Below are 57,671 nucleotides of genomic sequence, written 5' to 3'. Positions count from 1 at the left end.
ACGCATTTTTCTTGAATTCACATTTAAATATACGGAATAAAGGATTTTTATACTAAAATGCATGTGATATGAAAGATTGCTGATATATTTGCTATTATAAAAGTAGTATTTGTAGAATCAAATTAGTTCAAGTTAAAGAAAAGAAGAGATACTGTATCCTTTTCTTTTATGTTCCGTGCCTTTAATCAATAGTAAGAGGATATATATCTATACCCTCTTATTGCTGATTTGTATTAGAATTACTGCTCCCACAAGCAGAATATCTGAAAGACACTCGTCTAAGAGTGTCTTTTCTTTATACAAAAAAATATTTTCAAACAAAAACTCCTTATAAAAGAACCTACATTCGTACTGGATAAGAGCAAGCATTCTTTTTTAATTAGGGAGGAATAACAGTGTATGACTATTCTATCTTACCGAATAGAATCATCTTATGTGTGAATTTACGTAGCTCTTACGCTTCAGTAAGTTGCATCAAAATGGGTTTAGATCCTATGTATACAAAATTGGCATTAGTCGGTGATGTAAATAAAAACGGTTCAATCGTTCTATCTGCCACTCCCCCATTAAAAGCATTGAGTGTAAAATAGATGGCAAGATTATACGAAATTCCTCACAGAAAAGATATTCTTGTTGTAAATCCAATTATGGGTACTTATATAAAATGCTCTAATTACATAACAAAGCTAGCTTTGCAGTACGTTCCTATTGAGGATTTTCACCAATATTCTATTGAAGAATTTTTCATGGATATTATGGATAGTATTCATTTATTTGCTAAGAATCCCTATAAGTTTGCGTTGAAATTTAAACGTGAAATGATTAAGGAATAACACAAAGTAACCCGTCCAATCTTAACAATTGAAAAAAATAACGAATTGAAAACATGCTAGTATGTTCCTTATTGTCTGAAGAAGAAATAATGATTACCTATCATGAGGACGGTTATACACGCTCTAATTATATGACTGTTTTCAATATTGACCCGTTAAATAGTGTTGTCATATGTACCAATGCTTTTTATATAAGTTGACACTGTAATTTTCGAATATAATAGATTTGAGTGATCACGTTTGAATTGTTATTAAATAAAGGGCACCATTCTAATTAGAACGATGCCCTTTATTATTGTAAGCACTATTACCTATTGGGTTAATTTTTCGATTGTAGGCATAACAGCAATTGGTGGTAATGATGCAGTCCACCCAACTGCATATACGTTTAATTTTTCACCCAATTTGTAGTTTTCACTATCTGAAACAGGAACCCTTAAAATTTTGTTTTGGGAAACTAGATCCCACCAATCATGTTGATAAGTAAGTGCTTCATCTTTTGTAGGAGTAGCAGCAACCACTAAATAATTGTTATCTATTGAAATGACATATCCAGTAAAAGGTTCTTGTTCTTGGTTTTGAATAGAATGAACAGGAGTATTATTTGCGGAAATCTTAGTAGAATCTGCAAAGGCTGGTGTTAATCCGAAAGTAAATCCACATCCTAATGTTAAAGCTGTTACCGTTGTTACTAATTTTTGTTTTTTGTTAAACATAATATATATCCCCCTTATATTTTATCCCTACACTATCCACATTCCATTTACATACATATAAAGCCTTTTAATATTAAGATATTTAACAATTTTGTCACAAAAATTCCATTAATGGTAATATTACCTATTAACAGGAGTTGTTTTATGTTATAATTCACTATGTGAACTATTATTGTTCCTTTCATCACTTGATGAATGTATGCCCTTCCTTAATTGTAAATATGTTTGATTTTGTTGGTGGAGAGGGAGATATCCCTCTTCTTTTTTTGTTTTTATATGAATAAAAATCAACTATGTTATTGTTATATTCATATAAAAAGGAGTCTCGCCAGATCGCTATCAAAATAAAGTTATGAAGTACCCCCATTATGAAAATTTTATTTTTTCGCAGCTAAAAGACAAATAAAAAAGGTCCTTAACAATTTATTAAGGACTGCGGAATAAAACCGCTATTTGGGTTAAAACCCAATCAGTTTGTAGAAAATAAATTGCGTTTATGATAGCAATTGTATTCCCAAAAGCAATTTTTCAAGTGAATTTTAACATACCTGTAACTACATTGGTATCAATAAAATATGGATTGGATTACAAATAGTGGTTTTGAATATTAGAAAAAGTTTAAAAGTTAATTACTTTTCAGGAAGAAAAATCCTTAAGAGAAACTTGTAGAGATAAATTTTTAAGGGAAGTATCCATAGCGAATGCTTTTTTCATTGTTGTATAAAATTTATATATTAAATGAGAGATTTATTAAACAGAAAACTAAAAAACTCTATAATCCCCACAAATTAATTCATAACTAAAAATGTTTTAACAAATGATTGTTTAATTTTTCTACAACTGTTCTTTTCATCACATAGGTAAAGTAAATTAATTATATTTAGTTGTAATATGAAATTCTTTTTCTTATAGTTAATTAACTTTAAATATATATCATTCTTAAAGAATGATATATTCTTCTCTATTTACCTATACCTATATTTTTATAATTTATCATTTTAGCCAAGAAGACTCCTTCCTTAAGGAACGCAAAGTGAGTACGTGGGAGATTCATGTCAGTTGGCATAGGCCAACATGTTTGCTATCATTTACTTGTACAGATTACTCTTCGAAAACTGAGGATATGAGGTTGGTTGCAGAAAAACGTTGCAACCGTAAAATCTTCAACGTTCTATCGCCCCACACTTACTGAAGTTGCGAAAACCAAGATAAAGTAGGTAGTATGGTGAATCATTCAATAGAATTGTCCCTTGTTTTAACAAATGAGTTTTTGTAAATAATATGTTTGTTAAAAAATTAATTAAGGGGGACTTGTATGCCACAGGATCGAAAAGCAAAAGTTCAAAAGGATGCATATGAAAAAAAAGAGATTATGCCAGATAATTCACAATCTCTACCGCGTCACATGCAAAAAGAGCTACCTCACGAATTTTCTGTAAATCCTCTGTTTGCCCGCGAAGGAGAATCCGTCGTTCCGCGCTTTCATATTCCTGATAAAGGTATGTTACCAGAAACAGCGTATCAAATCGTCCATGATGAAATTGCTCTCGATGGAAACGCCCGCCTGAATCTTGCAACATTCGTTAGCACATGGATGGAGCCTGCCGCAGAGCAATTATATGCAAAATCATTCAACAAGAACATGATTGACAAGGACGAATATCCACAGACAGCTGAAATTGAGGAGCGGTGTGTCCGCATCTTAGCCAACCTCTGGCATTCGCCCAGCCCCCTTACGACTATGGGCGTTTCAACAACTGGATCGTCGGAAGCATGTATGCTCGGTGGACTTGCTTTAAAGCGACGCTGGCAAAATGCACGTAAAAAAGAAGGGAAGCCAGTGGATCGTCCCAATATTGTGTTTAGTTCGGCTGTTCAGGTCGTTTGGGAAAAATTCGCGAATTATTGGGAGGTTGAACCACGCTATGTGAAGGTTAGCCCAGAACATCCCCAATTGGATCCTCAGGGAGTCCTCGCGGCCGTGGATGAAAATACGATTGGTGTGGTACCGATTCTTGGTGAAACTTATACCGGTCTTTACGAACCGGTTGCCGCAATTGCGAAAGCGTTGGATGATTTACAGGCGAGGACGGGTCTTGACATTCCCATTCATGTGGATGCAGCTTCGGGAGGATTTATAGCACCGTTTCTTCAACCAGATTTAGTCTGGGATTTTCAATTACCGAGGGTGAAGTCCATCAATGTATCCGGACATAAATATGGATTAGTCTATCCTGGATTGGGTTGGATAATTTGGCGGGAAGCTGAAGATCTCCCTGAGGATCTAATCTTCCGTGTCTCCTATTTAGGCGGGAACATGCCGACCTTTGCACTGAATTTCTCTCGTCCTGGTGCACAAGTGCTCCTACAATATTACAATTACCTGCGTTTAGGAAAAAGTGGGTACTATGATGTACAAAGGACTTCCCAGAAAGTAGCTCTTTTTCTTAGCAAAGCCATTCAGAAGATGGCACCGTTCGAACTTTTGTCCGATGGTTCGGATATTCCGGTTTTCGCTTGGCGACTAAAAGAAGGTTACACATCAAATTGGAATCTTTATGATTTATCTCGACAATTGCGTGTGTTCGGCTGGCAAGTACCTGCCTACCCATTGCCTCCAGATATGGAAGCGGTGACGATTATGCGCGTTGTGGTTCGAAATGGATTTTCCATGGATCTTGCGCATTTATTTTTGAGGAACCTCAAACAGACCGTTGCCTTTCTGGATTCCCTGGACGGACCTATGCCACATGATACGAAATGTGATAATGGGTTTCATCACTAAATGAAAAAAGCCTAATTTCTTCATATTAAATAGAGAAGTTAGGCTTTTTAATATTGAAATTTCTTTAACGCTGTAAATCCGCATTTTCTTGACACTAACCTATGCCCATAAAGCTAAAACCCTGAAGTTTCATTAACAGACTTTCCTTCTTACTACCATACAGAGATTGTCCCTTATCTCTTGCTAGGGCTTTTTCTATGCACAATATTAATTTCATCATAAGTATACACACGTTATAATAGTCACCTAATTACATATGAAGAGGTGCAAAAAATAAATAAGACAGAATTAACAAAAGTAGTAGCAGAAAAAACGGAACTTATACAAAAGGATCCAGTTGCAGCAACACAAACTGTTTTAGATACAATAACAAATGCGCTAGCAAATGGAGAAAAAGTACAAATTCTTAGTTTTTGTACATTTGAAGTACGTGAAAGATCTGCACGTACAGGACGTAACCCACAAACAGGTAAAAAAATGCAAATCGCCGCTTCAAAGGCACCTGCTTTTAAAGCTGGAAAAGAATTAAAAGAAGCAGTCAAATAATCATACATAATTAAAAGGGTTTGATATTCATATCAGCCCTTTTTTTAATAGCCTTGTGGGGATATCGCCAGCATTTTGGAAAAAATCCACCCTAAGAAAAAACTAGCTCCTACAAGAGAGGCTAATTTACATAAAATTCGTTAACGGTAGTCAATGTATCTATAAGTCTACAGTTATTCGTTTCTGAAATCGTATGTATTCTCAGGAACATTTAACATATGTCCGTTAATGATTACTGTATCATTGTCTTTCCATACAATCTTTGCTGTATCTTCTCGGTAATTCCAATACACATTCTTTGTCTTGAAATATTCACGATGATTAAATACTAACTCTCCCCTAACAGCAAAACTTGTTGTTGCTCCGCCATTTGTTACATAAGCTTTAAATGTATATGTTCCGTCAGGAGATTGTTTTTCAGCAATCTTTTCACCTGTAGGTAGTCGATCCATACTGAAGAATGCCCAATAAACTCCGTATACGAACAAACCAGCTATACAAAATAATATAATTAACACTTTTTGTTTGGTTTTCTTAATTTCTTTCTCTGTAAAATTCATGTTTTAGCTCCTATTAATGATTTTTATGGCAAACCACTTCTGTTTGGAGGTAAGGTCAATCTTTGTTTTGTTTTTCTAACAGTTGAATAGCTCTATCTAATTTTTGCTCAACTTGATTTTGTTTCTTTTGATTACTGTTACGCTGAATTATACGTATAATTCCTCCAAATAGTGCACCAATGATTATTGCAATAATGATGCAAAAAATAGTCGTTTCTAAAGGCATTATTTAGAACCCCCTTTTTTCCTTATTGTACCATTTAGAAGAACTAATATGTTTTGTGATTTGATTTGTATATTGTATACAAGTTAAGTTAACATAACGTCCTATTATTGGTAGGAAAGAAAAAGGCGAACCTCTACTTTCAAGAGGAATTCACCTTTTTCTATACCCTATTCATATTTATATATATTTCTGTCATGGTGCGGTTTTCAGGTTCTCCTTTGTTACTAAATGAGCCGAAAAAATGTATAAAATCTTGCATGCTCTTAGCATGGTTTTTTCCGAAATGCTGGCGGTACCCCATCACCATCAAGTTAAAATTGTATAATGCCCCCAAAACGAAAAATTAGAGTCTTTTATAGCAATGAAGTTCATTTTTATCGTTTTTGGGGCAACCTGTGCTGTTAGGTTGATGGATGTGTGGTGCGACCCCATTTATAAATCACTTCAATAACGCATGAGAATGGCTATTATTTAGACTACAAGTTTCCTTAGGAGCACATCATTATCAATCTAAGATTTTTTACTATCAATTTAAATTTATGAAAAATATGTATTCATAAAAATTTATTTTTGTTTTAATCATAATTTCTATTGTTTTAGTAAAACATAGAATTGAAATGAAAAAGGAGGAATAAAATATGCAATTAGCTACACATGAATTACGTGATTTAAGTGAATTAATTGCTGGTTGTTACAATACAATTAATACGATGAGTACATACATTCAGCAGGCACAAGATCCCGAATTAAAACAATTATTGCAAAAACATTTTCCATTACATGTGCAGGATTATAATTTAAAAGTTGAATTCATACAGAGTCTAAGTGAACCAAATATTGAAAAATTTCAGCCATCTAAGTTAACACCTGTACTATCTTCTTACTTAAGAACACCTGTTGAAGAATTGCCGCCTGTTACTCCGGATGTAAGCGGAGCACCACCTAATGACCGAGCAATTGCAACTGGATACTTATTAAATCAAAAGTCAGCAGCTTTAAATTATGCTGGTTCTGTATTGGAATGCGCAAACCCTAACTTAAGAACATTCTTAGAAAATGCATTCTTAAATAGTGGTAGACATGCATACGATGTATGGCAATATATGGTCAAAAAAGGGTATTATCCATTATCTACAGCTCCAGAATCAGAAGTGCAAACTTTAGCTACTATATATCAACCTGTTAATCAATCTTTTTAACCATACAATTAACTTTGAATGCATGTAATTCACTTTAAAAACTGTTAAGAATCTTGATTTGAAATAAAAAAGAGGAAACGCAATTAGAAACCGCTAGTTTTTTTACTTAGTAATTTTTCATTTCAAATGGTCTGTTAGTGACCCCTGTTAGTGGTCATCATACATGCCCATCAACTTAAGGATTTTATAACACCCCAAAACGAAAAAATTGTCTGCTTTCTATTGGTTAATGAGGAAAAGTGGAAAAACGTTAGTTAAAAAAACGCAAGCCTCTTTTGATTAGGGGTTTGCGTTTTTTATCATATACTTTATTTTTTCTCTTCACGAGCTAAGTCGATTACAATATCCTTTTTATATAAATCTATTGCCTTCAGTTAACATAACCATCTTATCAGTATTCAACAATGGATAAAATTTACATTACGGGAGAAGTTGTATTTTCTTAGCTTGATAGCGATGGGGTGGTACCCCTAATAAGAGAAGATAATGTGCTCATCACCCTTGATTGGGCTTTAAAAAAGTAGCATGTTTGTCCCAACCGAATTGAATTTTCCATTCTTCTTCGAATCCACTCTCAGTAACTTTATTCTTACGTAGTTCTTTCGTCGTATCTTCTTGATATTTAACGAACATTAATTGCTGTGCCCTGATAATAGCCGTATATTGAATCGTTATGTTTTCCCATAATATATCAATCGGATTCTTATCTATGATCTCAGCAGCTAAATCAGCTACATCTTCTGGAAAATATTTATGGAAGAAACCATGTGTTACAGCATTGTATGTAAAACTATAGCCTTCTCTAATTTCTGTGGCTCAATGTGTTGTTTAACTAATTCCACCCCCAATAACTTTGTTGATTAAATGACCGACAACAACTGTTTGTTCTTGTTTATTTAGTTTCATCTTTATTTCACCTGCACTTCTAGAAAATTCACATGAGTCTTTAAATTTCCTACTTCACGCGATAAATTATTGATCTGCTCTTGTTGTTCCGCAACTGTTTTAATTAGCTCATCAATTCTTTACACTAATACCGCACATTGATTCTCCATTCTTCAGCCTCCTCCGAAATTACTCTAATTTAGTATTGAAATTCTCTAAAACTCGATGTATTATATTTTTGTGTTTTTCTCAGTTCCCAAGCCGAGAATACATCATCACTTCTGAAAGGACCCGAACTCCAACGGGTTCTTTTTATTTACTTGAACTCATTTTCGAATTATTGTATTATATTTTCGGGTCTTGCTCCATAAATCATTATCAGGAGAATCTGCAGGTTTGCAGGTTCTCTTTGTAAAATAAAAAACATCCATTATATGAACACTTCATGTTATTATGATTAAATTGTTTTAATTCAGTTTGATATGCAGGTGAAACGAATGGAAAATAAAATTTATGTATATTAAAATTATACTAAGTTTAACTAATAAGCATCCAAGTTTCTTTGATTAATCACTACATTTTCTTTAGAGCTATATCCACATATAAAAAGACACTATACAGTGTCTTTTTATATGCTTTGTTCCTTTAATCAATAGTAGTTTCCTAATGTAGATAGGCTCCCGTAGATTTCATAAACGCCCTCCTCTATATATTAAGGGGCACTACCTTATGGTAATTATATATATATTTGTAATATTCTGCATATTTTTTATAAACTAACTAAATATTTACAATTATCAGAAGAGTGTTATATTGATAGTAATCTATTAAACATTAAAAGTTTAATAGCAAAAAATAAAGGGGGATATAAATTATGATGAAATCTAAAATCAAGAAAGCTATAGGAGGGATCGCTTTAGCAACTGCTTTAGTTACATCCGCATTACCTGTCAGCGCAGCTACTGAATATGTATGGGTTAGAGATGCATATCCAGGATATGATAATTATGTTTTTGATAGCGCAAAGCAACGAGTTCAAATTTGGTCTGGAAATAATTATTTTTATGTAGATTGTGATTTTGTTGAATATGGTAAATGTTTTGTGAAAAGATAAATAGAAATCAAGAAAATGCCAACTTTTTTGGCATTTTCTTAATTTCTATTTGTATTATGTGGGTCACCATACATGCCCATCAGCTTAAGAAAAATAAACGCCCTAAAACGAAAAAAATGAGCTGAATTCTCAAAGTAACTGCCTGTAGAGAAAAGAAATTTTCGTTTAGGGGGTACTTCAAAACCTTAGCTTGATAGCGATGTGGCGGGACCCCTTTTAAGGTAGGAATTTCAAATTTATATTTTTAAATATTTGAATGATTTAAAAACAGTCTGATCTATGCTAAAATGAATATGATATGAAAGATTGCTAATATATTTGCTATTGTAAAAGTAGTATTGATGGAATTATGTTGGTTCAAGTTAAAGCAAAAGACATCTATTAAGGTGTCTTTTGCTTTAATGTAATTTACTAAGAATAATGAATCTACTTAACTAATTGCTGTTGGATTTCCTTAATTAACAGTTTAGCACCTTCAGGACTAAGAACGATTTGAGCATTTGCTAATGATATATTTTTTTCTGAAATATCACCAGTTATTGCACAAGCATCATAAGATTTGTATTTTTGTAAAATGATTTTTTCATCTTCTACAAATATTTCCATAGGATCTTTTTCTACAATTCCTAATGTTCTTCTTAACTCTTTCGGAAGAACAATTCGTCCTAATTCATCTATTCTTCGTGTAACACCTGTTGCTTTCATCTTATCCACCCTTTTTATTTTTTATAAATTTTCATATTTCTAGCTATTAATCTCCTATGAACAAGCAGATTAAATTATGTTTGCTTGGTATCATCTGCATTTAATAGTACAATTATATATCTAAAAAGGGTTTACTAGTAGTAATTTGACTGATTGTATTGAAAGTAGCCTTTATGTAGAAATAAGTAGATTATCTAGATTAGGTAATTTTTGTTGTATAAAATCAAAATGTAAAAATATAAATTGTGTGATGAACACATTTTTCTTTCTTACTACCATACAGAAATTGTCCCCCTAGCTCTTGCTAGGGATTTTTCTATGTATATTATTAATTGCATCATAAAAATACACACGTTGTAATAGTTACCTAATTACATATGAAGATGTGCTAAAAATGAATTAGACAGAATTAACAAAAGTAGTAGCGGAAAAAATAGAACTTACACCAAAAGAGGTAGTTGCAGTAACACAGGCTGTATTAGATACGATAATAAATGCGTTAGCTAATAAAGAAAAAGTACAGATACTAGGATTCGGTACATTTGAAGTGTGTGAAAGATCTGCACGTGCAGGACGTAACCCATAAACAGGTGAAGAAATGCAAATCGCTGCTTCAAAAGAACCTACATTTGAATCTGGAATAGAATTAAATGAGACAGTGAAATAAATGTACATAGTGAAAAGGATTTGATATTTTTATCACCCTTTTTTTAATAGCCTTTTTGTTCATAAAACAAAAAAGTATCAACCAAAACATATATTGGATGATACCCCTTCGTTTATAGACATATTATTTCTAAGTACACATCATGCAAAATTTATATAAATAATTTAGATTTCCCAAATAATGTAACCAACTTGTGTTACAATAAACATTTTACATCAAAAAAAGACCTGCATAAATGCAAGTCAAATATAAATTATGGACTTTCTCTATATAAAGTCACAGAAAAATTTTCATATCAATTATGCGTCTGGTGATGGAAATCTTGCAGCTTCAAAATGCGTACTATTTTCTACATTAGAAATAACTCCAGCTACACTACTTTGTGCAAAAATCTCAACTATATCCCCTGCATTTAACTGAATGATTGATGAAACAGCAACAACATTAGCAAAGTTTATTGGACCAAAAAAATCATTATCTATTGCAATTGCCGGATTTCCATTAACTCGAATTTCTACCCGCGCTCTATAATTTGTGTTTAGATTATTGGGAATGAACGCAATAGTCCCAATAACAGAATAAACACCTCTTGTCTTTGGAATAAAAATTGATGTAGCTGGATTATACTCATTCGCTAAATCAAATTGTTCATTTTGAAATAAGACCTTAACAAATGTATTTGCTGGTAAATTTTGATTAACTGTGCTCACAGCTCTAAAAGCAGATGCTCTTACAAGATTATATTGGTTATCATCAGAACAACAATTTACTTTTACATTAACCCAAGGTTTCTCCTCATGCTTTTTATCACATTTTTCATAACCCTTACTGCTTCTATGACAATCGTGATTTTTCTTTTTGTAATCCTTACAATGATTACAGTAGTAATAAGACATACTAAATTCCTCCTTTTAATTTATTACTACATGCTATGTAAGATAGATTAGTAAAGTTTGGACAATCTGTTACTAATTTTAATAGAATTAAAATTAGGCCTATCAAAAAATAGGTCAGTGAAACAATATAACATGTAAAGCAGAAAAACTTCATTTGAACCTATCTATATCAACACTACAAAATGCTAGAATTCCTTTTCTGTTACTTTAAAACCAAGCTCATGTTATACCCAAATCCATAGTTATCAGCTCAATTTCACTTTTTCCTCTGTTGAACTACCTCCACTTTCACTTCGCTTAGAAGTGAGGGATTCCTAAGTAAAGAGTTCTATCGAACTCTAATTGATTAGGCTAACCCCGCAGTCCTTGCGGTTAGAAGCCTTATCGCTTCATTCTTTAGATTGATACTTGCGTTAATATCCCTATCATGGTTTGTACGACAAGAAGGACAGTCCCATTCACGTAGGTTTAGATTTTTAACGTCTTTATTTTGATATCCACAACAAGAACATAATTGGCTGGAAGCAAATGTTTTCGATACGACAATGACTTGTTTGCCATACCATTTTGCTTTGTATTCTAACATTGATCGAAATTGCGACCAAGATACCTCACTAATTGCTTTTGCTAACTTATGATTCTTTAACATATTCGATACTTGCAAATCCTCTATACCGATAACATCGTGGTTTTTGATGATTTCAGTTAAAATTTTGTCCAAGTAATCTTTTCTAGCATTTGATATGTATTCATGAATTCTAGCTACCTTTACTCGTTGTTTATTCCAGCGAGAAGATCCTTTCATTCTTCTAGAAAGAACACGCTGTGCTTTCGCCAACTTATCTTCTAATAATCGGAAAAACTTCGGATTTTCATAGTGTGTTCCATCTGACAAAATAGCGAAATCTTTTAGTCCTACATCTATTCCAATGTAAGAATGTGTTTTCGGAAGTTCTTGTATTTCTGTTTCAACTAATAGTGAAACAAAATATCTACCAGAAGGGTTCCGTCTAACTGTAACATTTACAATACGCCCCTCTACTTCGCGACTTTTGGCAAATCGAACAAGGCCTATTTTCGGCAACTTTATTTTGTTCCCTACAACGGCAATGTTTTCATTTGTTTGTTTTGTGGTATAAGATTGTACGTTGTTCTTCTTAGATTTAAAGCGCGGTGCGCTGTTTTGTTTTTTGAAAAAGCGCGTATAAGCATCCGCAAGGTTGCAAACAGACGACTGAATCGCAATACTATCCACTTCTTTGAGCCAAACAAGCTCTTTCTTCATGGCAGGTAGTTTGGCAGAGCATGTACTATAGGTCAAGCCTTTTCCTGTCTCTTTGTATGCGTGATCCCATAAGGATAGGAAATGATTGAATACAAAGCGAGAACACCCAATCGTTTTGTTGATTAGAATTGCTTGTGCTTGATTTGGATAGATACGAAACTTATAGGCTTTATTCATCATTATTTAATTCACCTCCATTTTGGTATATGACTATTATACACCAAACGTACATTCGACAGATAATGGAGTAACACTTTCTGTATGTTGAACAATTAAGATGGCTTCCATCCATCCCTTGTTCAAAGCCAATTCATCTCCCACCTACTCACTGGGCTGTGGCCCTTCACGCTCCTTGAGAAAGGAGTCTTCTTGGCTAAAATGATAAATTTTTTATATAAAGGACACACAATTAAATAAACATAACTACATATGATATATTGTATCCTCTCTTTTTAGATTGTATAGTCGTTACAAAAGGGCACTTTTCTAAGTGCTCTTCTAATTACTTACCAAATAGTGTTTTTTTTTAAATAATGACTACAGAACAATTGGACACATTCCCCAATTTATTTACCCCCAAATCCATGTTAAAATCCCTTTTGAGTACGACATAACTCCCCTCCCAGTAAAGCACTGTAACATTTCATTCAGGGCTTCTTTTTTCATCAAGCCATTAGTTAATTGCACTGACCACCTTGACGTACAAAGTGACGGTCTTGTTTAATTCATTTAATTTTATATATAATAATAATTAAATTCAATTGCACTATTAAAATTCCTAACAGTTATTATTATGGAATCGACAATTGCAATAACTTTACTTCTAACATAGTAATACTTCTCGCTTTTTAATACCTTGGAACGCATATTGGAGTTGCTTCAATTTATGATAATGATTTTGTTTCAAAATTACACCACCATTAAAAACATATATACAATATCTTGTGCAACTTTTTTATATAAATCTTGATCATTGACTACTTTGAAAACGCTTGTTTTATTTAAAAGCTACACAAAATTGAAAGAAATACACATACAATGTCGTGTATTCTTTTTCAATGCATGTTTAGATGAAAGAACACTCTCCAGGGTGCTCTTTCATTTTTAAAAAGATTTTGTTTAAAGTATAAAAATAAAAACATATTTAGTTAAACCACTCATATACTTTTATAGTGTTGTTATTGGCATCATGGAGTGCTCTTTAGGCACTCCTATTTTTATGCTTACTAAATAACTACTTTGTTAAAATGAACACTTTATATTTTATAATTAAAATTTATAGACATAAATACAACCTTTAATCATTTTCTTTAGAGTTATATCAATATAAAAAAGCAATGTATATTATCTTTTCTTTATGCAGAAGTAAGCAAAAAAACTTTATAAAAGAACACAAGTTTATATAAAGTAAGAACAAACGTCATTTTATTTTAGGTAGGAATTGCACTCCCATAGCAACGGCATTGACTTCAGCCGTATTTCAGAAAAGTCTATTCCTTTTATCACTTCAATCAAAAAAGCCACATTCTAACGCGTGACTATACAATAGAAGAATTTCCGTTTGTTTTACTAGAACATATTGAAGCGGTTTAGTATTGACTTAGAAGACAAAACAAGTTAGCTCAGCTGTCTTAAGACAAATTCGTTAGCTAATCAAAAGTAATGATTAACGAAGAAGTCCCCACTTCAAACAGTCCGCTAGGACATTAAGTGGCGGGTAGTTCACGGAAGCATTATCTATTCAAATGTCCATTTTATTCAACAAAAAGAAAGCACCTGCGCTAGTAGACTCTCTTAATATGATAAGTAGTTTTCAATAAGCATTGAAATAAAATAAGTTACAAACCTGTACTTCGATTCAATATATGCTTGTCCTTACCAAAAAGTGAAAACAAAAGAGCACACTCTTCCAATAAGTGCTCTCTCTTGAAAAAATATAGGGGAACATGTTGGAAACCGTTCAGTATCATTATATGATGATTCTCCCCAACTATAACTAATATATCCATTGAAAGCGTTTAATCTGTAGTTTTTATATAACAAAGAAAAAAGCATCCATTATGAATACTTTCCTTATCTATACCCGCACAACTCTTTAGACATACAAAACCTAAAAAGAGTCTTATGAAACACGTAATGTAATTTAGATATTTTGTTTAGCTGATTGAGATACCGTCTGTTTTCTTTTCTCTTTTTCGCACTTCAATTATAATCAGTTAATATGCATTCTGTCCTATTGTAATTGCATAAAGCTAAGAAATCCGAAAAGGCCTCAAGACTTTTTGAAAAAACGCTCTGAAGTCATATGATTTTTTCTTTTTTATTAGTAAAAGTCGGTTGTACCCCCACTCCCTATCGACTCAGAGGTAAGACATAAATATTCCTCATTCCCCTTAACTTTTACATATGTTTCATCAAATCTTCAGGAATTGCTTGTGCTTGATTTGGATAGATACGAAACTTATAGGCTTTATTCATTATCATTTGATTCACCTCCATTTCGTTGTATGACCATTACACATCGAACGTATGTTCGATGGATAGTGAAGTAACACTTTATGTATGACGAACAATTAAGATGGCTCCTTACCATCCCTTGTTCGAAGCCAATTCAACTCCCACCTACTCACTTCGCGTTCCTTGAGGAAGGAGTCTTCTTGGCTAAAATGATAAATCAATATTTGCTTACTTTATTTTTTGCATATAAAAGGTTAAGGAGTTGCATATATTCATCTTCTTGTCCAATATCAAATCGTTTCCCTTTAATCATTTTTCCATATACTTTTTTAGTCATAATTAAAGAATGTATTGCATCTGTTAATTGATATTCCCCCCCAACACCAGGTTGAAGATTTTTTAATAATGGAAAGATATCCGGTGTGAAAACATATCTACCTATTACTGCAAGATTAGATGGAGGATTTACTTTTGGTTTTTCAACAATATTTGTAACATCTATACAATCCCCTTTTACAATATTCCCTGCAATAATACCATACTTTTCTACATATTCATTTGGTACCCTATGAATGCCTATTACACTATTTTTCTTCTCTTTATAAATTTTAATTAACTGGCTTAAAGCGGTTTCTTTATCAGAAACTACAATATCATCTGGTAAAAGTACAGCAAAAGGTTCATTACCAATAAATGTTTCACCTAATTTTATCGCTTCACCAAGCCCTTTCGCATATGGCTGTCTTATATAATGAATTTGAATCTTAGGGACAGTAAGCTCTTTTAACAGATGCGATTTTTTCTCTTTTTCCAAAAAAGCTTCCAATTCTAATGATTGATCAAAGTAATCAACTATTAAATCCTTTCTGCTAGAAAGTACAATTAATATTTGCTCAACACCCGACTTCACAGCCTCTTCCACAATATAATGAATTGCCGGTTTATTACCTATAGGAAACATTTCTTTTGGAATTACCTTTGTAATTGGAAGGCTCCTAGTGCCATAACCAGCTGCTGGAATAATTGCTTTTTTAATCACTAATCTTCTCTCCTTCAATTGTTTATAACAATGTATTCAGCACCCTCTGTACCTGCGCATAATGAAATTAAAAGAGGCCTTTACCTTCTGCCTACTTTCATTGCTTATATGAATAGGCCCTTTTACTTGTCACCAATTTAACTTGTCCATCAATATACTGTTACAACTAGTACTAAGTTTAGAAAGGTGATTAGCATATGAAGATATGTATTATAGGCTCTGGTTATGTTGGTATTACATCAGCAGCAGTATTAGCAGACTTAGGTCATGATGTGATATGCGTAGATAAAGATCAAGATAAAATTTACTCTCTCCAAAAGGGAGAATGCCCCATTTATGAACCAGATTTAAAAGAACTTATTCATAAAAATCGAAAACGATTACAATTTAGTTGTGATATTGATAGCACTATTCGACAATCGCCCATTATTTTTATTGCTGTAGGGACTCCTTCTACATCAAGTGGAAAGACGGATTTAAAATATATCTATTCTGTTATCGATCTACTAGTTCCAGCTATAACATCATATAAAACTATTATTACCAAAAGTACAGTTCCACCGGGTACAAATCAGCAAATATGTGAAAAGCTTATTAAATCTGGTGTTTCATCATCCCTATTCAATATTGTTTCTAATCCTGAATTTCTTCGTGAAGGTTCTGCTGTTCGTGATATGCTCCACCCAGATAGAACTATTATAGGAACCCAAAAAGGTGACAAAAAGTCGTTAAAAATTATGCAGAATATATATAAAGGAATTAGTGCTCCTTTTGTTTGTACTGGTCTAAATGAAGCAGAGATGATTAAATATACATCCAATGCATTTTTAGCTACAAAAATATCATTTATAAATGAAATCGCTCGGATTTGTGATGCATATAACATTGACATTGTTGAGGTGGCAAAAGGAATTGGCCATGACTTTCGAATTAACCCTCATTTTCTTCAGGCGGGACTGGGATATGGAGGATCATGCTTCCCAAAAGATTTACATTCACTCATCTATACAGCAAGTGATAAACACGTAGCGGTTCCTATTTTACAAGCTGTACAATCCATTAACTCCACACAAATAGATCTCTATGTTGAAAAGATTCAAAAAGCTATAAAAAATCCCTTTTCAAAAAAAATAACGGTGTTAGGAATTGCATTTAAGCCAAATACGGATGATATTCGTAGCTCCCTTGCCGTAATACTTCTTGAAAAATTAATTCCTCATGGCTATGATCTACATGCTTATGACCCCAAAGCTCTTCTTCCTCCACATTTAAAAAGACAAGTTACACAGCATGATAACCTAGAAACTTCAATCACAAATTCCGATTGCATTATTATCGCAACGGAATGGGATGAATTTAAAACACTTAATTGGAAACAAGTCAAACAAGTTATGAAGGGACGCACAATCGTAGATGGACGCAATTGCATTGAAAAAGATGAAATAGAAAAATACGGATTACAATATATTGGAGTGGGTCGGTCATGAAAATACTTGTAACTGGAGCCGCTGGTTTCATTGGCTCACATTTGTGTCAAGCGTTACTTAAAAATAGTGCATATCATGTAGTTGGAATTGATCATTTCATCGGTCCTACTCCAGCCACTTTAAAGACAGATAATATACAATCTCTCGAATTGAATTCACGTTTTCAATTCATACAAGAAGATATTTTAAATATAGATTTATCAAAACTATTACAAGATATAGATGTTGTTTATCATCTAGCTGCTATTCCTGGTGTGAGAACAAGTTGGGGAAAAGATTTTCAGTCTTATGTTTCAAATAATATAATAGTTACACAGCAGTTGCTTGAATCCTGTAAACACATAAAATTAGATAAATTTATTCATATATCAACATCTTCTGTTTACGGTGAAAAATCTGGCGCAGTTTCTGAAGATTTATTACCTACCCCCCTATCTCCATACGGTGTTACCAAATTAAGTGGTGAACACTTATGTCATGTTTATCACAAAAATTTTCATATACCAATTGTTATTTTAAGATATTTCACAGTTTATGGGCCAAGACAACGTCCTGATATGGCATTTCATAGATTAATTAAACAACTTTTAGAAGATAAACCTCTCACAATATTTGGTAATGGAACACAAACACGCGATTTCACCTATATTGATGACTGTATACGAGGAACGGTGGCAGCTTTAGAGACCAAAAAAAGTATAATAGGTGAAGTTATCAATATCGGTGGAAAGGAACAGGCTTCCATTTTAGACATCATTTCTATTTTAGAAAAAATATCAGGGAAATCAGCAACCAAAAAATTTCTAAAATCAGTTCCTGGGGAACCGAAGCAAACATGGGCAGATATATCTAAGGCCAATACATTACTGCAATATTCTCCAACAGTTTCTCTATCCGATGGGTTGGAAGCAGAATTTCATTATATAAAACAACTATACAAAGGAGATTAGTTTATGAAAATTGCATATATTTGTACAGAAAAATTACCATCTCCAGCAATTAAAGGTGGAGCAATTCAAATGATGATTGATGGGGTGTCCCCCTATATAAGTCAAGATTATGAACTTACTATTTTCTCTATTTCAGATCCAAGTCTTCCAAATCAAAAAACACAAGATAATGTCAATTACGTGTATTTACCTCAAAAAGAATATGAACAGCATGTTATAAGAACACTCCAAACCAATGCCTTTGATATTATACATGTCTTTAATCGCCCTAAAAATATACCTCTATATAAACAAGCTTCCCCACACAGTAAATTTGTATTAGGTCTTCATAACGATATGTTTGCTGAGCATAAACTATCCATTTATGAAGGCAATCTTATTCTTGAAATGGTTACCGCCATTGTGACCGTTAGCAACTATATTAAACAAACTGTGATTGAAAGATTTCCACAAGCTGAAGAAAAGATTTCTATTGTTTACTCTGGTGTAAATTTAAAACAATCCCCCTCCATCTGGACACCAACAGGACAAAAGATAAGAAATGCATATCGTACAAAATACGGTATCCAAGATAAAAAGGTGATTTTATTTGTTGGTCGATTATGCAAAAATAAAGGACCTGACTTACTCATTCATGCTATGAAGAAAATTATTCAAACACATAAGGATACGGTACTTGTAATTGTTGGTGGTAAATGGTTTAGTGATAACCGAGTAAATAAATATGTTAAAAGACTATATAAAATGGCTAGGCCAATTAAAGAACACGTAATTTTCACCAAATTTATTCCTGCAGATCAAATTCATAATATTTTTCTAATGGGGGATATATTTATATGTAGCTCACAATGGAACGAACCATTGGCACGTGTTCATTATGAAGCAATGGCTGCTGGAATCCCAATTATTACAACAAACCGTGGGGGAAATGCTGAAGTTATAACAGATGAATATAACGGCTGCCTAATAGAACAGTATAATAATCCAATGGAGTTTGCCAGACTTGTCCACGCTTTGCTATCCCAACGAGAATTTGCACAATGGATTGCTGAAAACGGAAGAAAGGTTGTAGAAGAAAACTTTACATTTAAACATACAGCCACAAAACTTGATCAGGTATATAAACAAGTCGCTGAATCTACAAATCAACCTTCTAAAAACTTATTACGCCCTCTCAAAATTCAAATCATTTAAAATACCATTATTATCCACTTTGTTTAGGTCCACAAAATTTAAACATAGAGCTAAATAGAATTAAATATTTTTGATACAAATACAATTTTCTTTCCGTACAAAATTTTTTATAGGATAAACTCGATGGAGTAAAAATGCTACGCTAATCTTTTCCCCATTTCTTTAACCAGATGATTTAATATAACAAGGAAACAATTAAATACAAAATGACTAAAAATAATTGTTCTCGCAATTAAGATTTTTTATCCTTGATTCGGCCAAATGCAAATTTGTATACCTTATCGATTGATATGGATTGCCTCTCATTTCCTTGTGAAATTTCTCTACTATAAAATAAAAATATAGGCTAATGCCTACCTAGGGTCAATCCATTCCTATATTTAAAGGTTCACATTTTCACCTATTATATATGTAGAGAGCAAAAAACGCTTGGGGAAACCAAGCGTTTTTAAGTATCAATTATTTTATGCGTCTTCTTCTTCGCCCTCCTCGTCTTCTTCGTCTTCTTCGTCTTCTTCGTCTTCCTCGTCTTCTTCGTCTTCTTCGTCTTCTTCGTCTTCCTCGTCTTCCTCGTCTTCTTCGTCTTCTTCGTCTTCTTCGTCTTCTTCGTCTTCCTCGTCTTCCTCGTCTTCTTCGTCTTCTTCGTCTTCTTCGTCTTCTTCGTCTTCTTCGTCTTCTTCGTCTTCTTCGTCTTCTTCGTCTTCTTCGTCTTCTTCGTCTTCTTCGTCTTCTTCGTCTTCTTCGTCTTCTTCGTCTTCTTCCTCTTCTTCGTCTTCTTCGTCTTCTTCGTCTTCTTCGTCTTCTTCCTCTTCTTCGTCTTCTTCGTCTTCTTCGCCTTCGTCTTTTTCGTCCTCTTCTTCGTCTGTAAAAGTAATTTCTGTTTCATCAACATATTGAATTTCAACCTCTACACCATTATGCATGCCTGATTGTATTACATCAGCTAGAGATTTTAGAACTTCTTGTAAATCATCACCAGGATTAACACTAAAGCCATTCTCAACATCTAGTTTTATTTTTGCTCTTTTCACATCAGCCATTTACCTAACTCCTTTCATATAGATTTATATATACTATGTTGAAAGAGTATAAAAAGATTAATATATTTGCGGAAGTTTCATTAATCGTTCTCCTTAGCGTTATTTACCAATTTTGATACCCATGGACCTTTTAATGGATGATCAGGAGTAATAATAGTGACTTTTATTTTTGGCTTTTCTATTTGCGTTAAAACGATCTCATTTAATTCCTCACTTTGTTCTTCCAGCTCTATTACATCTTGAATCTCTTTATCTTGTACGTCATCAATCATTGTAGTTTTTGGTGGTAACTTCTCTTCTAAATCTAGCAATCCGATTTTGGGCAACTCCTCTAATTCCACTTCCTTAATAATCGCTAAATTCTCTAGCACCGAAGATTCATTTAGTACAATATTTTTTTGCTGCTCATACTCTGACAATTCCCATCCCATTGGCCCAGGTGGAGAAAATACAAATTTCTCTAAATCTAAAATAGGGATTACTATCTCTTCTTGTTCTGAACTCATTTTATTTCCCCCCACTATTGCTCTTGATTTCATGATAAATATCAGAAAAATTCCGTAAAAATTCTTCCTTAGAATCTTCAAGTGCAATAATATTTTGCAATGCCCAAATATACTTTTCGTCAGACCACGAACGCTTTTGTCCTAAATAGTATTTATGTGCAATTGAACAGAATAAGTGAGGAAACGATAAATCAGTCCAAAGAACACGAAATTGTTTTTCTGAAAAGGAATTTTCCGAATTATATGCACTCAACATATGAATAGCTAAATTAGTATCCCAAACTGACATTTTTTTCATTACTTTATTTAAAATAATACGTAGGTCCCTCACTGGTAAATCACTTGTAATAGAATGTAGCTCTTTCATAAACATAGCATCATCTATTTCTGTAAACCTCGCTAAGGTAAAATCTTGCTGACAAAAACTATTAGATGCAATAACTTCTTTTGTCCATTGGTCATAATATGGATCATTTAGTTCTTGTAATGCTTTCTTTCCACGTGCTAACATCTTATCAACATACTCTAAAAACATAGTTGAAAATACATCATCTGGAAAGGAAAGTGCAATTCTTTTGTTTCCTTCTAACTCTTGTAATTTCCATCTATACAATTTATGCCATTTTCCTAATCTACTCCGAATTTTACTTTCTTTCATCGGAATATATCCTTCCGATGCTTGATGGAATTTACCTGCATATATTAGTACCTTCTCTAATTGTTCTTTATTATAATAAATGACTTCTTTCCCTTGATGCTTATCATATAGTACATACGCATACTCATTAGATCCAATACAAAAGCCCCCTCTTTTTGTTTTATGAATTTTTGTAATTGGCAATCCATTTTGAAGGAGATGTAAATGTGCTCCAGCAATAAATAGCATCCTTTTAGGGTGCATTTGTGCTTGTTTTAATATTTTTAATCCTTCTTCTGTTTCAACTTCCCACATTGTTCTCCCACTTCTGCTTGATTGTAAAAAAATATTACTTATTTCAAATGGATAAAAGCTAAGGACCTTTTTTAAATGTTCACTCTCTAATCCAGTTGTTTCTTCCACCTTTAATCATCCCCTTCTTAAAATTTATAAGATTTCCCCATACACTTTCATTAAATCCTTAGCAACTCGGTTCCAATTAAATTCTTTTTCAACCTTACTACGTCCATATTTCCCTAACTGTTTTCTTTTATTTTCGTTATTTAAAAGATTAATTATCTTTTCTGCATATGCATCAGGGTTTTCAAAGTCATTGACAATATATCCATTTTTTCCTTCTTCAATTACTTCAGGATTACCACCTCGGTTACTCGTAATTATTGGTAAACCTGCTGCCATTGCTTCATAATGCACCCTAGCAAGGGGCTCTTGCCACTGTGAAGAGCAAACAAAAATATCTGACATAGCATAAAGTGTTGAAATATCCTTTGGCTTAACAAATTTAATAAAGACTACATGTTCTGGAAACATAGCGCCTAAGGTATATAAGTGTTTTACATAATTATTTACATTGTTATCTCCAAACCATTTTGAACCAATAAAAACCATTACAATGTCTGGATTTTCCTCAATTATTTTAGGAAGAGCTTGTAGCAAAATATGAGGACCTTTTACTTTACTCAAGCGTCCAACAAATAAAACTATTTTTTTATTTTGTAAATCCAACTGTTTTTGCACATGACTTTTAACTTTTGTTCCATTCACTGTCCACGAAGGATAGTACTCATTTACATCTACACCAGAATATACTGTTCTCGTCTTTGCTTTTGCAGCTTGAAAGCGCGAGGTAATTGTTCTTCCTATATAATCACTAACTGTTACAATTTTTGAAACAGCTGCAATACATGCTTCTCCCTCTTCATCACTTATCTTTTCATATGCAAACATTTCATTATGCACACTTAACACAAATTTCGTCTGTGGTGCTGCCTCACTTAAAATTGTAATCCAATTTGGACGATTGCATAAATGAACTACATCATATTTTTCCTGTTTCAAATGTTTAATAACATAATGGAGATATTCCTCTTCTGGAAACCGTATATACCTTACGCCTTTGTCTTTTTCTTCTGGTTTCAAATTTGGATCTGTTATAGAAATAACTGTCACATTTTTTCCATTTGAAGCAATAATGGAAGCAACAGAATCTATATAAATTTGAATAGCTCCACCTCGTACAGCTGGTACAGGTAGCTTTTCAGTCGAAATTATGGCTATTTTCATTAAAACGCCTCCCTGTTTCATAAAAATACAACCTTCTTCATATGTTACGAAAAAAACTTTGTGTTTGTGATTTATCGACCATTTTTTCATCCTTTATTATGAAAATTAGTCAATAGTACTTTTTCTCCTTAAAGGCAAATGGCTAGAACAAAAATGGTCATGTACCATACAGTAATAAGAGAGCATAAAAGGATGGTGATATATGTGGAGAATAACAATGAAGAAGCGGTGTATACATTATCGCCCGAAGAGGAACAAAAACTAGTAGAATTGGCAGCGACAATGATCCAGCATTGGGATATTCAAGCAACTACAATCGAATTAATACAAGGTGGACAACTGGCCTTAGTATGGAAAATTCAAACTGCAGATGGACCTTTTTGCTTAAAGAGAATTCATCGCCCCGAAAAAAAAGCTCTATTTTCCATTCACGCTCAAGATTATCTAGCCAACAAAGGCATGCGTGTTCCAAGCATAATTCCAAGCAAATTGAATCAGTTGTATACAAAGCACGGTCCATTTTTATTTGTTGTTTATGATTGGATTGAGGGAAGACCATTTGAGCTTACAATGCAAGAAGATCTTGAAATGATTATGAAAGGGTTAGCAGATTTCCATGTAGCCTCTATTGGCTATAAGCCCCCACCAGGAATACCTATATTTACCAAACTAGGACGTTGGCCCAATCATTACATTAAAAGATTTCAACAGATGGAGATTTGGAAAACTTTATCTGCAACTATGCCAGATGATCCATTTTCACAGCTATACTTGGCCGAAATTGATACGTTTATTTTAGAAGCAAAACAAACGCACCAAAGACTATTGGAATCCGAATATACTAAATGGACTGATGAATTACAAACATCCCCAAATTTATGTCATCAAGATTATGGAACAGGAAATTCCTTATTAGACCCAAGTAATCAAATTTGGGTAATTGATTTAGATACGGTTTCTTACGATTTACCTATTCGAGACTTGCGTAAAATGATTATTCCTCTATTAGATACAACTGGTGTTTGGAATGAAAACCAATTTAAAATTATGATTAACGCATATGAGTCAGTTTCTCCTTTAACAGCTGAGCAGAAGAAAATTATGTTTATTGATATGTTATTTCCATACGAATTGTATGATGTAATTCGCGAAAGATATGTTAGAAAGTCGCCTTTACTTGCTGATGAACTTGCTGGGGCTATGGAATATGAAAAGATTAAGTCAAAAGCTTTAAATATATTAATAGAGGAACTTTAATACGCAATACTAAGAGTTCTAGTGTAAAAATTACCATTATTATTAATAAAGAAAATAGTTTTGTTGCATGCATCATTTTATAGTGACATAGAACTTATAAAGACGGTTCTGGTGCAAAAAGAAAATAAAGCGCATAGATTCCTAACGTTGTTCTTAACTCTTTCGGAAGAACAATCCACCCTAATTCATCTATTCTTCGTTTAACACCTGTTGACTTCATGTTAATATTTTTAGTTACTACTCACATATGAACAAGCGGATTAAATGATGTTTTTCCGGTATCATCTGCATGCAATACTACAATTAAGCCTTTGTGTAACACATGGAACCAAATCACGCTATAAAGCATTAGCGGACATTAAAAACGGCGAAAATGACTAAAATTATATAGATTTTTGGGTACACAAATGATTTTTGACCGCACGCTTCTCGTTTTTTGATTTCACAATGTCCTATAAGTATCATTAGCGGACATCATAACACTCAAAATCGGTCTTTTATATCCACTAATATATGAAATGAATATTCGCTAATACTTAATGTAAGTTTTGGTTCCGTTGCTACACAGACAACTATATCCTATCTAATGACTGTGGTTGCAATATCAAACACTAAAATCAAAACATCTTTTTATATCGTTTTAAGGATTTTATTTCCTCGTATTCCCTCATTCTCTTGTAAAATGTCGCTTTCTTCATACCAGCCTTGTCCATGTATTCAACAGCGTTGATCTTTCCTACCTTCCATTCCTTGCTATCCTCTTGCATGTACCAAACATTAGAATTGAAATCTTTGAGATTACTGTTTCCTTAACTATAAAGAAAACGCTAAACTTCATATATACTTCTGAGGATGTTATGTAATACTAATTGGTTTTTATGATAATTATTCGTAAGTGGATAATTCACTACGCGCCTCGCCTATTGTATCCCTAGCAATTCTTAATGCTTTTAAACATTTTCCTAATTTCGCTAACTCTGTTTGGCTCGCAGCATTTCCATAGGTTGTCTTAACAAATTGCAAGTTATCCATCGCCTTTAATCAATAGTTAGAGGATATATATCTATGCCCTCTTATTGCTGATTGGTGTTAGAATTGCTGCTCCCACAAGCAGAATATCTGAAAAACACTCGTAGGGGTAGCACCACACCGCTATCAAGCTAAAAAAATACAACTACCCCAGAACAAGATTTTTTGCTAATTTGTAATAAAAAAGCTCATTTTTTCGTTTTAGGGCTGATTTGTTTTCTTAAGTTGATGGATGTGTGGCGAGCCCCCATGCCCATCAACTTAACAAATTTAAATATACCCAAAACAAAAAATTATACATTTTCACCTGGAGATGCTAATTTTATCGTTTTGGGGTACTATAAAGTTTTAGTTTTATAACAATGTGGCGATATCTTTAACTAAAATCAAGTTTTATAAGGCACTTTTAATCAACCTTTATTCCAAAACTATAAATAATTTAATCACCATGGATACTAATGTCGGACCTTAGGTTAGAAAATAACTGGTAGTTTTGCAAGGGAACGAATTTTACTATGGTTATAAATCAATTGATCCGCTTCGATTGCTAGACGAAGATTAGGTAGCCGCTTTAACAAAGTGCCTAATGCAATTTGTCCTTCTAAACGCGCCAACGAAGCTCCTAAACAGTGATGTATACCAGCCCCAAAGGCTAAATGGTTATTCTCCTCCCGTGAAATATTCAATTCCTCTGGATAAGGAAATATGTTTGGATCAATATTTGCAGCAGTCAGGGAGAGTAGAACTAATTCGCCTTTACGAATCCTATTTCCATGTATTGTCACATCTTCACTAGCAAAACGGCTACTAAACATAATTGGGCCAGCATAGCGTAATAGTTCGTCGACAGCGGAAGGCAGCAGAGAAGGATTTTGCCCTAGTAAATTCATTTGTTCAGGATGTTGAAGTAACGCTAGTACGCCATTACTAATTAGATTAACTGTCGTTTCATGTCCAGCGATAATGAGCAGCCAAATTGTCGAAAGAAGCTCGTTCTTACTCAACTTGTCTTCTTGTTCTTTTGCTTGAACTAGCGCGCTTATTAAATCATCACTAGGATTTAGGCGTTTTTCGTTAAACAATACTTCAATATAATTAATAAACTTTTCAAGTGTTGCTGTCACTGCAGTCCCTTGACCAGGATCCACTGAGGCGTTCATCAGTTCTTGTGTCCATGCGCGAAACTGATTTCGATCATTGGTGGGAATCCCAAGCATCTCTGAAATGACTATAATGGGTAGTGGGTAAGCAAAGTCTGCAATAATTTCCATCTTTCCTTGTTCCTGTACAACATCCAACAATTCGTCGGCAATTTGCTGAATACGAGGACGAAGGTCCTCAATCATACGTGGTGTGAAGGATTTAGAGACTAGCCGACGTAGGCGAGTATGATCAGGGGGATCTACCGTAAGCATATTCGGCATATTCATAAGCCATTCAAATAGTTTACTCACTGCTGTATTCTCCTCAATAGGATTCTGCTTATCACGAGGCGATGTGAATTTTCGTAAATCTTTGATAAAACGGGAATCTTTCAAAATTGCAACCACATCATCATAGTGAAATGCAACCCATGCCCCTCCCATGCCATAAAAGTCATCAATGCGAAAGAAACGCTCTTGTTGCTCCATGAGGTTTTTATAGAACATAATGGGATTACGCATAGTTTCCGGCGAGTTCAAATCGTTAAAAGTTAGTTTTTTCATTAGTTTCCTCCTTATCAGTATAACTATTGAATGCTTTAACATTAACCCTAATCTTTACCGTACTATTCTATGACCGCTTATGTTACAAAAATGATATATCTAATTCATAGAACGATTCTGTTGCAATGTTTCTCAAGAAATTAATATAGATAAGGAAATATGACTAAATATTATGCAGGTATTAGGAATCAACATATCGTTAACAAGCTAAGATTTTGAAGTAACTCCATAAAAAAATTCTGGAAGGCAAAACTCTACTGTTTAAAATATTTACATTCTCCCTTATTATATCAACGTTGGTACTAATCCAAGTTGACAGACATATGACGTGACTCCTATGATAAACCTCAATTTGGTGAAAAAATATGATTTCGGATGGATATTACATAACTTTGTGGATACATGGTTTTGGGATATAATATAAATTACGCAAACTGCAAGTAATTTCTCACCCTTAGTATGCGAGTTTACTCGGTATTTTTATATAAAGTGCCATTAATATAATGTCAGCATACGTACCATCTTTGAACCTAATTTGGTTTATTTGCCTACCTTCTTCTCTAAATCCTAATCTCTTGTATAAATTTATTGCCCGTTTGTTGTTTGAAAATACATCCAGACATATCTTTTCTAATCCTTCTTGTTGTTTTGCCCATTCAATAAAATAGGATAGTAACTTTGTTCCAATACCCGCATTACCAAATTCTGGTTTGATCCCCATTCCAAATGAACCGGCATGGTGTAAACGTATATAGGAAGATCTAGAAAAAGATAAAAAACCGATGACTTGATCATTAAATTCTACTACTAATGTTAATCCTCCATTTTCTTGTCCTGTTTGTATCTTTTTTTGATAATCTTCTGCCTTTTCTTGCGGCTCTTCAGGTGATCGAAGAAAAAAGTTTGTAGTTTCAACAATCTTTTGTTTTATCACAACTATTTCTCTTGCATCTTCTACTGTCGCTCTACGTATGTTCATCGTATATTTTCTCCCCCTTTATTTTCCCTAAATAATAGCAAGTACTTAAACTAATTTAAAGAATTAATCTCCAAAAGACTTAAATTAACCTTAATAAAGGATAGTACCCCCATTGCCATCAACTTAAGAAATTGGTAGCTCCCCAAAACAAAGAAAATGAGTTGACTTCTCATAAATCACGGTAAAACAATAATTTTTTTGTTTTGGGGGCACTTCAAAATTTTAGCTTGGTGGGTATGTGACGAGCCCCCTAAAAGTAATAATCGTTACTTTGCTCTAATAAAAAGTCATATAAAAAAGAAACGAAGTCAATTTGACTTCGTTTCTTTTTTTACTAATTCTTTTTTTCTAGAATACGTTCAACCTCATCAACACTTAACTTGCTTGCTTTAGCAATTGTTTCAATTGGTACACCTAGTTCATGCATACCGTTAATTATTTGTATTTTCCCTTGCTGAATCCCTTCTTTTTTTCCTTCATTACGAGCATGAGCAAACTTTGCAGCTTCATCCATCAACGCTTTCTCCCTTACTTCATACGCTTGTCGGAAAGAAGAATCTTGACTCATACGTTCCCATTTGTTCATAGATTTTTGTAAAATCGGGTCTTGGTTCATCGCAATATCCCCCAATGTCTGGGTTAATCGTTCATCTTCATTCGCTGGAAGCAGTAACAACCAGCGAACAAACGAATCTTCCCAAGGATTTACTTGTTCATTACGCCACTGTTGCATTAATTTTGGAATTTCCACTATATGAATTTCAATATCATCACTTAACTTCTTTTGTTGCTGTTGATTCCATAGGATTCCTATTGTATGAAATGCTTCATATTCTGGAAACATCACAAAGTTTAATAAATTAATCGTAATGGTTTTATGAAGAGAACTATATGGCATTCCCTTTTGTAATTTGGATGTATATAGCCTTCCCCAGTACTATAAACTTCTCTTAATCATGTCATGATTGTTATTCAACTGTATTTCTACATTTACCTTTGTTCCTGTATCTAATGTAGCGGAAATATCTAAAATCGATAATTTATCCTCTTCGTATTCTCGGTGCAAGTGTGGATCTTCTAATTGTAACGAAACAATGGGCGATTCCAAAGAATCCTGTAATATAGCATTTAAAAAAGCAATGAGAATATCCTCATTTCCACTTGTACCAAATAATTGTTAAAAAGCAAAATCAATGCGTAAATTCACTAATTGTTGGTTGGACATGGGTTTTCCTCTTCCCATCTCATATGATGTTTTTCTTTCATTGTACATAAAAGAGTGATTCATATACAAATGAGCTCTTATATCTGTGGACATAAGAGCTTATTTGCTACCATACATAATTAACAGATTAGTTGGCTGTCATAGAAATTGAAAGATTGCCTACTGTAAGGAAACTCACATTTAGTATACAAAATACGAACAAAAATGCCAATACACAAATGTATTCAAGACAGTATATGACATTTGAAAAGTTGCTTCTAGATTTCTTTAAGAGCGTTTTTCATGAAACTTTACTTTTTACTTGTTTACGGGCTATCTTATGATAACGCCCATGCTTTACTACCTGTCTAGCATCAATTAACTCCTCTTCCATCATATCTGAAACCTCTACAACAATGGTATTCGGTGAACTACCCGCCACTTAACGCCCTAACGGACTGTTTGAAGTGGGGGCTTCTCGGTTAGTCGTTACTTTTGGTAGCTAACGAATTCGTCCTAAGACAGCCGAGCTAACTCCCTTGTTCCAAGGGTTATTTTATTGCTATCTATGCTAACGCCAATAGGCGTATTGCTTCATTTTTGATATTGATAGCTGCGTTATAATCTCTATCGAGATTTACACCGCATATACAAGAATAGACTCGCTCAGACAATGACATATTTTTCACATTTCCACAACTGCTACATGTTTTTGTGGAAGGAAACCATTTGTCTATTTTCACAAGTTGTTTGCCTTGTTCATGTAGTTTATAAGCTAAAAAAGAAGTGAACATACCCCACCCATTGTCAGCGACACTTTTTCCAAAATGAAGTGCTTGCGACATTCCTTTCATATTTAGATCTTCAATAGCTACAACATCAAAATGAGTAGCTAACTCTTTAGACTTATGATGAAGGAAGTTCTTACGTTGATTCGTTACTTTTTCATGTAACTTAGCTACACGGATACGTTGTTTATTCCAACGAATAGAACCTTTTGTACGTCTTGATAATACTCGTTGCGCCTTTGCTAATCGGTCTAACATTTCACGATAGAACTTAGGATAATTGGCTCTCTCATCCTCAGAACTGACGTATAATTGTTCCATCGCAAAGTCTAATCCAACAACTGTTTCTACTTCTTTTTGTACGATCTCTTTTTCGTATTCAGTCAAAATGGACACATAGTATTTACCAGTAGGTGTCATAGAAATCGTACATGACTTGATTATATGGTCTTGTGGTATTTCTCTATGCTGTTTGATACGTACCATTTTCAGTTTTGGCAATTTGATATGACCGTTAAGCAACATAATATTTCCGTTCACTACATTCGTTGTATAAGACTTTCTGTCTTTTTTGCTTTTGAATGTTGGGAAGTCATTTTGACCACGAAAGAAATTTTTATAGGCAGTTTGCAAGTTTAGTTGAGCATTTGCCAAAGCTAATGAATCCACTTCTTTTAACCACTCAAATTCTGCTTTGTATTTCGCAGGAGTGGGAAGCTTTTGTTTCTTTAGTTGATCCTTATCATCTTTATGTTTTTCATACGCTTCTTTCCGTTCAGCTAACATTCTGTTATACACGAAACGTACACAACCGAAAGTTTTACGCATAAGATGTGCTTGGTCTTCTGTTGGATACAAACGGAATTTATATGCTTTATTCTGCTTTGTCATATCATTTCACCTCACTTTTCACTTTGATTTTCAATATATGTTTTTACTACGTCTATTGGCGAACCACCAGTAGTTAGCAAGCAAAAACTTCTTGACCAAAACATCTCTTTCCAAAGTTTCTTTTTCACTTGTGGAAAATCTCTTTTAATAAGTCGAGAACTTGCACTTTTATAAGCATTGATGAATTTTGTCATTTCTGTATTAGGGTGTGCCTTGAACAAAATATGAACGTGGTCTACATCATGATTCCATTCAACTAACGTGATGTTATAGTTTTCAGATAGTCGAACAAACATATCTTTTGCATAGTCTGACATATCATCATCAAACACATTTCTTCTGTATTTCACGACCAACACAAGGTGATAATATAACAAGAATACTGAATGGTTATTACTATCTAATTTCATTTATATACCAGCCCTTATAATTTATAAGACTGATTATATCAGAGGCAAAATAAAAAGGAAAACCTTTTGGCTACGCCAAAACGAAATTCATCTGCCACCTACCGTTGGGCTACGCCCTTCACACGCTTGAGGAAGGAGAATTCTTTCCGGAAATTCGTTAAAACTCCTATCACATATCCAGTTAATTGCAAGGAAGGATTCTTACGATAAGAAAATTGAACGCAATCACCAATTTTTACTTTTGCTGTATGTTTCATATAATAACCTCCTAAATTATAATTAATCATTCAGTAGATTTTTATGTTTTGTTTCTTCATACTGCTTAGCAAGTTTGTAAAACGAAGAACGTTTGATACCATATTTCTTCATGACTCCTACTGCTGTAATGCCACCAGACTTCCATTCTTTATAGGCTTCAATAAATTCGGCTGTAATTTCTACTGGAGGACGTCCTAACCGCTTACCTTGCCTTTTAGCTAGAGCAATACCCTCCACTTGTCGCTGTTTAATATCATGCCGTTCTTTTTCTGCAAAAGCAGATAAAATGGTAAGAGTTGCTTTCTGAATAGCACTTTGAATAACATCATTTGTACTCTTACCTGTGTAATTTACATTAATGAATGGTTCTTTTATAAATTGTAAATTAATCTTATGCTTTTCATAGTATCTGAATTCCTCTAGGACATCATTCATGCTCCTTCCTAGTCTAGTTAAAGAATCAAATACAATGGTATCACCTGTACGAGCAAGACGTTTTAACATTTGATAATTTTCGCGTTGAATATTTCTATCAGATTGTTTATCGATAAAAATATCTCGATCTTCTATCCCTAAATCTTTCATATTTCGAATTTGTCGTTCTTCATTTTGATCTTTACTGGAAACTCGTACATATCCAAATGTTCATAGAATATACAGACATCTGTAAAATTTTAAACTAACGTTTATAGACACACAAAATACTTCCCACATCTTCGAACACATATTAATAAAAACCCATTGATCTCATGTACACATACTGAGATTAATGGGTTTTATCAGTTTAACATTCTATATGTTTTGTAAAACTCATTTATTAAATAAAAAAATCCCTTCACGATTTGTGAAGGGGTCAGTATACATTGAAAGGGTACTTCCATTTTAATATGTAAAAGAAAAAACTCGTATTGATAAAATTAACCTTTTTGTTTTTTGCCGTTTTTAATTTACTATAAAGAAACTGTAAGGATTAAATTCATCCTATATAGAGTTTTTGTGTTTCTCATTAGACATGTATATTTGATAAATCATAATTTTTTATGCAATATTGCATAAAAAATACCTGTCGCTCCTGCTATAATTTTGAATGTAAACTGTTACATCCAACATTTTATAATCTTCTATATTCATTAATATAGAGACCCTAATTGTAGGAAAAAGGAAAGAATATTGGTGGTTCTTCCCTTTTTCCTTATTTTTTATCTCTCTAATGATTCATTCTATAGTCTAAAATATTTTTATTAATGAAACCTGTTAAAATACAAAATTTTAGTTAGCAAACGAGAAATAAAAACTTCATTATTATTTCTGCTATATTTCAAGGGCTTTTTTCTAATACAATAAGAAAAACAAAAAGAACTTGTAGAAATCACTACAAGTTCTTTTTGTTTTAAAGCGAATACACGGGACACATAAATTATCTCATTATTCATAACGGGGAAACCATATTGATTACGGCTTGATTTCATTATATAACAAATATTAACATCCAGAGTTTTAATATTTGAAAATTATGTGAATTTATAATTAAAAATCCACCCTTCCTCTAAAAAATTTATCGTTACAAGTTTTCTTAAGGTTTTTTCTTCATGAGAAGTAATTAACTTTTAAACTCTTTCTAATATTCAAAACCACTATTTGTAATCCAATCCATATTTTATTGATACCAATCTAGTTACAGGTATGCTACAATCCATTTGAAATATTGCTTTTGGGAATGCAATTGCTATTATAATCGCAATTTATTTTCTACAAACTGATTGGGTGTCAGCCCAAATTGCGGTTCTATTCCGCAGTCCTTAACAAATTGTTAAGGACTTTTTTATCATTTTCAGACAGAAGACTCCTTCCTCAAAAATGTGAAGGTGTGAAACACCAATTTTAGGTGGAGATGAACGTCGGTTGTCATATAAAAGAATCCATGATAGTGCTTTTTCTAAATGAATATGTTACTCTTTAACGGCTGGTATTTATCATCGTAAGAAATCCAGTAACTTCATCAAAAAAATGCTCCTAGATTGATCTAGGAGCATTTTTTTGAAACATTATTTTTTATTTGCCTTTGATTCACTTTATTATAGTAACCGTGTTTTACTACTTGCCTAACATCATCTACTTCAAATCCCATTATCTCTGTAATATCTACAACAATTGTATTCTGTAGAACACTGACTACATATCCGGTTAATTCTAAATTAGGATTTTTACGGTATAAAAATTGAACATAATCCCCAATTGTTACTTCTGTTTTATGCCCCATTTGGTACCCCCTGAATCATCCTTAATTATTCGTTAGGTTTCCCTTTTTTTACTTCTTTATGCTATTTAGCAAGTCTATAAAATGTAGAATATTTAATAACCTATTTCTCCATTGCTTCTACTACATTAATTGTATTGAAAATTTTTAGTTAGCAAGTTAGAGATAGATACTTCATTATCATTTCTGCTATATTTAAAAATTTTTACTCTAAATACAATGAGGGGTATCACCAGCATTTTGAAAAATAACCACGCTAAGAGTATGCAAGATATTATACAGTTTTTCTACTAATTCACGAACAAAAGAGGACCCTAAAACCTTGTCAGGGTAGTAATGTATAGAAAAATGCATAGACCCATAGCACAAAAAAGGGGGGCCCTTATGAGAGTAGGGTTCCTCCTTTACTATTGCTACTGATAATAGGACGTTATGTTAACTATACATGTATATAATATTCATCAAGATTAATTGTTACATTCAAAAGAAAACTAAATCACATCTTTAATAGGTTAAACTATTATACAATTGATAACTCTGGTTATTTAACATATTTTAGTAGCGGGTAATCTGGGGCTCTTTTAGCAAATTTGGAAAGTTCGAATCGATGAAAGTTGATCATTAAAATCTAAATGTGTGTGAAGATTAACGACACGTGAATTGTTACCTCTAGTTATCAGTAGAACGACTCTACCTTTAAAGCCTCTGTGCTCATACAAGGCTACTAGAGACCTAGGCGGGCATCTTACAGAAGAAATTTTATCATTCCACACATCTCCAACGTATTCTACATCACTTCCTAGATTTACATTAAATGACGAACCAGTTGCATTTATATGTTCAAAAAATTGAACTGTACCTTGTCTAACATCTATATTTTCATAAGAATCCGGATCGTAATTACTTGAATTATAATTATTTGGGCTATAACTATTTGGATTATAGTTATTTGGATTATAGTTATTTGGATTATAGTTATTTGGGTTATAATACATAAGCATCTCTCCAATACTCTTTTTCTAGTCTATATTAATCATCTTAATATTAATTATGGATACAACTTCGCAGTCAGTGACATTATATTTAACTGTAAAGGTTTTAGATAATTGTCCATATAAAATTGGATGAATGCCTTATTAATCCAAAGTATATAAGCCCTAAAGTCGAATTTGATTGATAAATGTTTTAGTTGAAAAACTCATTACTTATTTACATAATTCTCGTTTTGATGGTGCCACCCCATCGCTATCAAGCTAAGAAAATACAACGTCAATTATAGTAGAGGTTGTTTTTTTTTTTTGTGTAGGGAATTTAAAGATTTGCATATGAAATAAACCCTGACGGGTTTCATTTTTTTGAATTAAGCCGCTTGATTATCAGACATGGTACAATTGTAAACGACACCTAATATATCAAAGACTGTTTTCTTTTCGTACCGATGAGATTTTCGCCCGTTTTGCTGTAGGAGGTTAAACAGACGAAGGAGAACCTTTGATAGCTCTTGGGTGTCTTTCTGTATAGCTTGGAAAAGAAGAAGAAAGTAATCTTTAATCATATAGATAGCCTTATATTCACTCAATTCTTTTTTCTTTTTCATAAGAAGTAATTGCCGCATTTGAAACATGGTAGAAGAACAGAGTAGAATGGCAATCAGTTGTCCATACAAATGGCATTCTAATCGTTCTCGTTTTATCTTTTTACAATGATGAATATGAAAGAATGATTTCCACGTTTTAAATAAAATCTCGATTTGCCAACGTAAAGAATACCAATCATGTACTTGTCCCATCGGGACAATATCTATAGGGGTATTTGTCATATATACATTGATACCGCTAAGTCGTTTACTACGAGCGGAATACTTCATTCCTTTCTTTTTTTCTCTTACAGTTTGATCGTGTAATCGTTTTTGTTGTTGTTCTTTTGTTAGTCGATGAACAATCACACGAGTTGGGACCTTATCAGTCATTCCTACATAAGCGTTGGATATTTCGCATGTTTGTCCAGGCTGAAGAGTGTTCATTAAAACCTCCATATCTATCTGGATATACTCTGTACCTTTCTTAATTCTGCCATCTTGAAAATAATCAGGATTAGGATTTTTTTGATAAATACGTGTATTCGATTTGATACGTGAGATATAATAAGCCTTTTTATCTTGTATATGTTGAAGATCTTTCAAATGAAAATAGCCTAAATCTCGGATACATAAATCATTCGCTGTTACAGTTGGGACACACAGGGAACCGTAGGTTCGATCATGTTGTTTACCTGGTCCTGTATGAATATAAAGGAATTGTCCACTTAATAAATCATACTCAAGCTGAATCTTCACCCCCGCTGTATGACTGCAACCTCCTGCACCCGGATAAACAGATGAAAAAGGATCTGGGAGTTGAAATGCAGTTGAATCTAAAATACGAATACGTTTGAAAATAGGAGTATATGGAGAAGAAATCGGCATAGATCAGGCTAGTTTTTGGTTTAGTAGTTCAGCTAATATATGTTGTAAAAATTGAACGGCTGCTTTATTAAATCGTTGATTTAGTCCTTCAGGACTGATGAGCACTTTTGTTGATGCTTCTAAACGGCTAGATAACTGAGTTAATGAAGTCGTAGCGATATTTTGACTCATCCATACACATAAAGCGATTAAATCTTTTGCTTGGTACTTACTAGCTCGTTGCACAAAACCAACATCTCTAGCAAGGTCTCGTAAAATATTTGGAGATAAAAAACGTTGAATCTCTTGAGCAAATAGCTGTAATTCATCAGATACAGAAATAGACATACAAAAACGCCATCCTTTCCTATGATTCTATAGAAAGGATAGCGTTTTTTTTCATTTTATGGGGTATTTTGTTTTTTAGCTTAATAGCGATTTGCGGGACCCCATTTCTATCAATCCAAGTAATCCACTTTTCTAGATTTAATTACTTTAAGTTCCTGGAGGCTAACCAAATCCCCTGCCAGTACTTATACTCAAAAACAGGGGGTTATTTTATGGTATAATATGGATGATTCAGAATATTGATTTATATTAAGGGTGAAGGGGGAGTAGATTAGGATGAAAAAGCAAAGATTTTTAAAAAAACTATTAAGAAAAACCTTTTATATTGAACTAGATGATTCTCTTCATTATCCATCTCCTAAAACAATTTGTTCAGCTGTTGAAACCTATGCTATACAGTCTAAGGAGAAATTAAGGTTTGAAAGTAAAACAAAACCGATTACTTTTTATTTAGAAGATACATTGTATAGTACAGATGTACGAATGGCTCGTGGAGGATATTATATATTTTGTCGAGAAGTATAGAGGGCTTGAGTTAATATGATTCCCTGTATTGGTTAAGCAAAATAAACAGACTAATCAGTACTAGTATCTAGGATTTATTTAGGGCTAGCACCACCAGTAACTTAATATTTTGAAGTATCCCCAAAACGATAAAAATGAACTTCTTTCTATAAATGACACAAATTTTTCGTTTTGGGGGCATTATAAAATTTAAACTTGATAGCGATGTGGTGCCACCCCATCACCATCAAGCTTAAGATCTTGAAGGTACCCCCAAACGAAAAATTTACTTATCTGCATCAGCTCAGTTTATACACCTAGCGGTTTATTCTTTGATAGTTTTTGTACTTCTGTTTGAATATAAATAAAGTAAGTCCCACTTATCCAAAAACACCCCTGATTTCCATTATGTATAGGAAATTAAGGGCATTTTCCAGTATATAAAACTTCAACATTAATAATAAGTCTTCTTTTAAAATATAGATGGTTAAACAGATGAAAAACTTCGATTGTTATATTTCCCCTTATTTCTTAAATAAAGGTGCTACTTTATCAATTTGATTTGTCCAAATTCCACCTGTATAATCGTCAGGAAGGCGTTTTATATCTTCAGATGAGTCAAATCCACTTGAAAATCCAAACCCATTTCCTCCTACAACGATAACTCGAGTATCTGCTTTATCCATTCGATTAAGAAAACGATTTGGCCATCCCCAAAGCCAAGGAGCTACTTTGTCTGGTATATGTAACTCTCCATGCTTCAGGCTTGAAGGTATGTAGCCAGTCCACCCTAATACCATATAAGTAATAAGATCTTTTTTCATGGTCGCTTTTGACATTGTTCGTAAACTAGGGATGCGCTCTTTTATCGCAGCAATTGGTTTATCGCCACCATATATAGTTAGTTGATCAAGGCGTTTCGCTGGTAATTTCTTAAGGTGAGCAGCCAATTGGATTCCTTCATTTTTATCATCACTTTTAATATGAATAAGAAAAGAACGATCTGGAAAATGGTTAAGTACTTCATCAAGTGTTGGCATAAGATTAATCCCTTTACCACGAAACGGGAATGTTTTACCTCCATCAGCTGTATAACCGTAACCAATATCAAGTGCTTGTAATTCTTTTGTTGTAAAATCTCTTGTAACGCCTTTACCATTAGTACGGCAATCAAGCGTCCAGTCATGAAAAATAACAAAATTATTATCTTTAGTTGGTTGAACATCAAACTCTACTAGATCAGCTCCAGCTTTAAATGCCGCTTCCATAGATGGGATTGTATTTTCTAAATAAGAATGTTCAGGTTTATTTATACGTTCTGCTGTACATGTATCGCTCTCAATCTCTTCCATGCTAAATGTTTGCGAAAGTCCTCGGTGAGCAAGAAGAAGAGGAGTTCCATCGTCCCTCTTAGCAAAAAAAGAACTGTTATTCACATAAACAAATACGAATAGGATAAGGATTATCCAAGTCGTTTTACGTTTCAATAACCTTTTTAGTTTGTTCATTGTATGCTCCTCTTAAATTTTGGTTGAAATGCCTTAAACAATTTTCAGCATTTAAATACTGGTAAATATTAAAGCCTATCTTATTTTTTCGCAATGGATATAATTGTTAATTAAAGGCTGGTACTATGATATAAAACGGGAGCAATAGAAATCAATTCAATAACCACCCAACCTTCAATAAGAGTAGTTTTGAAAAATTTCTATGAGAATTTAATATAAATGAGTATTTGTAATATCCTATTATTTAAGAATCAATTTACTATATGTATATAATTATCTAACAGCATCTTAATTACCTTATTGAAGGATTAGAGGCCGTCTAAATAAAACTGGATAATAAATTAACATCATACCTACAAATGAGCAAACCAAATAAAAAATAGCCTCGTATTTTATTACTAGAGAAATATTATTATCAATCTTTTTTTCATCTCTTTTATATAACATTTTGAATAATACTCTATATAATAAATACCCAATAATTGCTCCCAGGGTGTTCATAGATAAATCATCAATATCTGTAATTCTATTATCTAGCAATTGACCTAACTCAATAGCCAATGAAAAACCGAATCCAGCATAGGCAGTACTTTTCATTCTTCTAAACTGCGGCCAAATAGTCGGCAATAAAAAACCTAATGGCATAAACAGTAAAATGTTTAAGACATAAGTAGTCATACCTTCAGAAGCAAATGGAATCAAGTTAATTTGATTTGCACGAATTAATGTTTCGTATCTACCTATGTCCCATATAGTCCCTATCTGCGTCACCTTATACACTAGTGAAAGGTAGAATAGAAAAACATACACCCATAGAAAATGCTGAATAGATATATTTTTTTTCGTTCTAAAATAAAATCCAATTTGAAACATTATACAAAAAATAATAGTAAAAAAATAAGTATATAAATAATTAATCAAAACTCCTGAATGCATTTAAAATCTCCTAACTTTACATTGTAATCTATAACTTTGTCATTTTAGAATATAATTCAAGAACGGGTGGTCATAATCACCCCACCCATATCTTTTACAGGTATTTCACAAAATTCGTTCAATGGTATTTCAACGTCAATTGTCTTGCTTTGAAAAAAGGGATAATATGACATCGTATATTTTCCCCCCTCAATACTTGCTGAAATGCTCTCTTCTTCTTTTAAATAATCCAGGTATTCTTCCAAGGCTAAATTCATTTTTTGCATAATCGTACTGTGAGACAAACCGGCATAGCGAATATGCCAAGGTTCATATTGAATACCTGTAACATCCGTTTTATCCGAGGGATAGCGTAAGATAAAGCCGTATTTCCAAGCATTTTTTTCTGTCCACTTCCCTTCAAGTGCTCAGTCCATTTGCGTTAAGCCTGATCCTATATCAAGTGATAAACCTGAACTATGTTCACTATAACCTGCTGGTAAGGCATAATCAGCCCCCATCTCATGGTAAACTCCACTTTGCTCATCAAAGTCACATTAACCACTATTAATTAACAATTGATTAACGCCTTCCTTTACAACATTATTAATTATCTCTGAAAATTTTTTTACTATTTCTTTTGATAAATAAATATTTGTATTAAGCAACCCGTATCTGTTTATCAATTCATTATGTTTAGATAAATTTACGCTATCTGATTTCACACTCTCTTGGCGCATAGGATATTTACTGTTAATTAAGAGCAGATTCCCTTGATAGATGTGTTCTTTCAATCTCTTTCTTTTGAATAATTGAGGTAGTCCCTGTATTATCTATGTTATCTTTGTAATTTTGATCATATTTTTGAACCTCTACTTTATTCTGAAAAAACAGTGCTTTATTCATGAAAGCAAAACCTAAGAAAAATAACAATAAAAAAACACCACTTCTTCATTTTCAGCTTACTCCTTAGGTAAATGACTTGATGATAATGTCACGCTGATTCAAACGCTGAAGATTTCGGATATGAAACTCTTAACGATTACTTTCTGCAAAGCGATGCTATATCTAGATGTGTATACTCTGTTCAGTGGTGTGTTGAGGAACATCCAAAACAGCCGATTGCTCATTTGACACAATTCGCTAAAAGGAAAAAAATATTTATGTCACTCTTTCTCTAAACATGTGAGCTATTTTAATCACGCATAAATTATCATATCTTTCTTTGACGAAACAAAAAAGCTCGTTCTTATGGTTTAAGTCTACCGCATAAGAACGAGCCATTTTTTAATATTAAATTGTTAATTTCCTAAGAAAAAGTAGAGATGACCTTAAGATTTTCTTAAGAAACAATGATTATTTTCTAAGAATTCCCTTTATCAACCAAGCCTTGGAAGGCTGGAAGCTCTACCGTGAACGTCGTAGAGTTATCATTACTTTCCGCGTAAATTTGTCCGCCATGCTGAACAATGATTTCTTTTGCAATCGCCAATCCAAGTCCCGCGCCGCCCGTATCAGAAGAACGGGCATCATCCAATCTGTAGAACTTTTCAAATATGGTAGCGAGTTTATCTTTCGGGATGTTTCCGACGTTCTCGAAAACGATGGATACCACATCCTCGGAGAGACCTGCCGTAATGTCAATAACGCTGTCGTCTTCGCTGTATGCAGCGGCGTTTTTCAAAATATTGTTAAAGACCCTCGCTAGCTTATCAGGGTCACCAAATACGGTCAAATCTTCAGAAGCATGGAGTACCACCTGTTTCCCCTTCGCAGCAAGCTGGGGATAAAATTCATCAGTCATTTGCACTAGCATATAGTATAGGTCTATGTGCTTTTTCGTGAGCGTAATCGTTTGAAGGTTATATCGCGTAATCTCAAAAAACTCGTCGATTAGCTGTTCCAGGCGATACGCTTTGTCTAACGTGATATGCACGTACTTTGCCTTTTGCTCTCTTGGCATGTCTGGTGCCTCGTCAAGCAGGATCAGATAACCGATAACTGATGTAAGAGGCGTTTTAATATCGTGTGCCAAGTACATAACAACTTCATTTTTCCTTTGTTCGGCCACCTTTGCATCATGCTCTCGCTTTTCAAGGGTTCGCTTTAATGTGTTGAGCTTCTGTTCCATGAACTCCATTTCCGCAGAAAGCTCAATTTGTTTATCTTCGTTCTGAATAAGTATATCAATACCGTTATTTATCTCTTCAAAGTATTTTACAAATTTTAAAAGCATAACTCGGCATAGAATCAGAATACTAATGGCAACCGCCACATAAATAAAAATTTCTATATTGTTCCGTATAGTATACTGATATATTATCATTGCGTCCCAACGCTCTAAATGATAACTGTTTTCCAAAAAACGTACGATCCACTCCCCCAGTGTCCCTTGGATAAATAGACGCACAAACAGCACAAATACAACTGCTGCCATGACAATCGTAAGGATATATTGGTAGAGTTTTCGTTTTAATTTTGAATAATCGATTTTTTTATTCTTATTTTTATTTTTCAATTTTATAGCCGATCCCCCATACCGTTTTTATATACTTCGGATTATCAACCGTGTCATTCATCTTTTCTCGCAGATGTCGGATATGCACGGTGATAGTGTTATTGCTCTTGCTGAAATATTCGTCACCCCATATCTCATGAAACAGCTGCTCAGAGCTAACCACATTCCCCTTGTTTTCACAGAGGATACGCAGGATTGAAAACTCGGTGGGAGTGAGAGATAGCGGCTTCTCGTTCAGAGAACACTCATGCGTGCTTATATTAATGACAAGACCAGAGTGAACGATAACATTCTCGTTCTGTGCCGTTACTCCATTGTATTTTTTATATCGGCGTAACTGCGCCTTGACTCGCGCAATTAACTCTAGTGGGCGAAAGGGTTTTGTAATATAATCGTCCGCACCAATTGTTAGGCCTGTAATTTTATCTACTTCCGTATCTTTCGCCGTCAACATGATAATTGGATAGGTGTGCTTGTCCCTTATTTTTTGACAGATAGTGAGACCACTTACGTCGGGAAGCATGATATCCAATATTGCAAGGTCAAGCACATTCTTATCTATACATTCCAATGCTTCTTTGGCGGTATAGTATTTGAAAACCGTATAATTCTCGTTTTTCAAATATAGCTCAACCAAATCCGCAATTTCGCGTTCATCTTCCACAATAAGTACTTTATCACTCATGGTTACCAATCCTCCTCTATGGATGTGCTTTTTTTCAATTGGAATCTTTTCTGAATAACGAGCCTATCATACCTATTACACCAAGTAAAGTCATATTGCTGTATATAGACACAGTCGGTTACACAAAATAGATTTTCGGATTTACTCATTTATTAGGATTTAATTTTACGCCAAGAATAAGAGATCCATCAGACTCAAAATTATTTACAATAGATAAAGCAAATGAGTATCCAAAACTAGAAGGAGGTCCCGTCCTATCCATATCAACCTAACAAAACAAGGTCCCTTCCTAAAATGAAAAAATATACTAATCTTTCTGTAGAATTATAGGAAAAGATGGAGTTTTATTATGGATTTTCCGATTCTTGAAGAACTTCAACTAATTGCTGAAGAATTACAACGACATATGTGTTCCTATGTTCTAGAGCACTTAGCTAAAGAAATGGGATTTGTTCATCGAAAGAGTAAATATCAAGTAAAGGAATTAGTTGCTTTATATGTAAGGCTTAACCTACAGGTTGTAAGTACATCACTCACACAATTATGTAGCTGTCTTGAAGTATCTACAGTTGTTCTTATCAGCCATGAAGGGCTTAACCAACGATTTAATGCTTCCGCAGTACAAGTTTCTTGAACAAGTTCTAGCTAACCTTCTAACTCAAAGAATTCATTCAACACAAGAAATAATTCATCAATACACCACGACCTTTAAGCACATTCGGATTCTAGAGTCTAGAGTCTACAACATTTCAGTTTCCAGATAAGTTTTCTTTACATTATCAAGGCGCGGGGGGAAGTATCCATACAGCAGGAGTTAAAATTCAATTAGAGTATGACTTATTGAGTGGGAATTTCCTGCACGTTTATGTAGGAGAAGGAAGAGAAAATGATAAAACCTTTGTTTCAACAAGCCTACAAACCATTCGAACAAAAGACTTGTATATTAGAGATTTAGGCTATTTTGAATTACATGATTTACAGAATATCTGAAAGACACTCGTATACGAGTGTCTTTTCTTTATGCAAAAAAATATTTTCAAACAAAAAAACCTTTATAAAAGAACACAAGTTCGTATATAATAAGAACAAACGTTCTTTTTTATTTAAGGAGGAATAACAGTGTATGACTATTCTATCTTACCGAATAGAATCATCTTATGTGTGGATTTACGAAGCTTTTACGCTTCAGTAAGTTGCATCAAAATGGGGTTAGATCCTATGTATACAAAATTGGCAGTAGTCGGTGATGTAAATAGAAACGGTTCAATTGTTCTAGCTGCCACTTCACCATTAAAAGCATTAGGTGTAAAAAGGATGGCCAGATTATACGAGATTCCTCGCAGAAAAGACATTCTTGTTGTCAATCCAATTATGGGTACTTACATAAATTGCTCCAATTACATAACAAAGCTAGCTTTACAGTACGTTCCTATTGAGGATTTTCACCAATATTCCATCGACGAGTTCTTCATGGATATTACGGATAGTATTCATTTATTTGCTAACGATCCCTATGAATTCGCATTGAAATTTAAAAATGAAATATATGCGAAAACACGGATCGAATGCACAATAGGAATTGGCCCTAACCCTTTAATGAGCAAAGTAGCTTTAGATATTGAAGCAAAGAAGAATCAAAACGGCATCGCTTATTGGAAATATGAAGATGTCCCAACAAAATTATGGAGCATACGACCGCTCAATAAATTTTGGGGCATTTCGTACAAAACGGAAGAAAAGTTGAATCGAAAAGGAATACATTCTATAGGAGACTTAGCCAATTACCCTCTTAAATACTTAAAACAGAGCCTCGGTAAGATTGGAGAAGAATTACACTTACATAGCTACGGAATTGACTTTAGTCGCATTTCAGAAAAATATGTTCCTGCCACAACTTCTGTTGGGAAAAGCCAAATACTCATGCGCGATTACACAATAGGAGAATTTTCAATTGTTCTACTGGAACATATTGAAGAAGTTTGTTATCGGCTTAGAAGACAAAATAAGCTTGCTCAAACCGTTCATTTTTCAGTCGGTTATAGCAAGACTTATAACGGTGGTATTAGAAAAACACATACTTTAAGTCGTCCAACTAACCTAACAATGGATATTTATAAGATCTGTACATACTTTTTACATCAGCAATATACTGGAGAACCCATTCGCAGCATAAACATATCCTTAACAAACCTCCTTCAAGAAGGAGAAGAACAAATTTCTCTTTTTGATAACATAACGCAGCGGGAACAAGAAGTAAAATTAACAAAAGTAATGGATGAAATACGCACAAAGTTTGGGAAGAACAGTATATTGCGGGGAATTTCCTACACGCATAGCGCCACAGCTAGATACAGAAATACACTAATTGGGGGACACAAATCATGAATAACGCTAATATGCCAAAAGGAAGAAGAATGGTCAAGTGGACTCCGTTCGCTGCATTAACATCTCAATTTGATGGGATACGTGAAATGATTAAGGAACAAAACAAAGTAACCCGTCCGATCTTAACAACTGAGGAAAAAGAACGAATTGAAAACATGCTATTATGTTCCTTAGTATCTGAAGAGGAAATAATGATTACATATTATGATGATGGTTATTTACTCACTAGTTATATGACCGTTGTTGATATCGATCCTTCAAATAGAGCTGTTATATGTACGGATGCTTTTTATAATAGGATAAAACTACAATTTTCTAATATAATAGATGTAAAATAGAATGAATTAATGTAATCACGTTTGGATTATTAAAAAGGAGTGTAAAAATGCAAGGAAATCAGTTAAGAAAGAACGCCGCAGGAGCAATTATTCATAATAATATTAATAGATATCCCATTCTAAATATACCTATGATTATTAATAAGAAAGATGGGATCATTTATGAGGTGTTAAACGCTGGTTTTCAAGCTAATGATGCAGTACCAATGATAACAACGGATGGTTTTGCTACAACCAGGGTAAATGCACCGATCGTAACAGCAAAAAACAATGATGGTAGCCTTCAAATATACCGCTTACCGTTAGAACTTGAATATTGGGTGATTTCTTGTATGCATGCTGCTTCAGAAGGAAAAAATCCATTCCCCTGTAAAGTCGCTTTTGGAATTATAGACACAAAATTTTTTGCGGAATTCAAATGAAAAGGTCTGTTTATTCAGCAGACCTCTCATCAATTATAGCTATATACCTTTTTGTTTGTATTCGATGTTATTAACGAAACTTAGGGAAGGTATATACGGTGCCCGTAGAATTGTAATGTCTTGATTTAACAGAGATACATATTGATTAATCAAAGTCATGCATTTGCATGGCTTTTTTGTTATTGATTCTGGTTTTACATTGTAGGCGTACGGAAACGATTCGAGGTATGAGGGAGCCACTATGAAAGAAAACCTAATTGATACAATAAAAACCGTAGAAATTAAATATTTCCACGGTTTTTATTTTTACCTAAGATCCTTTTAATTATTTTACAACAATATAGAACTTGCCTGGCATTTCATTTTGTGCATCTTGAAATATTTTTAAAATTAAATCCGCATAAGGTCCTAACATTTTTTGAGTACTCTCGAAAAATTCCCATTCTATTGTTATAGGAAGACCTATAAATCCAGTTAAACAGTCCCACAAAGCATCTGCATTTTCCTGAAGCTACCCCTATAGGGGTTCAGCCGAGATACGTGTAAAAATGGGTCGCAGATACAATATTTAACAAACGGTGGTTATTGAGGGCTTTTGTAGCATCACCCGAAGTCACTCTGGCTCCAGCATCGAAATAGGTTAGATTGCTAAAGGTACCTCTATTGTTTCTCGTAGACGAAGCATACACTTCTCAAACATGCCCTTGTTGCCAAAGAAGAAAGTGCGGACACGTAACTACGTTTGTGTGTGCGGCTACGAAGAACACTGGGACATTCACGGTGCCCGCAACATTTTGGTAAAAGAACTGTACGGAAAGATGTGTCATATCCCGGAAGAAACGAAGAGAAAGTATTTGTGGATTGCGTAAGCAAAAAGTAGTAGACGGTGTGGTCCCACCCTTCTGCATGTGCAGAAGTTGCTTAGTCAAATGAAGAAAAGGAGTCCCTGCATAGGTGCAGAGAGGAGATGGAAAATCCGCTTCTCATGGGACCTTGTCTTTGTTGATGCTAAGAAATCCCCACTTCAAGCGGAAGCGAGTAAGTGGGGAGGTTCATAGTGAATTATTTTTGTACTTAAATTACTTAATCTCTAAAATCATTGCTAGATCGATTGCATAATTCGTGCGAGTTCTTTTTCTAAAGCAGCGGGCTCGTTTGCATAATTGTAAATCCCTAAAAACTTCTCTATAGCCTCTGGATGGGAACTGATTAGCTTGTTGACAGCATCCTGTTGTTCAGATATGCGTTCATTCTTCGAAATTTGGCATCCCATGTGAAACCGAACCATAAACTCATCTTCTATTGCCTTTTGATATTCTTCAGACATTTGATTTGATTGATCGGATTGTCCCTTATATTTTGATAGAATATTGGATAATATACGTGCTCCACATATAGCATCATGGATACCCTGCGCCATGCCAGGATCTTTAAAACAAACTGCATCTCCAACCAACGCCCATCCTTTTCCCATTCCTTTATACCAGTAATTATCATATCCGAGAATGCCTTTGACCGGTTCTACTAGTTCTGCATTTTTCAAGCGCGCCCCAATTGTTGTATTCGGAAAGTTATCTGTAAAGAAATTGCGTAGACAGCTTTCCGGATTTAATTTCAACCGTTCTATCAATTCCTTATTTTCTAATGGGAAAATGCCGACAATTACATATAAATCATCATTCGTCGGAAAGAGAATGGCTGTGTTATCTTTTATCTTGTATACTTCAAATTTAGGGACATTATCGTGGCGAAATCCAGAGAAATACCCGAAATAGATGCCGACTGTTGCCGGAATACTTATTTTGAGTTCACTTTTTACCAGCTTGCGAATAATAGAGGATCGGCCGTCTGCCCCGACTACCAGGCGAGCTAAAAATTCTTGTTTCTCGTTGTCGCCGTCTAAACCTCTCACGCCTATCACTGTTTCGTCATCACGGATGACATCCGTCACACGAAATCCTTCTAAAACAGTTACATTCATTTGGGATTTGGCTTGTTCAAGTAGAATATGATCGAGATAAGTTCTTCTAATACAATAACAACTTTCCTCTCCGTAAACCTCAGGGATGAGACCTTCTATCACGGTATCCTCAAATTGAAATTTAATATCCCGTACCGGCGGTGCTTTTGTTTCCAATAACTTGTCCAGGACACCGGTTTCTCGAAGAAGAGCGACAGTATTATTGAAAAAGGTATGGGTTGATAATGTGTCCCTTGGAAAATTCGCTCGGTCCACTAACAACACATGGAAACCTGCCTTAGCAAGATAAATTGCAAGGGTAGAGCCGGCACATCTAGCACCGGTAATGATGACATCATACGTCTTATTCATCGTATCACTCCATTTTCAAGTATAATTATTAACTTGCTTATCCATTAGTAGAGTTCTAAAGTTAATGCCCCTACGAGTTAAAGTAATGGGGAAAATTGATAAGAATGCACTACATACATAAAGTATGGAAGCTAAAACGAAATAAGTACAGAAAATTCTCACCTGCTATACAATTAAAAAGAATTTGTGGTAAAAATTGGAATGATAATTTAAGTATTAAATAAAGGTCCGTTTACTTGTCTCGTGAAGAGTTAATGATGTATATTCACAAAAATGGTTGTTAAAACATCGACTCCAAACTCCTTGTATAAAGTTATGGAAATCAAGTCCATTTGCTATGTTAAATGCGCTATAATTTTTGGGTAGTCGTCCTTATCATATGTTGAATGAATTATATCCAAATCGTTTTAAAGAGTGGGAATTTAAAAAAACGTCTACAGGATTCTGGACAAAAGAGAAGGGACTCCATTTAGCAGATGAGTTCAACATAAGATTCAATGTAGACTATTGATTATGTATCTTGTTTTTTATTAAATATCACGGTACGTAAAATTTTAAATATCTTTACTAAAAAAGCCCCTTGAAAGGAGCACTTATTTTACAAGATACTGTTCTATTTCTTTTATTAATAGTTCTGCACCTTCTGGGCTTAATGTGATCTTACCATTTGCTAATGCTATGTTACGATTTGACACTTCTCCTGTTAATACACAAACAGCACCAGGCTGATACTTCTGTAAAATGATGTCTTCCCCTTCTACAAAAATCTCTAATGGTGATTTTTCTTTAATCCCAAGCGTATTTCTAAGTTCCTTTGGAATTACTATACGCCCTAATTCATCCACTTTTCTAGTTACTCCGGTTGCTTTCATCCAGCATATTTCCCCATTTCATTATCAATTTGTAACCAAGTTATTCTTTACTATTGTAACAGGCTTTCACCATACACGAGAAACATAATGAATCAAAAACAGAGCATCATTATAAGAAATTCTTTAAACCCTTGCTGAAAGGAAATACGACCTTCTTCCATTTACTGTGCATTCTTTTTTATTAGGCGTACGGCCAACATTTTAAAGAAAACGTACGCAACAAAAGGTACACCTTTAGATATAGTATATTCTATGCAGCTTAAACTACTTCAAAAAGTATCAAAATGTACTTAAGACACACTTCATAAGTACACACACTTTTTGAGATGTGTTTGTTGAATGATTTTATGCTTATTGGATGTCCCTATCAGTTGGATACACCACAGAGAATCCCCTTGTTGTGCTGTTTATTATTTTTAATATGTAATCTGGTACATGAAATTTTACGATTAAGTTGTTCCTTTGTTTTTCTTTTAAAATTCTTATAGCATTCTATATGAATTTTATGGTATTATAGAGATAGAAAATTTGTTTCCATTGTTTATACTCTATTGTACGTAGCGTGAAGGACAAACCTTACGCCCAGTTAACTCGGGCGAGGTTTGTCCTTTTTTTTACTTTAAGGAGGAATTTACTATGAAAAAAGTCTACAAAATTGGAGCAGTTATCACAACTTTATGCGTTGCTTGTATTGCGATCTTTACTTTAACTAAGAATGAATCAGTCAATACAGAAACTATAATACCAGAAAAAACAATTGTATCTGCTGCAGATGTAAAAGGAGCACCTGAAAATATAAAAGATATTTCCAAAGAAGAAATAAAGCAAAAAATACAATCCCATGAAGAATTCATTGCGTATTACTATCAACCAACCTGTCATTATTGTAAAAAGGCTGCGCCAGACATCAATCGTATGTCGAAAAAGCATGATAGAACCATTTATCGTATTGATATCTCTACACCAGAAAATCAAAGTGCCTTTCAAGAGTTCGACATTCCAGGTACTCCAGTTGTTGTAGCTTATAACAAAGGTGAAGAAGTTGAACGTCTAGAAGGAGCCGTTTCAGCTGCTACATATGATGGATTCTTTGCAAGACGTAATTCGAGCGCTATCTAGTTTAGTGCTCGTTTTTCTTTGTAAGAAAGGAGAATTAGCATGCAACAAAACGCCCGTATTCATTCTTTAGACATAATAAGAGGTATCGCCATACTATGTATCCTATTTGCGAATCTACCTACTATGACGGGACTAGATCCCTTTAATCAGGCAGGTTACACCGGTACAGATAAAACGATTCGTTTTTTAGTAGATTTGTTTATACAAGCAAAGTTCTACACTATTTTCGCATTCTTATTTGGAGTAGGATTTTATATCTTTATGAAAAATACAGAAGCAAAAGGATATCATATGTATAAGCTATTTATCCGGAGACTATGTATTTTACTAGTCTTCGGTTTACTCCACTTCACCTTTCTATGGTATGGAGATATTCTACATGCGTATGCTATAGCTGGATTTATTCTATTGTTCTTTTATAAGCGATCTACTAAGCTTATTTTTATATTTGGTTGTAGTTTCCTAACGGTTAGTTATGTATTACATGTTATTGTATTTTTACGAGCAAGTTCTTCTATTCCTGAAGTACCCAATTACTATCAATATATGTTTACAGGCAACACTACCAATCACACTGTAAATCTATTTATACATTATTCTCATCAAGTAAAAGCACGTCTTTTCTTTCTAATGACCCAGGAATTCCAGCAACTACTAATAGGAATTCCGGAATATATAGGCTTATTTTTAATCGGATTATGGGCTGGTAAGAAAAATATTTTTAAAAGGGTACCGGAATTAATAAAGAAAATTAGATTTTTACAGTGGAGTTCGTTATGTATCTCATGTCTTCTCTCTTGTCCTATTATCTACTACTTTATAAAAACAGATGTCTATTACTCTCAGGATGTACAACTATGGATTCTATTTGGAGGGAAAACGCTAGCTATATTCTATATTTGTACTCTACTGAGAGTTTGTGAGAATAAAAAATATATAGAATGTCTGCACCCCTTTATGAACGTTGGTCAGTATGCTTTAACGAATTACATCACTCAAAGCATACTTACGCTTGTCATTCTTTCGTGGTGCTTTAAAGATGTCTCACACGTATATTACTGGCAACTATGTATCTTCGGACTTTTAATTATTTTTGTACAAATACTATTCAGCAAAATTTGGAGTAAACATTTCCGCTATGGTCCTATTGAGTGGATATGGAGAAAAGGAGTTTACAAGAAATAGACTATTTTTTACCAGTTACATGCAATTAACTGAAAAAAATGTTAAAATATTATATGAAAGGTTAAAGATATATTTGTGGTTGTAAAATGGTGTTATTAAAATTAAAGTGGTTCAAGTCAGAGAAAGGCACCTTTTGGTGCTTTTTCTCTGACTTGAACCTATATTCCTTTTAAATTCATTCAACATAATATAAGGTAATATTAATTTAATTATAAAGATAGGTGATAATATGTTTAATATTAACAATAACCCTCGAAAAAGTAAAATACGCAAAGTTAAATTACAAGTACCTGGTGATGTGAAATATGAACTTCACTCTACTTATAACTTGTTATTAAAGGAGGGATATCAGGTTTTATCTGTAATCAATATTAAAAATGGTGGTATCATTGTGTACCGTCATTTATATGAAGATACCAATTTATACGAAGAAAATTCTATTGTGTTAAAAATTCGATTAATTACAAATAAAGGAACGGTTTTCCCCGAACCATATCTGTACGCACATTATATATCGGCAAGAACCACTATAGACCTTGCTGATATATTTATTGAAGAACCAATACGTAACTTGGGGTTAGGAAGCATATTAATGAAACATTTACTACAAATAGCAGTAGAATCTCAGGTAGACAAAGTAACTGGTCTTATGGTTAGTGATGATAGTCAACATAAAGCCAAACAAATTAATTTTTATATGAAACATGGATTCGAGATATCTGGTAATCGTCTTTTATGGAAGCAAAGCACGTAAAAATCAAAAATATTAAATTTACAAAAAGAGGATGCTATACCTTTTATTAAGTATAGTATCCTCTTTTAAAACATCCTATTTCAATGTCATGTGTGCAAGCACCACATTTTTATCAAGAAATCTGAAGTATGACAACAATTAAGTTCATACTAGCATGAACAGCAAATGATACTAGTAACCTATTGGTACGTACATATACTAAAGCCAGTATAACTCCAATTAAAAAATATCCAAATATAAATGGAAAATCAAAATGCATGATAGAAAAAAACAAAGAACTGATTAGTATGCTCCAAGTGTGCTTAAACTTAGACATTAAAATGTTTATGGTCGCATAACGAAAAACAAACTCTTCTACTAACGGTGCAAGAAGAACAATTGAAATAAGTGCCACAGGAGATATTGCTACAGCAGCGACTGTACTAGACGTATTTGCTGATTGCGTAGTTAGCTGGAATACACTCTTATCTAACACACTACCAACCATCTGCGCAAGAAATACGAATATGATCCCAACTAAAATCCATATGAATGAATTTCTTGATAATTTTATCGATAACTTTGGATCATTTATTAATTCTTTACTATATATAAGAAAGATGATTATCAGCATAAGTGAAAACCCAATTAGTTCCCAATGCACAAGAAGTTGTTGAATTGCTTGCTGTTGGTTTCCCTGAATATCATACCAACCAGTCTTTGCTAGCAATAGTACACCTATTATCCCTACAAATTGTGTCATAACAAAATAAATCAAAATGACGAAACCCGATTTATATTTAATACCACTACTCATATTTTTAATTCCATCCTCCACTTTCTTTATCTTTTCGATACCACTCATTACAGCAACAATAAGCACAAAATGCTAGATAACTAGCATTTCAGCTACTAATCGCTCCCACATAATTATTCTGCTTAGTTTTCTAACAAACTAATTCGTTGTAAAAACTTAACTGCAAAGTACCCTCTAAACTCTTCTAGAAAAACCACTTGCGTGCCACTCTGCTGTAAACTGATCTGTCCTACAAGTCCATACTTTTCCGTCATAACGCTTTGACTCTAAGCAAGTGTGCATTACTACCTTGTCGCCTACCTTTAATCCGTCCATCACACCAAATACTGTTTGATATGCTTCTTTATATCTACGTTTTATGAAATCAACTTGCTTCTTTGTTCTAACATTTGCAAAACGTCCCTTCATATAATCCAAGCAAACGTGATCTATATCTTCTGGAGGACCGGTAAAGTAAGTAGAGCATTGCTTACCTCCACTTGTTGTATAAGTCATTTCCACTCCACCACGTTCATCTTTTATCATTTCAAGTGTTGGCTTCATGCTTGCACCTCTTTTAATTCTACTTTCAATTTCTCTTGAAACCTCACAAATGTTTCATTTAAAAATCGAACAGCTGCACTTGGATATTTGTACTGAAAAAAACCGTCGTCAAATTGTATCTTTGTTTTGTCGTACCAATATTGAAATGCTACTTCATTTGAGTACTCTTCCAAATCTACCTGTAATTCCTCAATAAGCTTTCATTCTGTCCTTGCATCATCTTCTGTAAAGCGCCCTTCTCTGCGATCATATAGCAAATTCTTTTTGATATAAGTAATGGTTCCTTCAATATCAACCACATTTTCTTTTGCAATTTTGCAAAGTATCTGATCCGGTCTTCGGCTAATTAAGTAATCTTCTATACTTTTGTTTCTTCCTAATGAAAACCAATGAGCAAAGTTACCGAGGTCTGTAACAGCTGTAAAAACTCCGGATTGATCGTATAAAAATACCCCCCATCCTTCTCCATCTACTGACGGAACTGTATAACGATATGCGGCTGTTTGTGTCATTCTCATTTCTCCTTTTTTGTATGTAAATAAAGACTTTGTACAGTTATTTTGTTCTCCAATTTTTGTAGGATATAGCTCCTTTATAATAAGTAAAATCAACTCTAGGCAAAAGAATCCCCAGTTCCCTTCCGTCTTGATGAATACCAAACCAAATACCTTCATTTTCCCATGTATCCCGTCCTAATCGGATTTCTTTAAAGCTACTTATATACGGGTACAAAAATCCCTCTAAATAGGATTCATACGTATTTTGAAACATTGGAAAATATACAGATACATCGGACATAGGGTCTTTATATTTTTCTTTATAAAATCCGTAAAACTTCTCTCCCTCTATATCTAAAAAGAATTGAAATTCGATGCTTTCTTTCCCTTCTGGGGGTACGGAAACGATTCTGGGTATAAGGGGCCACTCTGGAAAAATATTCAAATTAGTACTATAAATATAAACTAGAAACCTATCTGCGGATAGGTTTTTATTTTACAATGAAGATGGTTGAATATAGAAACATATATAAATTCTAGGGGGATTAGTTATGCCTAGTATTCAAGATACGATATATCCAAGAATCAAACATAATTTAAGTACGGAAGAACTAAGTAGTGTATATACGCCAACAAGAAGCGAAATAGAATGGACAAGTTTGAAAACAAAAGGAACATTACAACAGCTAGCGCTACTAATTTTGCTAAAAACTGTACAAAATCTTGGCTTTTTCACACGTATTTCAGATATACCTCCAATTATAATTAAACACATTGCTCAGTTAGCTCAATTACCTATCCCCATTGAAACTGAATGGGAAGCATACAGTAAAACACGTACTGTAAAAAGACAGTATTACTTTGTAAGACAGTATCTAAAAATTCAACAATTTGATCATAATGCTCGTCAAATTATGCTTGATACAATGAAACATGTAGCTGGAAGTAAAGATGATCCAGCTGACTTAATTAATGCAGCTATTGAAGAGTTAATACATCAAAGATATGAATTACCCGTTTATAACACTTTTAAAGAAGCGGCTAACGAAATAAGACACAAATCTTATCGTTTCATTTATGAGCAAGTATACGAAACATTACAAGAGCAACAAATACGACAAATAGATTGTTTATTCCAAACAGAACCTGACACCTTTTATAGCCCTTGGAATCGTCTCAAAGAAGACGCCAAACGTGCCTCCTTATTTCATTTAAAAGAGTTAATCCTGCATTACGATTGGTTAATACATCAAAAAATACCTATTTACCTTCTTGGCCTCACCATACCATTTCGGGAAAATTGTACGTTTAGACATAATTTGGACACATTTGAAGCAGTTCCTGTACGCTAAGAGACATCTGTCCAGAAAACCTTCTGTATTTGTGCACGTTATGGGAAACACAAGATATTATCCTACAAGCCTTTTTGATTTTAATTGTAGGAATAGCGATTATTCGATTAAGAAAAAGCTGGTATGTACCGCAAATGCGTATCCAACTTCAAAAACTACAGGAGCAAGTGACAAATAAGAATGATCTGTGAGGAACTTTAAGAAAAAGGGAGTGGAGAAATCTTGATACATCAGTATGAATTTAACTTTTCGGTGATGTATAGTGGCAAGGTAACGGACTCACAATCTACGATTATTCCAGCATGTTCTTTAGAGGAAGCAAATGAAAAATTACAATCAGAAGTAAAGCGGCGATTAGGAAAATGTAGTATAAAAGTGAATAAGGCAAATTTATGTGTTTCGGAGGATAGTCGGTATGTAATCGAACAAAAATAAAAAGGGAAATTAGCTTAATTCATAAGAAAATTAAGTATTATGTCAAAAAGTATAGTTTTTAGTAACCTATTCACTTACTACTTTGCGGTCTACAACAAGAATTCTGTGACTAAGCTATGTAGGCTATTAAAAAAGTACATTCTTTTTTTTAGCACTACAGAAACAAATATATTTTAACCCCGTCCTAAAATTAGAACGGGGTTATGCTTGGTTTAGATGTTAAAATTTAATAACTTTATTGTCTTTTTACACAAAATGCATATTTGGCTTTAAGCTCCAAATATACTCCCCCTGTAAGGGCAATAGTATGAAATTAATATGTCTACTATATTATTCTGGACATAGATCAAGTACATCATGAAACATAGCATATTCTACAGTCACCTGAGGGCCAAAGAAAGTTACACCCTCTGGGAATTTAAGGTCCATTACAACTTCATTTACTTCCGCATAGGATAATTGTGTATAATTGTTCGATGTTAAAGATTGAATGACTTGTTGTTCGAATTCCAATTGTTGAATCGTATAGGCCTGTGTGCTTTCTCCATCTAAAGTAGACATGAGTGACGTATCATCAGGACAGTCAACTGAAAATTCATGCTGTAAGTAAAATACAGGTGCCAATTTTGAAATTAATACCGTACTACTATAGTTTATTTGTAAATTATCTTTTCTATAAGGTTCAAATTTAAATATAAATTTTTCCGATGGCCAAATATCATCATTATAGAAAGGTATTGTTTGAATACATGCATTATTAACAAATACAGTTAATTCTTTGGGTAATTCAATTCTGTTTTCACACCTAGATAAATATTCATTTTCGTCACCATTCACATAAAAATGTTGTATTGTTTTTTTAACTAACTCATTCATAAATGAATCCTTTCTTACCCCATTATCAAATCATGTCCCCCGGATTTGTCCGCAGGTTTTGTTGAGTTTAAATTGAAATCTACTTCCCCCTGGTGTTTTCCTTTTTTATTAAGTACTTCAAATCTTCCATGTTGTGTATCTACAGCATAAATATTTTTTGTTTTTGAATCAACATATACATCTCTTTTATTAAGTTTACTTAATTTACTGTTCTTTTCCCAACCGTTTTGCTTTGCAATGCCTTTTGAGGCTATTTTTATTTCAGCAGCTTTTTCATTTATATTCATTTTTGCGATTTTTTTATCAAAGGCTGCTACATCGAAAGAACCTTTAGATACATTTTTTGTTACATTACCAAGTTTCTGTGCATTTTTCTCAAGATCGCCTAGTGTACCAAATGTACGGCCAATTATTCTTGTTGTACCGCCAGTAACTGCAGCAAGCGTTCCTGTTACAAATTCACTTGGACCATATTTTTCATGAGTAAACATATCCTCGCCCGTAAAGAGCTGGATACCTTGTTTTAGTTCTCCAAATCCAGGAGTAATATCAAGCATGAATGAAGTTTGTTGAGCAGAACGTTTTTCTTCTTCTAAATACTCCTTCATTTTTTCAGGTGGCACACCAAAATCACGTAAAGTGTCTTTAAGTCCATCCATATTCCCCATTTTTTGTGCAGCTGCTGGTATATCAATCTTGTAACTTGCAATTTTATTAGCAGTACCTAAAAGATTATTCGTCGCGTCTATACCTG

50 protein-coding genes and 15 pseudogenes (1 of these 65 only partly in view) are annotated in these 57,671 nt (G+C 33.7%); 25 read left to right on the top strand and 40 right to left on the bottom strand.

What is annotated here, in order from left to right:
• Window positions 1–395 precede the first annotated feature (395 nt).
• Window positions 396–821: pseudogene (locus NST27_RS29205) on the top strand (Y-family DNA polymerase); the annotation flags it as partial.
• Window positions 819–1,041, top strand: a pseudogene (locus NST27_RS29200) (YolD-like family protein). The pseudogenes NST27_RS29205 and NST27_RS29200, both read left to right, overlap by 3 nt.
• A gap of 103 nt (window positions 1,042–1,144) precedes the next feature.
• On the opposite strand, the gene NST27_RS29195 reads toward NST27_RS29200, so the two are convergent.
• Entirely contained in the window at window positions 1,145–1,549 is a 405-nt protein-coding gene (locus tag NST27_RS29195) for a DUF3221 domain-containing protein (protein WP_000482308.1), read from the bottom strand.
• A gap of 1,315 nt (window positions 1,550–2,864) precedes the next feature.
• Here NST27_RS29195 and NST27_RS29190 point away from each other — a divergent pair.
• Both NST27_RS29190 and NST27_RS29185 read left to right on the top strand, forming a co-directional pair.
• Window positions 2,865–4,334 (top strand): glutamate decarboxylase, encoded by a 1,470-nt coding sequence (locus tag NST27_RS29190; RefSeq protein WP_047385522.1) that lies wholly within the window; start codon window positions 2,865–2,867, stop codon window positions 4,332–4,334.
• A 273-nt stretch (window positions 4,335–4,607) separates the two neighbouring features.
• Entirely contained in the window at window positions 4,608–4,880 is a 273-nt protein-coding gene (locus NST27_RS29185; RefSeq protein ID WP_033689806.1) for an HU family DNA-binding protein, read from the top strand.
• Window positions 4,881–5,053: 173 nt separating this feature from the next.
• On the opposite strand, the gene NST27_RS29180 is transcribed toward NST27_RS29185, so the two are convergent.
• Together NST27_RS29180 and NST27_RS29175 are read right to left on the bottom strand one after the other, a co-directional pair.
• Window positions 5,054–5,440, bottom strand: coding sequence for a DUF5412 domain-containing protein (locus NST27_RS29180; RefSeq protein ID WP_061661871.1), 387 nt, complete (start codon window positions 5,438–5,440; stop codon window positions 5,054–5,056).
• A 55-nt stretch (window positions 5,441–5,495) separates the two neighbouring features.
• A complete protein-coding gene (locus NST27_RS29175; protein ID WP_001127869.1) occupies window positions 5,496–5,666 on the bottom strand; it encodes a DUF4083 family protein in 171 nt (56 codons plus the stop codon).
• Window positions 5,667–6,304: 638 nt separating this feature from the next.
• On the opposite strand from NST27_RS29175, the gene NST27_RS29170 reads away from it, so the two are divergent.
• Window positions 6,305–6,865, top strand: a complete 561-nt coding sequence (locus tag NST27_RS29170; RefSeq protein WP_001175193.1) for a spore coat protein — start codon at window positions 6,305–6,307, stop codon at window positions 6,863–6,865.
• A 472-nt stretch (window positions 6,866–7,337) separates the two neighbouring features.
• Here the strand turns inward: NST27_RS29170 and NST27_RS29165 are convergent.
• Window positions 7,338–7,648: pseudogene (locus NST27_RS29165) on the bottom strand (phage terminase small subunit); the annotation flags it as partial.
• 976 nt (window positions 7,649–8,624) lie between these two features.
• Here NST27_RS29165 and NST27_RS29160 point away from each other — a divergent pair.
• Complete coding sequence (locus tag NST27_RS29160) at window positions 8,625–8,864, top strand: hypothetical protein (RefSeq protein ID WP_000978065.1); 240 nt, start codon at window positions 8,625–8,627, stop codon at window positions 8,862–8,864.
• 426 nt (window positions 8,865–9,290) lie between these two features.
• Here the strand turns inward: NST27_RS29160 and NST27_RS29155 are convergent, their stop codons facing one another.
• A complete protein-coding gene (locus NST27_RS29155; protein ID WP_000648353.1) occupies window positions 9,291–9,569 on the bottom strand; it encodes an AbrB/MazE/SpoVT family DNA-binding domain-containing protein in 279 nt (92 codons plus the stop codon).
• Window positions 9,570–9,972: 403 nt separating this feature from the next.
• On the opposite strand from NST27_RS29155, the pseudogene NST27_RS29150 reads away from it, so the two are divergent.
• Window positions 9,973–10,236: pseudogene (locus NST27_RS29150) on the top strand (HU family DNA-binding protein); the annotation flags it as partial.
• Window positions 10,237–10,535: 299 nt separating this feature from the next.
• Here NST27_RS29150 and NST27_RS29145 read toward each other — a convergent pair.
• Together NST27_RS29145 and tnpB are read right to left on the bottom strand one after the other, a co-directional pair.
• Window positions 10,536–11,132, bottom strand: a complete 597-nt coding sequence (locus NST27_RS29145) for a hypothetical protein (protein WP_000122947.1) — start codon at window positions 11,130–11,132, stop codon at window positions 10,536–10,538.
• 346 nt (window positions 11,133–11,478) lie between these two features.
• Window positions 11,479–12,597, bottom strand: coding sequence for an IS200/IS605 family element RNA-guided endonuclease TnpB (gene tnpB / locus NST27_RS29140; RefSeq protein ID WP_000981130.1), 1,119 nt, complete (start codon window positions 12,595–12,597; stop codon window positions 11,479–11,481).
• Window positions 12,598–13,855: 1,258 nt separating this feature from the next.
• On the opposite strand from tnpB, the pseudogene NST27_RS29135 reads away from it, so the two are divergent.
• Window positions 13,856–14,007 (top strand): annotated as a pseudogene (locus NST27_RS29135) (DNA repair protein); the annotation flags it as partial.
• Between the two features lie 810 nt (window positions 14,008–14,817).
• On the opposite strand, the gene NST27_RS29130 reads toward NST27_RS29135, so the two are convergent.
• Both NST27_RS29130 and NST27_RS29125 read right to left on the bottom strand, forming a co-directional pair.
• Window positions 14,818–14,901 (bottom strand): helix-turn-helix domain-containing protein, encoded by an 84-nt coding sequence (locus NST27_RS29130; protein ID WP_323755007.1) that lies wholly within the window; start codon window positions 14,899–14,901, stop codon window positions 14,818–14,820.
• 190 nt (window positions 14,902–15,091) lie between these two features.
• Window positions 15,092–15,913: a UTP--glucose-1-phosphate uridylyltransferase gene (locus tag NST27_RS29125; protein WP_000591181.1), complete on the bottom strand. Its 822-nt coding sequence runs from the start codon at window positions 15,911–15,913 to the stop codon at window positions 15,092–15,094.
• Window positions 15,914–16,110: 197 nt separating this feature from the next.
• Here NST27_RS29125 and NST27_RS29120 point away from each other — a divergent pair, with 197 nt between their 5' ends.
• Genes NST27_RS29120 through NST27_RS29110 form a run of 3 tightly spaced genes read left to right on the top strand, consistent with a single transcriptional unit; the run spans window position 16,111 to window position 19,544 of the window.
• On the top strand, window positions 16,111–17,400 hold the full coding sequence (locus tag NST27_RS29120; protein WP_000686564.1) for a UDP-glucose dehydrogenase family protein: 1,290 nt from the start codon (window positions 16,111–16,113) through the stop codon (window positions 17,398–17,400).
• The gene (locus NST27_RS29115; RefSeq protein ID WP_000699349.1) at window positions 17,397–18,350 is read left to right on the top strand and encodes an NAD-dependent epimerase/dehydratase family protein; all 954 of its coding nucleotides are present in this window, start codon (window positions 17,397–17,399) and stop codon (window positions 18,348–18,350) included. The genes NST27_RS29120 and NST27_RS29115 overlap by 4 nt, the downstream gene beginning before the upstream one ends.
• A gap of 3 nt (window positions 18,351–18,353) precedes the next feature.
• Window positions 18,354–19,544, top strand: a complete 1,191-nt coding sequence (locus NST27_RS29110) for a glycosyltransferase family 4 protein (protein ID WP_000686383.1) — start codon at window positions 18,354–18,356, stop codon at window positions 19,542–19,544.
• Window positions 19,545–20,008: 464 nt separating this feature from the next.
• Here NST27_RS29110 and NST27_RS29105 read toward each other — a convergent pair whose 3' ends face one another.
• From NST27_RS29105 to NST27_RS29090, 4 genes are all read right to left on the bottom strand, one after another.
• Window positions 20,009–20,584, bottom strand: a complete 576-nt coding sequence (locus NST27_RS29105; RefSeq protein WP_341035320.1) for an AAA family ATPase — start codon at window positions 20,582–20,584, stop codon at window positions 20,009–20,011.
• An 80-nt stretch (window positions 20,585–20,664) separates the two neighbouring features.
• A complete protein-coding gene (locus NST27_RS29100) occupies window positions 20,665–21,090 on the bottom strand; it encodes a hypothetical protein (protein ID WP_000093658.1) in 426 nt (141 codons plus the stop codon).
• A gap of 1 nt (window position 21,091) precedes the next feature.
• Window positions 21,092–22,150, bottom strand: coding sequence for a spore coat putative kinase CotS (gene cotS / locus NST27_RS29095; RefSeq protein WP_000393190.1), 1,059 nt, complete (start codon window positions 22,148–22,150; stop codon window positions 21,092–21,094).
• Window positions 22,151–22,174: 24 nt separating this feature from the next.
• Entirely contained in the window at window positions 22,175–23,311 is a 1,137-nt protein-coding gene (locus tag NST27_RS29090) for a glycosyltransferase family 4 protein (RefSeq protein ID WP_001988301.1), read from the bottom strand.
• Window positions 23,312–23,464: 153 nt separating this feature from the next.
• Here NST27_RS29090 and NST27_RS29085 point away from each other — a divergent pair, with 153 nt between their 5' ends.
• The gene (locus NST27_RS29085; RefSeq protein WP_033689774.1) at window positions 23,465–24,568 is read left to right on the top strand and encodes a CotS family spore coat protein; all 1,104 of its coding nucleotides are present in this window, start codon (window positions 23,465–23,467) and stop codon (window positions 24,566–24,568) included.
• A gap of 136 nt (window positions 24,569–24,704) precedes the next feature.
• Here NST27_RS29085 and NST27_RS29080 read toward each other — a convergent pair.
• The 13 genes and pseudogenes from NST27_RS29080 to NST27_RS29020 form a co-directional block, all read right to left on the bottom strand.
• A pseudogene (locus NST27_RS29080) lies at window positions 24,705–24,788 on the bottom strand (sporulation protein); the annotation flags it as partial.
• Window positions 24,789–25,453: 665 nt separating this feature from the next.
• The gene (locus NST27_RS29075) at window positions 25,454–25,591 is read right to left on the bottom strand and encodes a hypothetical protein (RefSeq protein ID WP_161494515.1); all 138 of its coding nucleotides are present in this window, start codon (window positions 25,589–25,591) and stop codon (window positions 25,454–25,456) included.
• 479 nt (window positions 25,592–26,070) lie between these two features.
• Window positions 26,071–27,303 carry a cytochrome P450 family protein gene (locus NST27_RS29070; RefSeq protein WP_061662047.1) on the bottom strand — a complete coding sequence of 411 codons (1,233 nt, stop codon included), beginning with the start codon at window positions 27,301–27,303 and terminating at the stop codon, window positions 26,071–26,073.
• Between the two features lie 454 nt (window positions 27,304–27,757).
• Window positions 27,758–28,282, bottom strand: coding sequence for a GNAT family N-acetyltransferase (locus tag NST27_RS29065; protein WP_061662048.1), 525 nt, complete (start codon window positions 28,280–28,282; stop codon window positions 27,758–27,760).
• 334 nt (window positions 28,283–28,616) lie between these two features.
• Window positions 28,617–29,507 (bottom strand): annotated as a pseudogene (locus NST27_RS29060) (Rpn family recombination-promoting nuclease/putative transposase).
• A gap of 280 nt (window positions 29,508–29,787) precedes the next feature.
• Entirely contained in the window at window positions 29,788–29,928 is a 141-nt protein-coding gene (locus NST27_RS29055) for a hypothetical protein (RefSeq protein WP_001988281.1), read from the bottom strand.
• Between the two features lie 124 nt (window positions 29,929–30,052).
• Window positions 30,053–31,165 (bottom strand): RNA-guided endonuclease TnpB family protein, encoded by a 1,113-nt coding sequence (locus NST27_RS29050; protein ID WP_000166224.1) that lies wholly within the window; start codon window positions 31,163–31,165, stop codon window positions 30,053–30,055.
• Between the two features lie 11 nt (window positions 31,166–31,176).
• Window positions 31,177–31,575, bottom strand: a complete 399-nt coding sequence (tnpA, locus tag NST27_RS29045) for an IS200/IS605-like element ISBth16 family transposase (protein ID WP_000762752.1) — start codon at window positions 31,573–31,575, stop codon at window positions 31,177–31,179.
• Between the two features lie 152 nt (window positions 31,576–31,727).
• Window positions 31,728–31,832: pseudogene (locus tag NST27_RS29040) on the bottom strand (DUF2187 domain-containing protein); the annotation flags it as partial.
• Between the two features lie 22 nt (window positions 31,833–31,854).
• A pseudogene (locus NST27_RS29035) lies at window positions 31,855–32,475 on the bottom strand (recombinase family protein); the annotation flags it as partial.
• 1,381 nt (window positions 32,476–33,856) lie between these two features.
• Entirely contained in the window at window positions 33,857–34,093 is a 237-nt protein-coding gene (locus tag NST27_RS29030) for a DUF2187 family protein (RefSeq protein WP_000509912.1), read from the bottom strand.
• 578 nt (window positions 34,094–34,671) lie between these two features.
• Window positions 34,672–35,085, bottom strand: a complete 414-nt coding sequence (locus NST27_RS29025; protein ID WP_061661701.1) for a beta/gamma crystallin domain-containing protein — start codon at window positions 35,083–35,085, stop codon at window positions 34,672–34,674.
• Window positions 35,086–35,450: 365 nt separating this feature from the next.
• A pseudogene (locus NST27_RS29020) lies at window positions 35,451–36,881 on the bottom strand (IS4 family transposase).
• A gap of 270 nt (window positions 36,882–37,151) precedes the next feature.
• On the opposite strand from NST27_RS29020, the gene NST27_RS29015 reads away from it, so the two are divergent.
• Entirely contained in the window at window positions 37,152–37,406 is a 255-nt protein-coding gene (locus tag NST27_RS29015) for a DUF4318 domain-containing protein (RefSeq protein WP_138920191.1), read from the top strand.
• 503 nt (window positions 37,407–37,909) lie between these two features.
• Here NST27_RS29015 and NST27_RS29010 read toward each other — a convergent pair.
• From NST27_RS29010 to vanR-A, 5 genes and pseudogenes are all read right to left on the bottom strand, one after another.
• The gene (locus NST27_RS29010) at window positions 37,910–38,893 is read right to left on the bottom strand and encodes a glycerophosphodiester phosphodiesterase family protein (RefSeq protein ID WP_061661699.1); all 984 of its coding nucleotides are present in this window, start codon (window positions 38,891–38,893) and stop codon (window positions 37,910–37,912) included.
• A gap of 297 nt (window positions 38,894–39,190) precedes the next feature.
• Window positions 39,191–39,829, bottom strand: a complete 639-nt coding sequence (locus NST27_RS29005; protein ID WP_061661697.1) for a VanZ family protein — start codon at window positions 39,827–39,829, stop codon at window positions 39,191–39,193.
• Between the two features lie 56 nt (window positions 39,830–39,885).
• Window positions 39,886–40,714, bottom strand: a pseudogene (gene vanY / locus NST27_RS29000) (VanY-A/VanY-F/VanY-M family D-Ala-D-Ala carboxypeptidase).
• 457 nt (window positions 40,715–41,171) lie between these two features.
• A complete protein-coding gene (vanS, locus tag NST27_RS28995) occupies window positions 41,172–42,326 on the bottom strand; it encodes a vancomycin resistance histidine kinase VanS (RefSeq protein WP_061661695.1) in 1,155 nt (384 codons plus the stop codon).
• Window positions 42,316–43,011, bottom strand: a complete 696-nt coding sequence (gene vanR-A / locus NST27_RS28990) for a vancomycin resistance response regulator transcription factor VanR-A (protein ID WP_001281108.1) — start codon at window positions 43,009–43,011, stop codon at window positions 42,316–42,318. Before vanR-A ends, vanS begins: the two co-directional genes overlap by 11 nt.
• Before the next feature lie 131 nt (window positions 43,012–43,142).
• On the opposite strand from vanR-A, the gene NST27_RS29705 reads away from it, so the two are divergent.
• The 5 genes and pseudogenes from NST27_RS29705 to NST27_RS28960 all read left to right on the top strand — a co-directional run bounded on the left by NST27_RS29705 (window position 43,143) and on the right by NST27_RS28960 (window position 46,156).
• Window positions 43,143–43,283 (top strand): Tn3 family transposase, encoded by a 141-nt coding sequence (locus NST27_RS29705; protein WP_130067921.1) that lies wholly within the window; start codon window positions 43,143–43,145, stop codon window positions 43,281–43,283.
• 77 nt (window positions 43,284–43,360) lie between these two features.
• Window positions 43,361–43,998 (top strand): annotated as a pseudogene (locus tag NST27_RS29700) (IS4 family transposase); the annotation flags it as partial.
• A gap of 132 nt (window positions 43,999–44,130) precedes the next feature.
• Complete coding sequence (locus NST27_RS28970) at window positions 44,131–45,396, top strand: Y-family DNA polymerase (protein WP_061661765.1); 1,266 nt, start codon at window positions 44,131–44,133, stop codon at window positions 45,394–45,396.
• A complete protein-coding gene (locus NST27_RS28965; RefSeq protein ID WP_061661764.1) occupies window positions 45,393–45,734 on the top strand; it encodes a YolD-like family protein in 342 nt (113 codons plus the stop codon). Before NST27_RS28970 ends, NST27_RS28965 begins: the two co-directional genes overlap by 4 nt.
• Window positions 45,735–45,781: 47 nt before the next feature.
• On the top strand, window positions 45,782–46,156 hold the full coding sequence (locus NST27_RS28960) for a hypothetical protein (RefSeq protein ID WP_044585207.1): 375 nt from the start codon (window positions 45,782–45,784) through the stop codon (window positions 46,154–46,156).
• A 325-nt stretch (window positions 46,157–46,481) separates the two neighbouring features.
• Here NST27_RS28960 and NST27_RS28955 read toward each other — a convergent pair.
• Window positions 46,482–46,661: pseudogene (locus tag NST27_RS28955) on the bottom strand (barstar family protein); the annotation flags it as partial.
• 140 nt (window positions 46,662–46,801) lie between these two features.
• Between NST27_RS28955 and NST27_RS28950 the strand changes: the two are divergent.
• Window positions 46,802–46,957 (top strand): zinc ribbon domain-containing protein, encoded by a 156-nt coding sequence (locus tag NST27_RS28950; protein WP_119782053.1) that lies wholly within the window; start codon window positions 46,802–46,804, stop codon window positions 46,955–46,957.
• Between the two features lie 301 nt (window positions 46,958–47,258).
• Here the strand turns inward: NST27_RS28950 and NST27_RS28945 are convergent, their stop codons facing one another.
• Complete coding sequence (locus tag NST27_RS28945) at window positions 47,259–48,488, bottom strand: NAD(P)/FAD-dependent oxidoreductase (RefSeq protein ID WP_061661763.1); 1,230 nt, start codon at window positions 48,486–48,488, stop codon at window positions 47,259–47,261.
• Window positions 48,489–49,081: 593 nt separating this feature from the next.
• Window positions 49,082–49,360: an AbrB/MazE/SpoVT family DNA-binding domain-containing protein gene (locus NST27_RS28940; protein WP_000648342.1), complete on the bottom strand. Its 279-nt coding sequence runs from the start codon at window positions 49,358–49,360 to the stop codon at window positions 49,082–49,084.
• A 636-nt stretch (window positions 49,361–49,996) separates the two neighbouring features.
• On the opposite strand from NST27_RS28940, the gene NST27_RS28935 reads away from it, so the two are divergent.
• From NST27_RS28935 to NST27_RS28925, 3 genes are all read left to right on the top strand, one after another.
• Window positions 49,997–50,479, top strand: a complete 483-nt coding sequence (locus NST27_RS28935) for a thioredoxin family protein (protein WP_061661762.1) — start codon at window positions 49,997–49,999, stop codon at window positions 50,477–50,479.
• Between the two features lie 39 nt (window positions 50,480–50,518).
• Window positions 50,519–51,664, top strand: a complete 1,146-nt coding sequence (locus NST27_RS28930) for a DUF418 domain-containing protein (protein ID WP_061661761.1) — start codon at window positions 50,519–50,521, stop codon at window positions 51,662–51,664.
• Window positions 51,665–51,893: 229 nt separating this feature from the next.
• Complete coding sequence (locus tag NST27_RS28925; RefSeq protein WP_061661825.1) at window positions 51,894–52,418, top strand: GNAT family N-acetyltransferase; 525 nt, start codon at window positions 51,894–51,896, stop codon at window positions 52,416–52,418.
• 112 nt (window positions 52,419–52,530) lie between these two features.
• Here NST27_RS28925 and NST27_RS28920 read toward each other — a convergent pair whose 3' ends face one another.
• The 4 genes and pseudogenes from NST27_RS28920 to NST27_RS28905 all read right to left on the bottom strand — a co-directional run bounded on the left by NST27_RS28920 (window position 52,531) and on the right by NST27_RS28905 (window position 54,269).
• Window positions 52,531–53,214 carry a CPBP family intramembrane glutamic endopeptidase gene (locus NST27_RS28920; protein WP_061661824.1) on the bottom strand — a complete coding sequence of 228 codons (684 nt, stop codon included), beginning with the start codon at window positions 53,212–53,214 and terminating at the stop codon, window positions 52,531–52,533.
• A gap of 122 nt (window positions 53,215–53,336) precedes the next feature.
• Window positions 53,337–53,757: pseudogene (locus tag NST27_RS28915) on the bottom strand (hypothetical protein).
• Window positions 53,754–53,930: a hypothetical protein gene (locus NST27_RS28910; RefSeq protein WP_240525138.1), complete on the bottom strand. Its 177-nt coding sequence runs from the start codon at window positions 53,928–53,930 to the stop codon at window positions 53,754–53,756. The pseudogene NST27_RS28915 and the gene NST27_RS28910 overlap by 4 nt, the downstream one beginning before the upstream one ends.
• Before the next feature lie 27 nt (window positions 53,931–53,957).
• Complete coding sequence (locus NST27_RS28905; RefSeq protein ID WP_240525140.1) at window positions 53,958–54,269, bottom strand: hypothetical protein; 312 nt, start codon at window positions 54,267–54,269, stop codon at window positions 53,958–53,960.
• A 536-nt stretch (window positions 54,270–54,805) separates the two neighbouring features.
• Here NST27_RS28905 and NST27_RS28900 point away from each other — a divergent pair.
• From NST27_RS28900 to NST27_RS28895, 3 genes and pseudogenes are all read left to right on the top strand, one after another.
• Window positions 54,806–55,606: a DUF4158 domain-containing protein gene (locus NST27_RS28900; RefSeq protein WP_061661823.1), complete on the top strand. Its 801-nt coding sequence runs from the start codon at window positions 54,806–54,808 to the stop codon at window positions 55,604–55,606.
• An 8-nt stretch (window positions 55,607–55,614) separates the two neighbouring features.
• Window positions 55,615–55,797: pseudogene (locus tag NST27_RS29695) on the top strand (hypothetical protein); the annotation flags it as partial.
• A gap of 31 nt (window positions 55,798–55,828) precedes the next feature.
• Window positions 55,829–56,041, top strand: coding sequence for a hypothetical protein (locus NST27_RS28895; RefSeq protein WP_061661822.1), 213 nt, complete (start codon window positions 55,829–55,831; stop codon window positions 56,039–56,041).
• Window positions 56,042–56,371: 330 nt separating this feature from the next.
• Here NST27_RS28895 and NST27_RS28890 read toward each other — a convergent pair whose 3' ends face one another.
• Together NST27_RS28890 and NST27_RS28885 are read right to left on the bottom strand one after the other, a co-directional pair.
• Entirely contained in the window at window positions 56,372–56,917 is a 546-nt protein-coding gene (locus tag NST27_RS28890) for a hypothetical protein (RefSeq protein WP_088351972.1), read from the bottom strand.
• Between the two features lie 14 nt (window positions 56,918–56,931).
• Window positions 56,932–57,671 carry the 3' end of an S-layer homology domain-containing protein gene (locus NST27_RS28885; RefSeq protein ID WP_080451369.1) on the bottom strand. Its footprint extends 1,972 nt past the window's final position, so the window shows 740 of its 2,712 coding nt (coding positions 1,973–2,712); its start codon lies beyond the right edge, outside the window; its stop codon occupies window positions 56,932–56,934.

The sequence above is a fragment of the Bacillus sp. FSL W8-0770 genome (assembly GCF_038008705.1).
GTDB classification, from domain to species: Bacteria; Bacillota; Bacilli; order Bacillales; family Bacillaceae_G; genus Bacillus_A; species Bacillus_A cereus.
This window is presented reverse-complemented; position numbering and strand designations above follow the sequence as displayed.

Excerpts from the sequence above, each read along its gene's own strand:
- NST27_RS28930 (WP_061661761.1), top strand. The coding sequence starts at position 50,519 with ATGCAACAAAACGCCCGTATTCATTCTTTAGACATAATAAGAGGTATC.
- NST27_RS29090 (WP_001988301.1), bottom strand. The coding sequence starts at position 23,311 with ATGAAAATAGCCATAATTTCGACTGAAAAGCTACCTGTACCAGCTGTA.
- NST27_RS28945 (WP_061661763.1), bottom strand. The coding sequence starts at position 48,488 with ATGAATAAGACGTATGATGTCATCATTACCGGTGCTAGATGTGCCGGC.
- NST27_RS29190 (WP_047385522.1), top strand. The coding sequence starts at position 2,865 with ATGCCACAGGATCGAAAAGCAAAAGTTCAAAAGGATGCATATGAAAAA.
- NST27_RS28935 (WP_061661762.1), top strand. The coding sequence starts at position 49,997 with ATGAAAAAAGTCTACAAAATTGGAGCAGTTATCACAACTTTATGCGTT.
- NST27_RS29070 (WP_061662047.1), bottom strand. The coding sequence starts at position 27,303 with ATGAAAAAACTAACTTTTAACGATTTGAACTCGCCGGAAACTATGCGT.
- NST27_RS29155 (WP_000648353.1), bottom strand. The coding sequence starts at position 9,569 with ATGAAAGCAACAGGTGTTACACGAAGAATAGATGAATTAGGACGAATT.
- NST27_RS28925 (WP_061661825.1), top strand. The coding sequence starts at position 51,894 with ATGTTTAATATTAACAATAACCCTCGAAAAAGTAAAATACGCAAAGTT.
- NST27_RS28890 (WP_088351972.1), bottom strand. The coding sequence starts at position 56,917 with ATGAATGAGTTAGTTAAAAAAACAATACAACATTTTTATGTGAATGGT.
- NST27_RS29115 (WP_000699349.1), top strand. The coding sequence starts at position 17,397 with ATGAAAATACTTGTAACTGGAGCCGCTGGTTTCATTGGCTCACATTTG.
- tnpB (WP_000981130.1), bottom strand. The coding sequence starts at position 12,597 with ATGATGAATAAAGCCTATAAGTTTCGTATCTATCCAAATCAAGCACAA.
- NST27_RS28960 (WP_044585207.1), top strand. The coding sequence starts at position 45,782 with ATGCAAGGAAATCAGTTAAGAAAGAACGCCGCAGGAGCAATTATTCAT.
- tnpA (WP_000762752.1), bottom strand. The coding sequence starts at position 31,575 with ATGAAATTAGATAGTAATAACCATTCAGTATTCTTGTTATATTATCAC.
- NST27_RS29130 (WP_323755007.1), bottom strand. The coding sequence starts at position 14,901 with ATGATAATGAATAAAGCCTATAAGTTTCGTATCTATCCAAATCAAGCA.
- NST27_RS28920 (WP_061661824.1), bottom strand. The coding sequence starts at position 53,214 with ATGAGTAGTGGTATTAAATATAAATCGGGTTTCGTCATTTTGATTTAT.
- NST27_RS29105 (WP_341035320.1), bottom strand. The coding sequence starts at position 20,584 with ATGGCTGATGTGAAAAGAGCAAAAATAAAACTAGATGTTGAGAATGGC.
- NST27_RS29120 (WP_000686564.1), top strand. The coding sequence starts at position 16,111 with ATGAAGATATGTATTATAGGCTCTGGTTATGTTGGTATTACATCAGCA.
- NST27_RS29010 (WP_061661699.1), bottom strand. The coding sequence starts at position 38,893 with ATGAACAAACTAAAAAGGTTATTGAAACGTAAAACGACTTGGATAATC.
- NST27_RS29175 (WP_001127869.1), bottom strand. The coding sequence starts at position 5,666 with ATGCCTTTAGAAACGACTATTTTTTGCATCATTATTGCAATAATCATT.
- NST27_RS29025 (WP_061661701.1), bottom strand. The coding sequence starts at position 35,085 with ATGTATTATAACCCAAATAACTATAATCCAAATAACTATAATCCAAAT.
- NST27_RS29030 (WP_000509912.1), bottom strand. The coding sequence starts at position 34,093 with ATGGGGCATAAAACAGAAGTAACAATTGGGGATTATGTTCAATTTTTA.
- NST27_RS29085 (WP_033689774.1), top strand. The coding sequence starts at position 23,465 with ATGGTCATGTACCATACAGTAATAAGAGAGCATAAAAGGATGGTGATA.
- vanR-A (WP_001281108.1), bottom strand. The coding sequence starts at position 43,011 with ATGAGTGATAAAGTACTTATTGTGGAAGATGAACGCGAAATTGCGGAT.
- NST27_RS28965 (WP_061661764.1), top strand. The coding sequence starts at position 45,393 with ATGAATAACGCTAATATGCCAAAAGGAAGAAGAATGGTCAAGTGGACT.
- NST27_RS29145 (WP_000122947.1), bottom strand. The coding sequence starts at position 11,132 with ATGTCTTATTACTACTGTAATCATTGTAAGGATTACAAAAAGAAAAAT.
- NST27_RS29195 (WP_000482308.1), bottom strand. The coding sequence starts at position 1,549 with ATGTTTAACAAAAAACAAAAATTAGTAACAACGGTAACAGCTTTAACA.
- NST27_RS28905 (WP_240525140.1), bottom strand. The coding sequence starts at position 54,269 with ATGACACAAACAGCCGCATATCGTTATACAGTTCCGTCAGTAGATGGA.
- NST27_RS29005 (WP_061661697.1), bottom strand. The coding sequence starts at position 39,829 with ATGCATTCAGGAGTTTTGATTAATTATTTATATACTTATTTTTTTACT.
- NST27_RS29180 (WP_061661871.1), bottom strand. The coding sequence starts at position 5,440 with ATGAATTTTACAGAGAAAGAAATTAAGAAAACCAAACAAAAAGTGTTA.
- NST27_RS28940 (WP_000648342.1), bottom strand. The coding sequence starts at position 49,360 with ATGAAAGCAACCGGAGTAACTAGAAAAGTGGATGAATTAGGGCGTATA.
- NST27_RS29170 (WP_001175193.1), top strand. The coding sequence starts at position 6,305 with ATGCAATTAGCTACACATGAATTACGTGATTTAAGTGAATTAATTGCT.
- NST27_RS29100 (WP_000093658.1), bottom strand. The coding sequence starts at position 21,090 with ATGAGTTCAGAACAAGAAGAGATAGTAATCCCTATTTTAGATTTAGAG.
- NST27_RS29050 (WP_000166224.1), bottom strand. The coding sequence starts at position 31,165 with ATGACAAAGCAGAATAAAGCATATAAATTCCGTTTGTATCCAACAGAA.
- NST27_RS29065 (WP_061662048.1), bottom strand. The coding sequence starts at position 28,282 with ATGAACATACGTAGAGCGACAGTAGAAGATGCAAGAGAAATAGTTGTG.
- NST27_RS29160 (WP_000978065.1), top strand. The coding sequence starts at position 8,625 with ATGATGAAATCTAAAATCAAGAAAGCTATAGGAGGGATCGCTTTAGCA.
- NST27_RS29110 (WP_000686383.1), top strand. The coding sequence starts at position 18,354 with ATGAAAATTGCATATATTTGTACAGAAAAATTACCATCTCCAGCAATT.
- NST27_RS28900 (WP_061661823.1), top strand. The coding sequence starts at position 54,806 with ATGCCTAGTATTCAAGATACGATATATCCAAGAATCAAACATAATTTA.